Raw genomic sequence first — 54629 nt, forward strand, 5'->3', positions numbered from 1 at the left:
AACGGTCTGTTCGGCCGCACCGCGGCGCGGTGAGCCGATATGAACGCGCTTCCCGAAGTCTCGTCTCATGCCATGGCCCGCTCCCGCTGGCGCGGAGGCGAAATCGCGTTCTGGGTTCTGGTGCTGGCCTGCGCATTCCTGTTTCCGTCGCGCTATCTGATCATGACGGACATCCTGCGGCTGGCACTGTTCGCGCTGTCGCTCGATCTGATCCTTGGCTATGCCGGTATCGTGTCGCTCGGCCATGCCGCTTTCTTCGGCGTCGGCGCCTATTGCGCCGGGCTGCTGGCGCTCCATGGCATCATCACCGAACCGGTGATTGCATTGGTCGCGGCCGGCCTCGTTGCCATGGTGCTCGGCTTTCTCACCAGTTTCCTGGTGATCCGCGGCGTCGACCTGACGCGGTTGATGGTGACGCTCGGGATCGCGTTGCTGCTGGAGGCGCTGGGTGAGCGTTTCTCCAACATCACCGGCGGCACCGACGGCCTGCAGGGCATCGAGATGGCGCCGATCCTTGGTACGTTTGCCTTCGACATGTTCGGCAAGACCGGCTTCTTCTACTCGCTGATCGTGCTGTTCCTGCTGTTCCTGCTCGCGCGCCGGGTGGTGAACTCGCCATTCGGCCTGTCGCTGCGCGCGATCAAGAACAATCCGCTGCGGGCGTCCGCCATCGGCGTGCCGGTCAACCGCCGCCTGATCGCGATCTATACGCTGGCCGCGTTCTACGCCGGCATTGCCGGCGCGCTGTTCACCCAGACCACGGCGCTGGCCTCGCTCGACGTGTTCGCGTTCGAAAAATCGGCCGATCTGATGCTGGTGCTCGTGCTCGGCGGCACCGGCTATCTCTATGGCGGCCTGATCGGCGCGGTCGTGTTCAAGATGCTGCAGGAATTCTTCTCCACCATCACGCCGCAGTACTGGCTGTTCTGGATCGGCCTCGTGCTGGTCGTGATCGTGCTGGTCGGCCGTGACCGCATGCATCGCTGGGCGTTGTGGCTGCCGAACCTCGTGATCCGGAAAATCGCCGGGCGCAAAGCCGTCGTTGCCGTTCCCGAAAGTGACGCGCCATGACGATCGCGCTGGAAACCAAAGGACTGGAAAAATCATTCGGCGGCCTGCGGGTCACGCGCGATCTGTCGCTGCGGGTCGAGCAGGGCGCCCGCCATGCCCTGATCGGGCCGAACGGCGCCGGCAAGACCACGGTCATCAACCTGCTCACCGGCGTGCTGCAGCCAAATGCCGGGCGCATCCTGCTCGAAGGCAGCGACATCACCGATCTGCCTGTGCACAAGCGGGTGCTGCGCGGCTTGTCGCGCACCTTCCAGATCAACCAGCTCTATGCCGATCTGACGCCGCTGGAGACCATCGGGCTTGCGGTGTCCGAACGGCTCGGCCGCGGCGGCGACTGGTGGCGGCGGATGGGAACGCGGGGCGATGTCAACCAGGAGGTCGCCGAGACGCTGTCGCGCTTTCACCTGCTCGACGTCATGAACGAGCTCACCGCGACGCTGCCATACGGCAAGCAGCGCCTGCTCGAGATCGCGGTCGCGATCGCGACCAAGCCGCGGGTGCTGCTGCTCGACGAGCCCGCCGCCGGCGTGCCCGAGAGCGAGCGCCACGATATTCTGGCGGCGGTCGCAGCGCTGCCGCGCGACGTTACGGTCCTTCTGATCGAGCACGACATGGATCTGGTGTTTTCGTTCGCCGACCGGATTTCGGTGCTGGTCAACGGCGCCATGCTGGTCGAGGGTCCGCCGGACGAGGTGGCACGCGATCCCCAGGTCAAGGCGGTCTATCTCGGCGAGGCTGCCGATGTCTGATCTTCTAGCCATCAACGGCCTGCGCGCCGGCTACGGTGAGGCGGTGGTGTTGCCCGGCATGTCGCTGACACTGGGCGAAGGCCAGGTGCTGGCGCTGCTCGGCCGCAACGGCACCGGCAAGACGACGCTGATCAACTCGATCGTCGGGATCACGCGCCGTTTCGGCGGCACCGTCGCGCTTGGCGGGGTGGATATCACGCCGATGCGGCCGGACCAGCGGGCGCGGGCCGGGATCGGCTGGGTGCCGCAGGAGCGCAACATCTTCCGCTCGCTGACGGTGGAAGAGAACATGACCGCGGTGGCCCAGCCCGGCCCATGGACCGTCGACAGGGTTTACGAAATGTTTCCGCGGCTGAAGGAACGCCGCAGTAATTTCGGCAACCAGCTCTCCGGCGGCGAGCAGCAGATGCTGGCGATCGGCCGGGCGCTGACGCTCAATCCGAAGGTGCTGCTGCTGGACGAGCCGACCGAGGGGCTGGCGCCCATCATCGTCGAGGAGCTGCTGCGGGCGCTCGGCACCATTACCCGCGCCGGGGGCATCTGCTCGATTATTGTCGAGCAGAATGCCCAAAAGATTCTGGGGTTGGCCGACCGGGTTGTGATATTGGAACGCGGCGCGATCGTGCATGATGCGGCTTCCAGCGTGTTGAAGGCCGATCCCGCGGTGCTCGAACGCTATCTCGGCGTCGCCGGCGCCGCACATTAGATTTCTTTCTTTGGGAGTAAGACCATGCAGCGAACCAAAGCCCCGTTCCGTGCCGACGAGGTCGGCAGCCTGTTGCGGCCGCAGCGCATCAAGGAGGCGCGCGCAAAACTGGAGAAGGGTGAGATCACGGCCGAGGACCTGCGCAAGGCCGAGGACATGGAAATCGAAAAGGTCGTGCACAAGCAGGCCTCGCTCGGCCTCAAGCTCGCGACCGACGGCGAGTTCCGCCGCTCCTGGTGGCATTTCGATTTTCTGAGCCATTTGACCGGCTGCGAATTGTACCACCCTGATCAGGGCATCCAGTTCGCCGGCGTCCAGACCCGGCATGACGCCATCCGCGTCATCGGCAAGCTCGACTTCCCCGACAACCATCCGATGCTCGATCACTTCAAGTTCCTGAAGAAGCATTGCGACACCGCGCATGTCACCGCGAAGATGACGATCCCGTCGCCCGCGGTGTTGCATTTCCGCGGCGGCCGCAAGGCGATCTCCAAGGACGTCTATCCCGATCTGGAAACCTTCTTCGAGGATCTCGGCAAGACCTACCGCAAGGCGGTGAAGGCGTTCTACGACGCCGGCTGCCGCTATCTGCAGTTCGACGACACCGTGTGGGCCTATCTGTGCTCGCCGGACGAGTTGCAGAAGGCGCGCGAGCGCGGCGACAATCCCGACGGCCTGCAGGAGATCTATGCCCGCGTCATCAACTACGCGCTGGCCGAGCGGCCGGCCGACATGATCGTCACCACCCATGTCTGCCGCGGCAATTTCCGCTCCACCTGGATTTCCTCCGGCGGCTACGAACCGGTGGCGGAGACCATGCTGGCCGGCACCAATTACGACGGCTATTTCCTGGAATATGATTCCGACCGCGCCGGCGGCTTCGAGCCGCTGCGTTATCTGCCGAAGGGCAACAAGGTGGTCGTGGTCGGCGTCATCACCTCGAAGTTCGGCGAGCTCGAGAACAAGGAAGACATCAAGCGCCGGCTGTTGGAGGCCGCGAAATTTGCGCCGCTTGAGCAGCTCGCGGTATCGCCGCAATGCGGCTTCGCCTCGACCGAGGAAGGCAACATCCTGTCCGAGGAAGAGCAGTGGGCCAAGCTGAAGCTCGCGGTCGATGTCGCCAACGAGGTGTGGGGGAAGTAGGTTCATAACTCCGCGTCGTCCCGGCTCTCTAAATCCGTCGTCCCGGCCTTGAGCCGGGACCCATACGCCGCGGCCTATCGGTGAGAACGCTGGCGTTAGAGACCTTCTTTGACAATAACTGCCGCGGCGTATGGGTCCCGGGTCAAGCCCGGGACGACGGCCGTGTTTGTTGTTGAAGCGTGGTCTAAACGCAGTTTCGCATTCTCGCGACGCATTGCGCCCGAGCTTTGCCAGAAACTTCCCGCCCTCTTCAAACAGAGGGCGCAGGGAAGACCGGGTGCGCGCTGCACCCGCGGTCTCGCGTGCGGTTTGCACAAAACAAAGTGCACACGAGCATACAGGGCAGCGGAGAACACCCGGCCTTCCCTGCGCAATGGCTTTACGGCTTATGCCGTGCTCTCCCCGGAGACGAGTTCTTGGTTGACTCCGTCGCTGCCGTTCCCGCTTGCGCTTCTCCAACAGCTTGACGCCTGCAACGGGCGCCAGGACCACACGGTTTTGCCGTACGCTTATCCACGCCGTCGTCGAGGCGTAAACCAGCGTCCACCGCAACCCGTCCAACGTCCGTGACGACGGCCGACGCCCTCTGAGTGGGACGGGATGGGCCTAGATGTGCCCCTGATTTGGGTCGAAGGAAAGGAGAATATTTTTGATTTTCAGAAATTTATGACTTGACATCATTTCTGATAATCGCAACTGATTTGCCCGTCGGGTCGTTTTGTCGCGCCTGCTGTGCCCGTCCGCGGGCATAGGCCTCCCAAATGGAACCGGCGGCCATTCAGAAAGTTTACATGGGGTGGAGGACACCATGCGCAAAGTCTTCTCACTGTTGGACGACGAACAGCGGCAGGCTCTCATTGAGGTTGTTGACCTCGGCACGGCCGTTGCTTCAGCCGGGCTGATCGTGTCGCTCCTCAACGTGTTCGTCGATCTGGTGACGTGAACCGCCTGAGCCATCGGGTGGGTGGGAGTTTCTGGTTAGCCCGCTTCGAGGGCCGGAACGATTCGTGCTTTCGGTTTGAACCTGGAGGTGCGTTATGAAACACGATCTGATTCATGAGGACGCTGCGAGAGAAGCGCTGCCGACCGAGAAAGAGCGGAACTACGGGATGCTGACCGCTGGGGTTATGGCCCTGGTGGCTGTTGGAATGGCAATCTACTGGATTGTGTAGAGCCTGCCGGATTTCCCAAAGCGCCGGCGTCAGGAGATATCGCGAGGAAGTTTCCAATCGGGCCGCGGGTCGCAGGGCTCTTCGACCCTGGCGACGTGATAACCGCTCGGAATCACTTGGCCGCCTTCCTCATCCGCAACCGGAACGTCCGTCACAAGCCCCTCTATCAGGGCTGCTTCCCAGACCTCTTTCTCGGTAGGGAAGGCACTTCCGATCTGCTTGTCGCCTTCAAATAGCGCATACATCGGGCCTCCTAACCAAAACCCCGCCAGCTACACGTGTAACTGACGGGGCTTTTGAGATGATATTTCCGGTGGATTTCTCCCTCGTTGTATCACTCGAACAATCAACGTGCCCGGAGAAAAGTCGTTCCTATGTTCCTGCCGATTCTTTTTGTGGCTGGAAGCGGACATCGAGCGGGGAACCAGGGCAATTGAGAGGCCGTTTGTTTCGGTACGCGCAACGCACGAGTGTGCTTTGGGGGCTCCGGAGAAACGCCATGATCCGTAAATTAGCTTCGGGCGAATACCGGCTCTATTCCCGCAAGATCAATCCCAAGACCGGGAAGAGACGCAATCTCGGCACCTTCAAGTCCCGCGCCGCGGCTGAAAAACATGAACGCGAAGTTCAGTATTTCAAGAGGCATTAAGCACGGAAGCATCGATAGGAACTCTCCAGCACCGATGGTGTTTTTGCATCAACCAACGAAGGAGGGATCATGCCGCGCGGCGACAAATCTGCCTATACCGACAAGCAAAAGCGTCAGGCCGAGCACATCGAGGAGGGCTACGAGCAGCGCGGCGTCTCCCACGACGAAGCCGAGCGTCGGGCCTGGGCTACCGTGAACGCTGAAACCCATGGCGGCAAAAAGAGCGGGTCCGGGCGAGGCAAGAAGGTGGACCACGCCCCGTCCCGCAAGGGCGGCAAGCTCGGTGGAAAGGCCGCCGCCAAACGCCCGGCGGCGGAACGTTCCCGGTCGGCGAAGACGGCGGCACAGACCCGTAAACGACGTGCAGCTTAAGGAGGCGAGAGATGGCCAGTTGCGAGACCTGCGGAAATTCGTACGACAAGGCTTTTCAGGTCGTGATGAACGGCAAATCGCACACTTTCGATAGCTTTGAGTGCGCCATTTTTGCCCTTGCACCAACAAGCAGTGTGGAACGCGCATCGTCGGTCATGGCCTCGAAAAGGCCGGCACCTTCTACTGCTGCGACCATTGCGCTCAAAACGACGGGGTCAGCGGGTTGCGCGACCGTCTTTGATACCGCGATGTCGCTGCAACGAGGATGACGGCATTAAGCCCGCCGGATTCACGCCCGGCGGGCTTAATGGTCGCATCTAAGTTTTAATGAGGTTTCCCGGTCAGGCCGTCTTGGCAAACATCGTGAGAACGCCGTCGGCGATGTTGATGGCCACGACTTGTGACGAAGTCAGGCCCTTGGCCTTGAGCACCGATGCCGCTTCCGGCGTCGCGTCGATGGACTTGCGAAGCGACTGAATGTCTTCCTCGCGGGTTTGAGCCACGAGTTCGTCGACCTTCGAACGTACCGCCGGCTGCAGATCCTTGACGTCGACGACCTGGATGCTCCGGATGACGGTGCTGGACTGCGAGGGCTGCGCCTCGGATTGCGAGGGGCTTCCCTGGGACTGCGAGGGGGTTCCCTGTGCCTGCACGATGGCTGGCGCGCCCAGAGAGAGGGCGGCAATGATGACGGATGCCGTAACGATGCGCATGCTCACTCCTTTTCAGTTTGACTGAAGGGACTCCTATCCACGAAGTTTGGTTGGGGTCTGATTCCGATGTGGCCATTCAGTGAAACCAATGCGGCTGCAATGCGCGCGTCCGAGCCTGCCGGTTCCGGGCCAAAGGTTCCGATTTTCCCGTCGATGTTGCGCCCTGTAGCGCGCTCAGCCCACCTGACGCACGCGAGGCTGTGTCAATCACTCGTGCGAAGCATCTGCAACTCGGCAATGCGTTTGTCGGCGCGGCGGAGCCGCCGGCAAAGCTCGCGGTTGATATTCTGCATCACCATCACATAGGCGTGGATGTCGGCTTTGTAGCAGGCGTAAAGTTGCCGGGCGGTGAGTTCGTACAGCACGGTCGGGCTCTCCGCGACGACGGTGGCTGACCGGTCCTGCATTTCGATCAGCGTCATTTCGCCGAAAAAATCTCCGGGCTCGAGACCCGTCATGCGCAGGACGCGCCCGGACTCCAGCAGCTTGCTCACCACCAGCTGGCCGGAGTGAACGATGAACATCGATCGACCCGCCTCGCCTTCCGCGACGACCGTAGCGCCGGCGTCGAAGCGGCGCTCGGCCAGCATTGAGATCAAAAGATCGAGGCTTGCGTCTGAGAGGCCACCGAAGAAAGGCGTGGCGAGCAGGAACGCTTTCAGATCTGGGGAGCTGACAGCCATCGGGCCAATATACCCGCGCGCCCGGCGGCGGCAAGCGGGCCAGGCCCGATGGGCCGCTCAGCGAGGGCGGAGGCGGCCCGTCGGCTTGCTTCGGCGAGGCCAAGATGGGCACGGCGCCGACGCGCCTGTGCCCATCATCCGGTTCGACCGCAATGACGATTTCAGCTCGTCGGCATCACGTAGGCGTAGATCCGACCACGCGAGACCGGCGCTTCCCGGACCCGGTTGCCGTTGTTGCCGGAGATCATGATCGGGTTGCCCTTGGCGTCGATGCCAGTGATCACGCCGACATGGCCGCCGCCGCGGCCCCTTGTCATCACGGCGATGGCGCCGACCTGCGGGCCGGAGACGCGCTGGCCGTAGCTGGCGAACGATTTCGCCATGTCCGAGCCGGTGCCGCGATAGCCGGAATGCTGCAGCACCATGTTCATGAAGCGGGCGCACCACAGGCTGCCGCGCCCGGTCGGGTTACCGCCAAGATACCGGCGCGCCTCGGCGACGACGTTGGAGGAACCAAAGCTGCTCGGCGCCATCACGCCGCCGGGCGGCGTCAGGGTCGAATTATGATCGGTAACGGTTGCGCTGGCATCAACGTTTGCGTTGGCATCGGCAAAGCCGCCGGCCTGCATTTGCGCGACACCGCGCTCCCAGCGCGACAGGCGCGCGATCTTCCGGTGATGGTGGCGGGCGTAATGCCGTGCATGGTGACCGGCGTGGTAGCCGCGGACGTGGCGCCCTGCGCCATGGTGGGGCCGGGCTGACGCCGGCGTGGCAATGACTACGATCGAAACCGAACACAACGCCAGCGCAAGGACACGAAGCGACCGGCGAAACGCAAACAACTGAAGCATCTTTGATCCTCTATGACACACCACAATCCCGCAACGTTCGTGGACAAACGAACGCGGCGACGGGTTTGAATTTTTGGCTGTGGCGGGAGGAAGATTTCATGCGGCGGTGCGGAAACGATTCCGGGGTGATTCCACGCCCATTTGATGGCCAAAAAGAAACGAGCCTGCCGCATTGCGGCCCAGAGCATTAACTGCAATTTTCGAGGCCGGAGAACGCGCCAAAACCAAGAGGAACCTTAAATGCCCCATGCCGTCACCAGCGATAATGTCCGCCTGCATTTCGAAGAAGCGGGCACGGGAACGCCGATCATCTTCCTGCATGAATTCGCGGCCGACCACACCAATTGGGAGCCGCAGATGCGCTACTTCTCGCGCGGCCACCGCTGCATCGCCTATTCGGCGCGGGGCTATACGCCTTCCGACGTGCCGCCGACATCGGACGTCTACACCTACCAGCATTTCTACACCGACGCGCTCGCGGTGCTCGATCACCTCGGGATCGCAAAGGCGCATTTCGTCGGGTTGTCGATGGGCTCCTATTCGTCGCTGCAGGTCGGCCTCAACGCCCCGGAGCGTGCGATGTCGATGACGCTAGCCGGCGTTGGCTCCGGCTCTGCAATCGAAAATCTCGAAGCCTTCCGCAAGCAATGCGTTGCCAATGCCGAGCAGTACGAGAAAATCGGCTCGGTGGAGGTCGCCAAAGTGACGCGCGAGGCGCCGAGCCGGATTCCGTTCCTGGTCAAGGACCCGCGCGGCCACGCCGATTTCTATGCCGCGCTGGCGCGCCATGACGCCAAAGGCTCGGCCAACACCATGCGCAGTTTTCAGGGCGGCCGCCCCTCGATCTACACCCTGACCGACGCGATCCGCAACGTGCCGACGCCGGCGCTGATCATCTGCGGCGACGAGGACGACAATTGCATCGAGCCGAGCCTGTTCCTGAAGCAGCATTTACCGGCGGCGGGACTGACGTTCTTCCCGAAATCGGGACACGTGCTCAATTTGGAAGAGCCCGCGCTGTTCAACGAAATGGTCGAGCGCTTTATTGCGCTGGTCGAGGCCGGGAGGTGGCCGGTGCGGGATGCAAGGTCGATGGTGGCGGGGTAGCCTCTTTCCGTCATTCCGGGGCGTGCGTAGCACGAGCCCGGAATCCATTGAGCGACTAGTTGCGTGGATGAATGGATTCCGGGCTCGCGCTACGCGCGCCCCGGAATGACGGCGGGCGTCATTTCCCCTTCTCCGCCCGGCTCAGCAAAAACACACCCTGCTCGCCGAACATGTTCCAGAACCACCACGGCAAATTCAGCCGCAACGGGCGGCCGTAGAGATCGAGGGCGACCGCGCGCTCCATCTTGACGTTGATCTGTTCGCAGAGCTGCACGAAATCCTTGATGGTGCAGAAATGGATGTTCGGCGTGTCGTACCAGGTCGCGGGCAGGTTTTCGGTGCGCGGCATGTGGCCGCCGACCAATAGCTGCAGACGCATCCGCCAGAACCCGAAATTCGGGAACGAGACGATGGCGCGATGGCCGATCCGCAGCAGGTTTTCCAAGACCACCCTCGGCTGCCGGGTCGCCTGCAGCGTCTGCGACAGGATCACGTAGTCGAAGGCGTCGTCGGGATAATTGACGAGGTCGGTGTCGGCGTCGCCCTGCACCACTGCAAGGCCCTTGGCGACGCAGCGGTTGACGCCCTCGCGCGACAGCTCGATGCCGCGGCCGTCGATGCCGCGGCTTTCCAGCAGCTGCAGCAGTTCGCCATCGCCGCAGCCGACGTCGAGCACTTTGGAGCCGCGCTGCACCATTTCGGCGACCAGCAAATGATCGCTGCGATAGTTCCCGGTGCGGCCGGGTGTGACGCCCGTGAGCGGCAACGCCTGTTGGATACTCATGACGCAGCGCCACCATTTTCGAGGCCACGCGCCTTGCCAGCGGACTCCAGGAAGGCACGGGAGATGTCGAAGAATTCGGGCACGTCGAGCAGGAAGGCGTCGTGACCGCGATCGGTTTCGATTTCGGCGAACGACACCCGCGCGCTCGATGCGTTGAGCGCATGCACCAATGCCCGCGATTCCGAGGTCGGGAACAGCCAGTCTGACGTGAACGACACCACGCAGAACCGCGTCTGAATGCCGGAGAACGCCTTCGCCAGCACGCCGTCATGATCGGCGGCGATGTCGAAATAATCCATCGCCCGCGTCAGATAGAGATAGGAGTTGGCATCGAAGCGCTCGACGAACGACGAGCCCTGATAACGCAGATAGCTTTCGACCTGGAAATCAGCGTCGAACGAAAATGTCGGCAGATCCCGGTCCTGCATCCGCCGCCCGAACTTGCGATGCAGCGCGGCGTCCGACAAATAGGTGATATGCCCGGCCATCCGCGCCACCGCGAGGCCACGATGCGGATGCGTCCCCTGATCGACATAGCGTCCACCATGCCAATCCGGATCGGCCATTACTGCCTGCCGGCCGAGCTCGTGGAACGCGATATTCTGCGCCGAATGGCGCGTGCTGCACGCGGTCGGGAGCGCGGAGAACACGCGTTTCGGATAGGCCGCGGTCCATTGCAGCACCTGCATGCCGCCCATCGAGCCCCCGACAACACAGAGCAGCGTGTCGATGCCGAGGCGGTCGAGCAGCATGGCCTGCGCCCGCACCATGTCCGGTATCGTGACGACCGGAAAATCCAGTCCCCACACCTTACCTGTCGCGGGGTTGGTCGAGGCCGGACCGCTCGAACCCATGCAGCCGCCGATCACGTTGGAGCAGATGATGAAATACTTGTCAGTGTCGAGAGGACGGCCAGGACCGACCATGATTTCCCACCAGCCCGGCTTGCCGGTCAGCGGATGCACATTGGCGACATGCTGATCAAGCGTCAGCGCATGGCAGATCATGATGGCGTTGGATCGCCCTGCATTGAGCTTGCCATAGGTCTGGTAGGCGATCTGGAAGGGCGCCAGATCGATGCCGCAATCAAGCCGCAGCGGTTGATCGGCGCCGAACGCCGCCACCAGCGAACTCGGATGGTCCGCCTCGTGCGCGCGCTCCTCGGTATGCACCGAGGAGCTGGCTATCGACTGAACGTTTGTCATTTCGGCCACCGACCTCCCAAAGGGAGGCCCTCCCGGACAGAAATCAGGCCATAAAAAAAACCCGGCCTGAACAAAGGTTCGACCGGGATCACTTCTGTCCCCGGCCTGTTTAGCGAGTTGTTTAACGTGGCTGCAAGCCGGCCGGCTCAAATGACCACGGAATAGGCTAAAGCTAGTCCGAAGGGAGCTTTTCGTCAAGGCGGGCCATGGTTAACCGGCCGGGCGCGCCATCATTGCCGATGTTTCTCTTTGCTTTCGGCGGCCGTCTTTCCTAATCAATGCCCTTGTATTTGCCGGTGATTTCGGCCCCCGGCGCTAAAGGCTAGAACATGTCCAAGGGACCCTCGAAGGCACCCCCCGCCCCGCCCTCCCTCGCGGTGCTGCGCCTGGAGATCGACAGCATCGACGAGCAGGTTCACCGCCTGCTGATGGCGCGCGGCGACATCATCGATCGGCTGATCCAGGTCAAGGAGACCCAGGAAGTCGGCTCCGCGTTCCGCCCGGCGCGCGAGGCCGACATGATGCGGCGGCTGGTGGAGCGTCACCGCGGCATTCTCCCGATCGACACCATCGAGAGCATCTGGCGCGTCATCATCTCGACGTTCACCTACGTCCAGGCGCCGTTCTCGGTGCATGCGGACGTCTCGGTCGGCGAATCCGCGATGCGCGATTCGGCGCGGTTTCATTTCGGATTCGTGGTGCCATACGTCGGGCATTTCAGCGCGCAGGCCGCGGTCGAAGCGGTGGCGAAATCGAAGGGCGATCTGGCGCTGGTCTCGGCGACGTCGAGCCGCACGCCGTGGTGGATTGAGCTCGAAGCCGACGGCGCGCCGAAGATCATCGCGCGGCTGCCGTTCCTCGAACGCGCCGACCATCCGGCAGCCTTGCCGGTGTTCGTGGTCTCGCGCGTCGCCGACAACGCCATGGTGACCGAAGTCGAGACCTGGAGCGTGCGCGTCTCCGGCTGGAACGCCGAGATTGCGCGCGCGCTGGCGCCGCTTGCCGAAATCGTCGCCGTCCCCGATACCGCCTTCGATGGTGCGGCGCTGCTGGTGTCGATATCAGGCATTGGCCTGGAGAAGATCAAAACCGCTTTGATCGAGGCCGGCGCGTCGGTGCGCTCTTCGGCCCTCGTCGGCAGCCACGCAACACGCTATACGGTGCCCCCGAACGGGGCGGCCAAATCCTGAATAGACGCCCTACGATCCGGAGCCAGAAGATGTCCCGCCCCGTGCCGAACCCCGGCATTCTCGATATTGCGCCCTACACCCCCGGCAAGAGCCCGGTGGCCGAGCCCGGCCGCAAGGTGTTCAAGCTGTCCGCCAACGAGACGCCGTTTGGCCCGTCACCGAAGGCGCTGGCGGTCTACAAGGACGCGGCTGGTCATCTGGAGGACTATCCGGAAGGCACCTCGCGGGTGCTGCGCGAGGCGATCGGCCGCGCCTTCGGGCTCGATCCGAACCGCATCATCTGCGGCGCCGGCTCGGACGAAATCCTCAACCTGCTGGCGCACACCTATCTCAAGCATGGCGACGAGGCGATCTCGACCAGCCACGGCTTCCTGGTGTACCCGATCGCGACCATGGCGAACGGCGCCAAGAATGTCGTGGCGGCCGAAACCAATTTCACCGCCGATGTCGACGCGATCCTGAAGCTGGTCACGCCGCGCACCAAGATGGTGTGGCTCGCCAATCCGAACAACCCGACCGGAACCTACATTCCGTTCGACGAGGTCAAGCGGCTGCGCGCCGGATTGCCTGATCATGTGCTGCTGGTGCTCGACGCCGCCTATGCCGATTACGTGTCGCGCAACGATTACGAGCTCGGCATCGAGTTGGTGGCGACCACCGAAAACACCGTGGTGACGCATACGTTCTCCAAGATTCACGGGCTGGCGTCGTTGCGGATCGGCTGGATGTTCGGCCCGGCGAACATCGTCGACGCCGTCAACCGGATTCGCGGGCCTTTCAACGTCTCGACGCCGGCAATGCTGGCGGCGGTGGCCGCGATCGAGGACACCGCGCATGTCCAGATGTCGAAGACCTTCACGGAGCACTGGCGCAACTGGCTGACGGAAGAAATTTCCAAGCTCGGCCTCAAGGTGACGCCGAGCGTGGCGAATTTTGTGCTGATCCATTTTCCGCAGGAAAAGGGCAAGACCTCGGCGGACGCCGACGCGTATCTGACAAAACGCGGCCTGGTGCTGCGGGCGCTGAACAATTACGGCCTGCCGCATGCGCTGCGCATGACCATTGGCACCGAAGAGGCCAACCGCCTCGTCGTCGACGGCCTCAAAGACTTTGTGGCGGGCAAGTGAGCATCACGTGAGCACTGAACCTCTCTTCAAACGCGTCGCGCTGATCGGCTTCGGCCTGATCGGCGGCTCGATCGCCCGCGCCGCACGCGCGCAGGGTCTCGCCGGCGAGATCGTCACCTCGGCACGCTCGGCCAAGACCCGCGCGCGGGTGGAAGAATTGCGCGTGGTCGATCGCGTGCTCGAAACCAACGCGGAAGCGGTCAAAGGCGCCGACCTCGTGATCCTCTGTATCCCCGTCGGCGCCTGCGGACCGGTCGCCGAGGAGATCGCGCCGTTCCTCGAGCCGGGCGCCATCGTCTCCGACGTCGGCTCGGTCAAGGGCGCCATCGCGCGCGACATGGGCCCGCATATTCCGCAAGGCGTCCATTTCGTTCCCGCCCATCCCGTCGCCGGCACCGAGCACTCCGGTCCCGATTCCGGCTTTGCCGAACTCTTCATCAACCGCTGGTGCATTCTCACGCCGCCGGAAGGGACCGATCCCGCCGCGGTGGAAAAGCTGCGCGAGTTCTGGGCCGGCCTCGGCGCCAAGGTCGAGATCATGACGCCGGATCATCATGATCTCGTGCTCGCGATCACCAGCCATCTGCCGCATCTGATCGCCTACACCATCGTCGGCACCGCCGACGAACTGGCGCAGGTGACGTCGTCGGAAGTGATCAAATTCTCCGCCGGCGGTTTTCGCGATTTCACCCGCATCGCAGCCTCGGATCCGACGATGTGGCGCGACGTGTTCCTGGCCAACAAGGAAGCGGTGCTGGAAATGCTCGGCACCTTCAACGAAGACCTCTCAAAACTCACGCGCGCGATCCGCCGCAACGATGGCGAGGCGCTGTTCGAGCATTTTACCCGCACCCGCGCCATCCGCCGCGGCATCGTCGAGATCGGCCAGGATTCGGCGGCGCCCGACTTCGGCCGCCCGCACGCGAATTTAACGAAGAAGCCGGAGTAGACCGGCTCACGACGGAGTGAAGCATGATCATCGACCATTCGAAGCTGCTTGGGCTTGCCAACCGCATCGTCACTGCCGGCGGCAGTTCGCCGACGGAAGCCGCCATCGTGGCCGAGCATCTGGTCGAGGCCAATCTGCGCGGCCATGACAGCCATGGCGTCGGCATGCTGGTCGCCTATGTGCGCGACCTCGACGCCGGCACGCTGAAGATCAACCAGACGCCCGAGATCGTCTCGGACACCGGAACCATCTCGGTATGGGATGCCCGCGCCGGCTACGGCCAGGTGGTCGCGCGCCAGGCGGTGGAATGGGCGATTGAGGCGGCCAGGAAACACGGCGTCGCGGTCAACGGGCTCCGCAATGCGCACCATATCGGCCGGGTCGGCACCTATGGCGAGATCGCCGCCCGCGCCGGCATGGTGGCGCTGCATTTTGTGAATGTCGCTTCGGGTTCACCCGGCGTTGCGCCCTTCCGCGGCCGCGAAGGAAGATTCCTGACCAACCCGGTCTGCATCGCGATCCCCGGCACCGACAACAACGAGCCGATCCTGCTCGATTTCGCCACCAGCCGCGTGGCGCTGGGAAAAGTGCGGGTGGCGCATAATGCCGGCAAGCCGATGCTTGATGGTGCGTTGCTCGACCATGCGGGCCAGCCCACCACCGACCCTTCCGTCATGTACACCGACCCGCGCGGCGTGGTGCTGCCGTTCGGCGAGCACAAGGGCTCCGGATTGGCGCTGGTGTGCGAACTCCTGGCCGGCGCCATTGTCGGCTCGCCTAGCGTCACCACATCGACGCCGCCCGAACGCGGCATCATCAATGGCATGCTGAGCATCGTGATCGACCCTATCAGGCTTTCGACGCGCGACAGCATGATGGCCGAGATCGACGACATGATTTCCTGGGTGAAATCGGCCAAGCCAGCGGAATCGGAATCGCCGGTGCTGATCGCCGGTGAGCCCGAGCGGCTTGCGCGGGCGCAGCGTATCGCCAAAGGCATCGAAATCGATGACACGACCTGGGGCCAGTTGACTGATATCGCCGAGCGCTATCAGATCCGGATCGATAGCTGAGCAACTCCGTTTGGGCGCATGCAATGAAGTCCTCTGCCGGCGGGATTCAGCTAACGGCGCTCGATCCCGCCGGCTACCGGCATATGCCCTGGAAGAACGGCGGCGGGGTCACGATCGATATCGCCGTATCCATGCTCCCTGGATTCGCGCCGGGCAGTTGGGAAGGAATCGTCTGGCGTTTCAGCCGGACCGCCATCGTGACGCCGGGCGCGTTCTCGGATTTGAGCGGCTATGACCGCCAGCTGGCGCTGGTTTCCGGCGAGGGGCTCGTGCTCGGGACACCCGTTGGAGAGATCGACGTCAGGCAGCCGTTCAGGCCGGTCCGGTTTACCGGCGAAACCAGTATTGTCAGCCGGCTCGAAGCCGGATCCGTCGAAGTCGTCAATCTAATCGGCGACCGGTCGCGCGTGGCGATTGACCTCTGCTGCCTTTTGGACGGCGCAACGCACGCCTGCCCGGCCGGCATTCACATCGTCTATGCTGCGACAGCTTCCTGCGAACTGTCGATCAGCGACAATGCCCGCGAAATCGCAGCCGGCCACGCGGTGCGCATCGATGCCGGAGAAAGTTTTGCGGTCGCAAACCGGCTTGGCACCGCCATCGTCGCCAGCGTTATTCCCGTGGCGCGGACATCCGGCTGATCCGGAACGATGACGGTCGCCGGTGCAGTTCCCCTCGCGCAAGCGAGCCATTCCGGAAACACATTGGTAACGCTTCCACTTGTGTTAGCTTGCCAACATCACTTCCGCCAAAGAACTTGCCGCCACTTAAAGAAGCTGCAGCCACCGATCGCGGGGAAAAAATGTCCGGCTCCAAGAAGCGACCCATCATCCTCCCCGTCATCGCGTTGCTGGCCCTTCTGTTCGCGAGCGGCGATCCGGCGCGAGCCCAGACTCTGAACGCCGTCAAGGAGCGCGGCACGCTGAATTGCGGCGTCGGCCAGGGACTGCTGGGCTTTTCCAGCATGGATGACAAGAACGCCTGGAGCGGCTTCGACGTCGATATCTGCCGCGCCGTCGCCGCGGCGATCTTCGGTGACCCGGCAAAAGTGACGTTCACGCCGCTCGATGCGGCCACGCGCTTTTCCGCGCTGCAATCGAACAAGATCGACGTGCTGTCGCGCAACTCGACATGGACGATGTCGCGGGAAAGTTCGCTCGGCCTGATGTTTGCGGGCGTCGCCTATTACGACGGCCAGGGTTTCCTGCTGCGCCGGGATGCCAGGATCGATACCGCGCTACAGCTCGGCGGCAAGACCGTGTGCACCCAGACCGGCACCACGACCGAACTGAACCTGGCGGATTATTTCCGCGCCAACGACATGCAGCTCAAGGTGTTGGCGCTCGCCACCGCCGAGGAAAGCCTCAAGGCCTATGACGATCGTAAATGCGACGTGCTGACCAGCGACGTCTCGCAGCTCTACGCCGAGCGTCTAAAACTCTCTGCGCCCGACAGCCACATCATCCTGCCGGAAGTCATTTCAAAGGAGCCGCTCGGACCCGCGGTGCGGCAAGGCGACGACCAATGGTTCAACCTGGTCAAGTGGACGCTTTATTCCCTGATCAATGCCGAGGAGCTTGGCGTCAAACAGGCTGGCATCGACGATGCGGTGAAATCAGCCAATCCCAACATAAAACGCCTGCTCGGCACCGAAGGCGAATTCGGCACGCAGTTGGGCCTCGCCAATGACTGGGCCGCGCGCGCCGTGCGGGCCGTCGGCAATTACGGCGAGATCTATGAGAGAAACGTCGGCACGCAGTCGAAACTCAGTATTCCGCGCGGGCTGAATGCGCTCTGGACCCAGGGCGGCATCCAGTACGCGCCTCCCGTCAGATAGTTCTTCAGGGGTCAGGCCATGACCGTGGATTATTATGCATTGCTGACCAAAGCCGTTGCCGGCAAGGACACCCTCGGCCGCGACAAGATCTACAAGGATGCCTATGACCTCATTACGAGGTCGTCCCACCTCACCCGCGAGGCCGCCGCCTCAAATGTCGCCGCCCTCGAAGCCGCGATCCGGCGGATCGAGGATGAGATCGCCGTCGAGGAAGGCCGCGACGCCGCTCAGATCAACGAAGTGTTGTCGGAAGGCACGAACTGGAAGCCATGGGCCTTCGGCGCCGCCGCGCTTGCTGCCGCCATCGCCTTGTCGGCTCTGGTCTATAGCTATGTCGTCACTAAAGGCCCCGTCGTCGTCGCCACCGGCGTGACGGCCCCACCGCCGAAAGCGGCGCGCGCCCGCGAAGATGTCGTGATGGCCGACCTGAAGGCCGGCGAGGACGGCGGCTCCACCGGCGAAGGCCTGCCGTTTTCGCTGCAGCGGCAAGTGGTGTTCTACCGCACCACCGTGGTTCCCGGCTCGATCGTGATCGACCGGGAAAACCGCTTTCTCAATCTGATCGATTCCAACAATTCCGCGCGCCGCTACGGCATCGGGATTGCGCAGGAATGCCTCAAGGGCGGCAGCTTCTTCCGCGTCACCAACAAGCTCGAATGGCCGGACTGGCGCTCTTCCGCGCAAAACGCCCGGGATGCCGACGCGTTGGCCGCCTCCGCCGGCCGTCCCGGCAGTCCGCTCGGCGCCCGCGCGTTGCTATTGGACAAGCCCGGGCTGCTGATTCATGGCACGAACTCGCCCAAAACCATCGGTCACCTCGTCGCTTCCGGATGCATCCGGCTCGTCAACGACGACGTCGAGGATTTGTACCGCCGGGTTTCGCTGGAAACGCGGGTGGTGTTTGTGAGCTAGGGGCTGGTGTGCGCGCCGACGGCGGGCGCAATACTCCGGCTGTGACCGTCGTCACAGCCACCGGGAACTGCCGCGCTTACTCCTGCCCTGACGGATGGCGGGAATAGTCCCTCCACCGGCAACAGGAGGGACTAAAATGGAACAGCTGACCAAAAAAGCCGACGAACTGACCATCGACGAACTCGATGCCGCGTCGGGCGGCGCCCTCTACCAGCCGCTCATCGTGGTTGCGATTGTCACCGCCGTTGCGATCCGCGCAGGCATCGAGTCGCTGGTTCACAAGATTACCCGTTGAGGTTCCTGCAAGCGCCTTGCGGCGAATGTTCGATTCTTCGAAAGGCGCTTGCAGCGCCCGAAAACTCATCTCGTCGACAAAAGAGTCCTTGGATTACGTCGCGCGCGGATTAACGACGGTGTACCCGCGCAACGAGCGCGCATGGATTCTCGTTGCGTGGCCACCCGAGTTGGCATCGTACGCCATCCACGTATCACCTCCGACATGCTGCTCCAGGACGAAGACGTGCCCGCGTCGCGCGGCAACCATTCCCGGTGCAGGCGCCGTCCGGGGAAACCGCAGCCAGTTGGAGGCAAGATTTAATCCGGGCACGATATGGCCGAACACCCGCATGGATGCGCCGCACCCGCAGAAAGAGCGGGGACAACCGGCTGGGCGACCGCCGACGATTTGACCACGCCCGCTATTCGCTTCCGCCCTTGCATTGCGCGGCAAAATTGCCGACCGTTCTGTGCTCTGCGATTCCCGGCCGTATGCGTTCACACTAACGCGTTGCGTTGGCGAATTCGAAAAGTCACACGGCATGGTTACGTTGCATCCCGGCGCTTGACCAACGAAGCGGGGCGGGCGTGCTTCGGACGCGGTTGAAGAACAGGCAATGAGTACGGACGCAACAAATACTAGTCTCAACATGACAGGGCTCCGGCTTTTTAGCACCTGCCCTGCGTTCACATACCCATCATTGTTAGGCGAAAATGCGGTGGCGCAACGTCCGCTGCTCAGCCCTGAGCCCATCAGCGCCCGGGTTAGCCCCTCACAAGATCGGCCCCAGCGCGGGGGCTGGAGAGCGCTGGGGCCGTCTTGAGCGCGGCGCAGGGGCGGCCCTGGCGCTGCGCTAGAAGTTACCTGTTTGGAAGCGTCATAAGGTCCGGAACGGGCTCAGCGACCGGCCTCTTCGTAATTATCCCAATCCTCCCATCAGCTTTCACTCGTCAGATGTTTCAGCATCAGGTTGCACGCTTCCTCGGTCTCCTCGAACGTTGAAAAAGGCGATCCGCCGATCTTGATCGCCCCGCTGCCCAGATAAAGCGGACGCCATGACGCCACGTAGCCGGGCCGTCCGTGAAAGCCGGGGCCGGCGCGGCTCTCGTGGGTGATCACGAACGAAAAGCCGTCGCTGCTCGCGCTCCAGATTTCCAAACTATCGACGGCACGGTGGAATTGCAGGGCCATCAGCAGTCGTTCACTAGCCATCTTTCATCAAAGCTCGCCGCCACATGAAATCTCTTGCCAGAGCCCACAGCGCTTCAGCCGCGGGGTCCTGATCGGGCAGGACGAAATCAAAGCCCGCTGGACCGGGATCAGGTATTGAGAGCGCGTCGCTTTCTGCCTGGTGATGAAATTTCGGCAGCGACAGCTCCCATTCATTCGCTCTCACCGAGCTGCCTGTTAGTGGGCTTTGATCACCCAAGATTCCCATTGCTCCTGAGGGGCGCTTCGTCATCTGCTCCTCCTGCGGACAACCTCTCTTGTGGTGAGTTCCGAACTTGCAGTTTGCGATACTGTTTGAGTCGTCTGGCGGCCGATCACGGGCCTTACCTATCTGGACTCGATTTCGGAAGCTGCCATAGCCGAGCACCAAAGTGCTTCCGAGCGCAACATTCCCTCGGGGGTAAAGCACTCCCTTCACGGAGTACTCCATTTGCGCCGGGCAGATCACTTGAAAGATATATATCCAAGGCGATTAATGGCGCGAGGTCATTTTTTGCCAGCTCGATCCCGGTTGAGCGCGCCGACGTAGCGCGCCGATGCAAACCGGGGCCGCGTCATAAAAAAGCGACGCCCTCTCGTGACGTCGCGAAGGCAATCGCCAAAGCGAGACTGCTGAATCGAAAACGATCCGACAGCCTCGCGTTGCGCAATCAGCTCAAAAGATTGCGCTGATGCAATATCCGATGCCGCCGAGGAGCGCGCCGCCAATGGCACCCGGTATGGCGCCGATGCCGCCGACCGCCGCGCCGCCCATGCCGCCGGTCACGCCGCCGGCACCCACCGCGACGGCCAGTTCCTTCCAAAAGCCGCCGGCCGCGGCGTCGAGTTCATCGATCGAAAGCTCATGATTGGCTGCATCGTTTTTCGTAACGTTCGTCATTCCAGTTCTCCATCCATGTTGAGTTGCGGGATCATCCCGCAACCATCGTCAGGATGTCCGAATGGTTCGGAGTCTGCCGTGACAGAAATCACGCATCGTCAGCGCAGCTCGGTTGTTGAGAGAGTGTTCCAGAAACGGAACTATTCGATTCGAAAATTTACAGCAGCGTGCATCGTCGGACGCGCGCGTGGTTCTTTGAACCAGGCGCTGACGAGCGTCGATGTTTCAGGCCCGACGGCTTGTCATCGGCGTCTCATCTCGCCGCCCACCAGAACCGGCTTCAGTTCTCGAAGACAAAACTCAAACACGGTGCTTACCCTTGGCACTTTCCGCAGATCCTTATGGGTAAGCAGAAACAACGGATAATTCAGTTCGGGGATCGGACCGAGTACGTTGACGAGGTCATGGTCTGCCGCCGCATACACGGCGGGCAATGGCGCGAGACCCGCTCCGGACTTGATGGCCAAATGCACGCTGGGAATATTGCTGCAGGTTGCGACGATCGGCGCATTCGGCGCGTGCGATCTCATCCAACGCGCGGCGGGCAATCCTTCGATATCTCCGGAAAACTCGATAACACCGAAATTATTGAGGTCGCCGGATGTCTCCGGACGGCCGTGCCGGGCAACGAGGGCGGCGCTCGCGAAGATCGCCCAGGGCACCTCGGCAATCTTTTTGCCCACCAATGCACCGTTATCGGCACCTCCTCCCCGTATCGCGATATCAGCCTCGCCCTTGGAAAGATCGAGCGCCCGCTGTTCCATAATCAACTCAATCCTGATGCCCGGGTGGCGCGCATGAAACTGATCCAGGAACCCCGACCTGATGATGCGCTGTCCCACCGTGACGTGGCTGGTCAGTTTGACATGTCCGGCAGCGGTCAAATCGAGCGCGGATATCCTCCGATGCAACGCGTCGACCGCCGCTTCGACGTGCTCTGCATCCGCCAGCAATTGCTTGCCCGGAGGGGTCAAGCGATAACCTTCTGACGTACGCTCCGCGAGCGAACAGCCGATGGCGGTTTCGAGCGTCCGCAATCGCCGTTGCACCGTCGATGGATTGACGCCAAGCGCCTCGGCGGCGCTGGCGAGGCTGCCCTGGCGGGCCACCGCCAGAAAATATCGCAGGTCGTTCCAATCGAACATCAGGTCCACCCGCATCTTTGCCGACACGGCGCGCAAACTTGCGGCTCCAACCAGCCGGCCTTCGATAGTAATATTCGTACAGACCTTTCAGACCATTGCAGGATCAAACATGAAACAGCATCTGTCCATGGTTTATGCCGTTGGTCTCGCCCTGCTGGTTTCGGCGCCTACCGCATTCGCGCAAACACCCGACGGCGAGAGCGAGGCTGCCATCCGGCGAATCATCGTGGAAATGACAGAAGGATTCAACAACCACGACGGCAAGGCCGCCTCGCGCATGTACATGCAGGATGCCCGTCTCGTCACCGTTCGAGGTGACGTGATGAGCGGTCCCGCCGAGATTGAAAAGGGATTATCGGCCATCTTCGCCGCCCGCGCAAAAAATGCCACGCAACGCACGATGGACGTCAAGATTCGGTTGGTCAGGCCCGACATTGCGTTCGCTTATGTGACCAACGAACTGAGCGGACTGGTCGCCCCGGACGGAAGATCGTTACCTGCGCATCAGGAGTTGAGCTTGCGTGTATTCGTCAGGGATGGCGGCTCGTGGCAGGTAGCCGCATTTCACAACACAATGATTGCCCCATTTGCGCCACCCGTCCGGTAGGAAGCAGCACGGCGCGTGAGGATTCCACGTTCGTCGTCCCGGCCAATGTCGGGGCGGCAAAGCGATCAAAACAGCGGCGGGATCTGTCCCACCTTCAGAGGCCCCAGCAACACCGCGCCGTCGACGAAGCGCAGCGGGAAGCTGCGCGCCTTCTTGCCTTCAAGTTCGGCTGCGGTGCCGAGCGAATTGATGCCGACGGCGACGCCGACATTGGTGTTCTGCTTGACGACCTTGCCAAGACCCGGAATAGCCTTGTCGAGCGCGCCGAACAGATTGGTGAGGTCCTGGCTCTTGACGCCGGGCGCCACGCGATCGAGCGTGGCCTGCGGCACGCCCTGCTCCAGCATTTTGTCGATACCCAGCGCCGGGATCACCCGCTCCAGACCCGTCACCGTCATCTGCAGCTCGCCCTCGATCTGCCCCTGCGCGTTGAGGCCCAGTGTTCCCGCGGCCACGGCGACCAGTTCGCCCTGCTGAATCCGCGAGCGCACGATCTCGACCTTGCCGCCCGCGGCCTGCATTTCGCGGAAGCGCTCGGGCCATGGCTTTGGCGAGAAATCCTTCAGGCCGCTGAGCTTGGTCTGCACATCGGATTCGAACGGCGTCGCCAGCAGCGGATGCAATTCCTGAATGCTCCCTCCTGATATCTGCAGCGCGGTCTGGATCACCGGATCTGCAATCGATGATCCCTCCGCAAGCCTGCCGTGCAGTTCAACACGGTTGGCGCGCGCCAGCGGCGTCTGCACCGGTCCGTTGACGCGCTCGATCGAGGGATTGTCGAACACGATCGAGGCGCGCTCCGGAACGGCCGGCAGCCCCGCTACGCTGCTGCGGCCAACGCTCCAGCTCACCTTCAGCGACGGCGGCTGGCCGCGATCGGCAATCGTCGCCGGCGCCTTGAATTCGGCGATCAAGAGTTTCGGCTGGTAGATCGAGGCGATCACCATGATCTCGCCGAGCCGCGCCGTGAACGGCGCGCCCGCGCCCGCGGTCTGCGAGACCAGCGTCACGCTGGCGTCCTCGCAGCGGACTTCGAGGCGGAACGGATAGCCCGCGACCGAGCGCTTGCCGCAATCATAGATCCGGCCGGCTTTCGCTTCCTGCGCGCGCCACGCATCGGCGCGGACGCCGACCTCGGACGCCGCATAGAACCAGAAACCGCTCCAGGCGATGGCTGCGACCACCAGCAGTGCGGGCAAGATAAAAAGGCGCCAAAGCGGGCGCCGGCGCGGCGCAGGGGTGATGTCGGGCATGCGGCGACCTTTGGCTCATGATTTTGTCAAATGTAAGCGAGTAGAGACCCGGGCAAAAGCCGCTGAATTCGCTTCGCTTTGCCTAGCTGTTCTGGTAGCCGTGGCGCCCGATGTCCGCAATGACCCTGCAAGATTCGGAATTCTCGAGCGGCGACCTCTGGGTGTTCGGCTATGGCTCGCTGATGTGGCGGCCGGGCTTCGAATTCGTCGAACGGGTGCCGGCCCGGCTGATCGGCGAGCATCGCGCGCTCTGCGTCTATTCCTTTGTCCATCGCGGCACGCCTGAAAAGCCCGGCCTGGTGCTCGGGCTCGATCGCGGCGGCGCCTGCCGCGGCATCGCGTTCCGGGTCGCGGAGCAGAACCGCGCCGCCACCGTCGCCTACTTGCGCGAGCGCGAACAGGTCACCTCGGTCTACCGCGAGGTGCAGCGCTCGGTGTGGCTGGAAAACGAGGCGCGGCAGCGCGTCAGCGCGCTGGCCTATGTGGTCGATCGCGGCCATGTGCAGTATGCCGGAAGGCTGTCGCTGGCGGACCAATTGCGTCACGTGCTGCAGGGTCATGGCCAGTCCGGCATCAACCGCGACTATGTGCTGGCAACGGTGAAGGCGATCGAGGCCGAAGGTTTTCGCGATACGCAATTGCATCAGCTGGCACTGATGCTGCACGATTCGCACCCGGTCTTGCACCGGAAAACGCCTGCGAAATAGGCGTTTGCGGCATTTTCGCCACCCTGCTTCGATGAGGTGGAAAACGGGGTGACGCAAATGGCGTTCTGGGCTAGGTGTCCCGCATGGGCACGACCTCACGCCGTTTCGACGGCTTCTTCAAAAGCGAATTCAGGGTCAACGATGCCGTCGGACGCAGCGTCAGCTACGTCCGGGACGGCAAGCTATTGGGTGGCAATTCGGGGTTCGCCCACATCGGGACCTATCGTTTCGACGGCGAGGCGATCGCCGTCGAGGTGACCAGCCGCCGGCACAATTTCGGCGCCGATCATCAATCGCTGCTCGGCTCCGACATTTCGACCATTGCGGTCACCGGACGGGCCGTCGGAAAAGCGTTTTGCTTTGAGGGCGGCTCGCCGCAAATGCCCAACGCGACGTTTCGATCCGTGATGACGCCGCTCGACGAGAGCGAACTCGCAGCCCCCGGCACGATCGGCGAAGGCGGCATTTCCGACGGGCTGTACTCGATTCACCTCAAAATCCTGGACGGCGTGCCCGGCGGCTTGACCGGCGTCATGCTGCTGAACAACGGCCGCATCGTCGGCGGCGATGCCTTCTTCTATTACCTCGGGTCGTATTCATCATCGAACGGCCGCTGGAAGGGCCAGATGGTCAATCAGGAACACACCCCGGCGCGGGGTGAAGACCCGGTGTTTGGCGGGCATGAAATCGGAATCGGGTTTTCCGGGACATGCGATGCGGAGGGCGGCACCCTCGAGGGTACCGCGCTCGCGGGCAAGCGAAGCATCCGGTTCGAAGCCGAGCTGAAACTGATCTGCGCGGCTTAGGACAGGGTGATCGCGCCGACGACCGGCTCACCTCTCCCCGCATGCGGGGAGAGGTCGGATTGCGAAGCAATCCGGGTGAGGGGGTACAGGTTCATCAATTGGCACAAGCGTTCGCGGTGAGAGCCCCTCACCCCGACCCTCTCCCCGCGAAGAGCGGGGCGAGGGAGAAGTGTCAATTGGCTTGCGCGGTGGCCGGCCGGCGCGGCGCCGTCGAACCGGCCGGCTGATCGTCGGGCAAAACTTCGATGCCGATATCGGCGAGCCGCACCCGCACCTCCGCCGCGACATATTTCGCATATTCCGACAGCAGCAGACGGAAGGTCGCACCTGAGGTCCACCATGGCTCGTCGCGCCATTTTTCGCCGACCACCGCAAACGGGATCAGTTCGATATCCGGCATCGCATGCGACAATTCGACGATCGCCCGCGGCATATGGTAGTTCGAAGTCACCACGATCAGCGATTTGAAACCGCGGTCCTTGACCCAGCGCCGCGTCTCCGCCGCGTTGCTTCGCGTATTCACGGCCGAGCGGTCGAGATCGACGCAGCAGCGCAGCAGCGAATGGTTGTCGGGCAGCGTGCGGGAGATGTCGCTGGCGGCGTTGGTCGGGTGCACGCCCGAAATCAAGAGCCGCTTGCCATAGCCGCCGGCCAGCAATTCCATCGCATCCGACACCCGCGACGAGCCGCCGGTCAGCACCACGATGCCGTCGGCATTGCGGGCCGGCTTGATTTCGACGCCGCGCAATTGCGACAGGAAGCCGATGAAGCCCACCGCCGCGCCGACAAAGCCGAGCGCCAGCGTGGCGACGATGGTCGCCCGCAGCCAACCTCGCGGCCGCACGGCCGGCGCATTCGGCGACGTATCGTCGGGTTGCACACGCATGCAGTTCTTGCTGTCCTCTCCGCTCGCAATTCTAGAAGTTTTTTGGGCGAAGTGGAGTCTGGTCCGGCGCCCTCCCCCGGATCAAGTCCCCGGCCATTGCTTCGCTCGAAAACGTTTCAATCAATGTCGTCCAGCGTCGCAAACAGCGTCCGCCGCGAGGCCCAGGCCGTGATCGCGGCGATCAGCACGGCCTGCGCCGCCAGCGCCAGATAGCCGGACGGACGCAGCGAAAACGTGCCCAGCAGCGCGGCAAATTGATCGCCGACCGGCGTGCCCGAGAACCAGCTCGCGATCGATTCCGAGAAACCAAAACCCAGCATTGCAGCGCCGCCGCCGATCAACCCACCCTCGAGGCCGAGCCTGAGGAAATGCCGCAGGAAGCGGTTGGCGATGTAGCTGTCGCCGGCGCCGACGAAATGCAGCACCTCGACGATCGGGCGGTTCGCCGCCATCGCGCCACGCGTCGCAAACGACACCGAAATAATGGTCGCCACGATCACCAGCGCCAGGATGCCGATGCCGGCGAATACCGTCGCCCCGGTCATCGAGCGCATGCGCTCGATCCAGGCGCGGTGATCGTCGACGCTGGCGGAGGGGGCTGCCTGCAGCACCCGCGCGCGCAAGGCGGCGAGGTCGGGCGTGGTGCCGGGCTGCACCCTTGCTACGATGACGCGCGGCACCGGCAGTTGCTCGATCGACAGCCCGGTGCCGAGCCACGGCTCCAGCAATCTGGCCGACTCGTCCTTGGTGAAGGGCCGGACCTCGACGATGCCGGGCTGCGCCCGCATCGCCTCGACGGCCGCGATCGCATCGCGGTCGAGATCGCGGCCTGCCGAGGGACGCACCTGGATGGTGATTTCGCTGGCAACTTCCGATTGCCACTCTGCCGCCGACGCGCTTACCAGCAGCACGGTGCCCGTGGTGATCGAGGCGAGGAACGTCATGATCGCGACCACCGCGACCAGCGCGCGGCCGGAGATCGAGGCGCGCGGCACGATCGGCGACATGTTGCGCGCCCGCGCCGGGACCTGCGGGCGTTCGTGCCCGAGATCGACCAGCGGACCATGCTCGTCACCGGATCTACTCATAGATATGCAGCCGTCCCTGATGCAGCACCAGACGCCGCGCCTCGTACTGATCCATCAGCGTGATGTCGTGGGTCGCGATGATCACGGCGGTGCCAGACTTGTTGAGCTCGATGAACAGCCGGAGCAACCGCCGGCCCAGCGTCGGATCGACGCTGCCGGTCGGCTCGTCCGCCAGCAATAATTGCGGACGCGAGATCACCGCGCGCGCGATCGCCGCGCGTTGTTTTTCGCCGCCGGACAGGATCGGCGGCAGCGCATCCATGCGCTCGCCGAGCCCGACCCATTTCAACAGATCGATCACTTCGCGCCGGTAGCTGGATTCATCCCGCCCCATGACGCGGAACGGCAGCGCCACGTTCTCATAGGTCGTCATGTGATCGAGCAGGCGAAAATCCTGCAGCACGATGCCGATGCGTTTGCGCAAATCCGCAACCTGGTCCTTGCCGAGCAGCGAGACGTCGTGGCCGAACAGATTGACCAGACCGCGCGTCGGCCGCATCGACAGGAATAACAGCCGCAGCAGCGAGGTCTTGCCGGCGCCCGACGGGCCGGTGAGGAACTGGAAGGAATGGGCCGGGATCAGGAACGACAGGTCGCGCAAAATCTCCGGGCCGAGCCCGTAGCGCAATCCAACATTTTCGAACCGAACCAAGCTCAGCTCCGCTCGAGATGGGCCTCGGCTTCTGCCTCGGCCTCGACGTTTGCCTGGGCCTTGACCGGAAACCCATACCTTGGGGCTCGCAGCCCCAGGCTTTGGGCGCGAGCCGGACAAAACGGTTGTGCGACCGTTATGGTTTCCGATTCGTTAACGGTCGCTAGGTAGCATCGGCCCAAAGACACTGTGGAAACGGGCTCCATGCACATCGTCTGCCCCCATTGTACAACATCCTACGCGATCAAGCTGGCCACCCTGGGTGCCGCCGGCCGTACCGTCCGTTGTTCCCGCTGCAAGGAAACCTGGCTGGCGCGCCCCGAGGACGCGGTCGAGATCGCACCTGCCGTGCCGGCGATGGCGGAAGCCAGCCAGGGAACCGGAAATGCCGAGGCCGACGCGGCCGCCGAGTGGGAGGCCATGGCCCGCCAGGAAGAGGCGCAGGACCCCCCCGTGGTCGACAGCCCGTCGATTTCGGCCGATTGGCCCGCCGAGGGCGAAGGTTCCCGGGGAAATGAAGCCGACTGGCCGTCGGTCGCCCAGCAGGATGCCGAGGCGCATCAGGAGGCGGTTTCCACCCACCGCTCGCGGCTGGCCAAGCTGTTCCGGCTGCCCAAATTGCCGTCCATGCGGATGCCGTCGATCGGCGCTCCCGTCGCCTGCGCCGCGATGGGCGCACTGGTCGTGGCGCTGATGTTCTGGCGCACCGATGTGGTGCGGCTGCTGCCGCAGACCGCGACGTTCTACAAGATGGTCGGGCTCGAGGTGAATTTGCGCGGGCTGTCGTTCAAGGACATCAAGATCACCAACGAGACCGTCGACGGCAAGCCGGTGCTTGTCATCGAAGGCATGATCGTCGGCGAGACCAGGAAGCCGGTCGAATTGCCGCGGCTGCGCTTTAGCGTTCGCGACGAACAGGGCGCGGAGATCTATGCCTGGAACGCGGTGCTCGAGCAGCCGGTGCTGAAGCCGGGCGAGCGCGCCTATTTCAAGTCGCGGCTGGCGTCACCGCCGCCCGAAGGCCGCAATATTGATGTACGCTTCTTCAACAAGCGGGATCTGGCCGCCGGCCGCGCGTAAACTTGGCCGGACGTCCCGCTCGCAAATGAGCTGTTGCCATGCCGCGTGTATTGATTGCCGACGACGAAGACTCGATGCGCTCCCTGGTGGCGCGCGCCATCGCCATGGACGGCCATGACACCGTCACCGCCGAGGACGGCGCCGAGGCGCTTGAAATCCTGACGCGCGAGAAGGGTGCGTTCGACCTGCTGCTCACCGACATCCAGATGCCCGTGATGGACGGGATCGCGCTGGCGCTGGCGGCGGCGCGCGATTTCCCCAACCTCAAGATTCTGCTGATGACCGGCTTTGCCGATCAGCGCGAACGCGCCTCCGGCCTCAATGCGATCGTGCATGACGTGGTGACAAAGCCGTTTTCGGTGGCCGATATCCGCACCGCGGTGGCAGATGCGCTGGCGGCAAGGAAGATGTAGCGCGGATCATCTTGTGAGCGGGCTCAACACCCTCCCCTGGAGGGGTCCGAGACAAGCGAAGCTTGCTCGTGGGTCGGTTCGCATGAAGCGCAGCGAAATGCGAAACGGGGTGGGGTGACGGTCTCTCACCTTGCACACTGTTCGTGTGGAGAGACCGTCACCCCACCCCGCCTCTTCGCGTCGACCCTCCCCCTCCAGGGGAGGGTAAGCACGCCGAAGCCGCTCTAGTAATCCTTCAGCAGCCGCTCGATGTAATCGAGTTCGATCTGCGGGCGGGCCGGATCGGCGAGGCGCCGGCGCAGTTCTTCCAGAATGCGGCGCACGCGTTGCACGTCGATCTCGCCGGGGATCTTCACCGAATAGTCGTCGCTGAACTCGTTGCTGCGCATTGGCCGCCCGAGCGGATCGGTATTCCGTTGCGCGCCCTGCTGCCGGCCGTTCGGATTGCCCGGGCCGTCTCCCGGCTGGTCGCCGTCGCCCTGCTGCATCGCTTCGGCGAGGCTCTGGGCGCCCTTGCGCAGCGCATCCAGCGCGCGGCCTTGCGAATCCACCGCACCGTCGGCGTTGCCTTCGCCGAGCCGGCCGGAGGCGTCACCCATCGCGCCATCGGCCTGCTCCAGGCCGTCCTCGCCGTCGCCCTGGTCGCCGCCGGGCTGGCCTTGCTGACCCTGCTGACCCTTTTCGCCGCGCTGGCCCTTCTCGCCGCGCTGGCTCGGACCCATGCCGCGCTTGGCGAGTTCTTCCTGCAATTTCTTCAAGCGGTCGCGCAGGCCCTGCTGGTCCTGCTGCAGATCGCCCATGCTCTGCTCGCCCTGCTTGCCGCGCTGACGATCGCGCCGCGAATCCTGGCCCTGCTTGTAGGTCTTGTCGCGCAATTGCTGCTGCTTGCGGATCATGTCGCCGAGTTCGTTCAGCGCCTGCTCCATGTCGTTGTCGCCGCCCTGCCCGGGCTGCGCCATCTGCAGGTTTTCCAGCATCTGCTGCAGCTGCTCCAGCAATTGCTTGGCCGCATCCTTGTCGCCGGAGCGTGACAGCCGCTCCATCCGGTCGAGCATGCTCTTGAGATCCTGCTGGCTCAGCATCTTGGTATTGGGATCGAGCGGCCGCGCCAGTTGCTGCGGATTGTTCTTGAGCTGTTCGGCGAGCTGGCGCAGGAAATTATCCAGAGCGGCCCGCAGATTGTCGGTGAGCTTCTTGATCTCCTCGTCGCTGGCGCCGCGCTCCAGCGCCTGCTTCAGCGCCTCCTGCGCCGCGCGCAACGCCTTGTCGACATCGGTGATGTTGCCGTCCTCGATCGTGACCGCGAGCGACCACAGGCTCGCCACCACCTCGCGCATGGCGTCATCGGTGCGCGCCGCCTCGAGCTGGCGCGAGACGCTGTAGAGGCCGAGATAATGGCCGGCTTCCGGCGTAAACAATTCCGGCGCGATCATCAGCGCGGCAAGCGCGGCATAGACCTGGCCATTCTGGTTGGCGTCGAGCGCCAGGATGCGGCGCTGCTCGATCAGCGCGCGCGCCAGCGGCTTGGTGAACAGCCGCTCCGGCAGCCGCATGTTGAACGGCTCGCTGCGGCCTTCATTGCCGGCCTCGTCCTTGGCCGTCAGCGTCAGCGTGACGTCGGCGCCGGCATAGGGATCCTCGCTGAGATCCTTGACGGTCTGGCCGACACCATTGCGGGTGCGCGCGTTCGGCAGGGCCAGCGGAAATTGTGGCGCCGGGAACAGCGGGCGCGCCTCGGTGGTTTTTTCGGCGGTCTTCTCGGCGGCCTTGTCTCCGCCTTTGGCGCCCCTTGCCGGTTCCTTGCCGATTTCCTTGACTGCTTCCTTGCCGGAATCGGCCGGCCGGGCGGCGAACGAGGCGCGGGCTTCGGTAACGCCGTAATCATCCTCGAGCTTGTAGGACATCTGCAGCGAACCGCGAGCCTGGCGCTCGGGATCCTTCGCCAGCGAAATGGTCGGGGCACGGTCGGGCGTCGCGGCGAACCGCCATTGCGGCTGGCCGGCCGGCGCACGGACATGGGCGGTGCCGTCGCCGGCGATCTTGAAATGCCGCTCGTTGGTGCCCTTCGGCGCCTGTTCGCTGGGCGCGACTTCAGTGACGCCGCCACCCACCACGACATCGATCGAGCCGCCGCTGGAGCGCACCAGCAGCGTGCTGCCGGCCGGAACCGCCAGCGGCCCGCTATTGGTTCCAGCGTCCTTGCTCGCGGCGGAAAGAATGATCGGCGGCTTGCTGGTGTAGACCGGCGGCGTCACCCAGGCATCGACCCGGACATTGGCCGGCGCCAGCACCCCGTTCCAGTCGAAGGCGGCTGCGATGCGCATCGCGCGCTCGTCACCGGCGGCAAAATAGGCCGCCACCGCCATCACCATGACCAGCGCACGCAACGCCCAGGGATCGTGGATCGGCAGCCGCGGCGACGGCAGACCGGCGCGGATCCGCTTGATCGAGGCCAGCGTCCGCTCGCGCTGCTCCTTCCAGAGGGCCAGCGCGATCGGATCCTTGCTGGCCAGCGTGTCGGTGAGCGCGGTCGCCGGGCGATGGCGAATGCCGGTACCGCGGTCGAGCCGGCTCAGGCTCTCTTCACGGGTCGGCCAGCGATAGCGCAAAATCGGGTACAACGCGCCGAGCGCGAGGCCTGCGAACAAGGCGATGCCGACGACACGGGCGACAAACGGCAGCGCCAGCCACAATCCGGCCCAGGACGCCACCAGAAACAGTCCGACGACGGTCAATAGCCGGGCCAGAATCGGCCATCCGCGCTCCCACGCGATCGCGTACTGGGCCCGCTGCAGGGCCTGCGTCAGTTGAAGCCGCGCCACCGCATCCGGCTCGCGCGCTGGCTCCGTGGGGTCAGGGTTGGCGCCGTTCAATAAACTCTCCGGGTTGCCGACAAATCAGCCTAGCACAGCGGCGGCAATGAGGCACCCGTTTCCACGGCCAACCCACACCCGGAAATACGCATAACACGAAGGCGTGACTGCGGGGCTTCCACCCCCTAACGTCCGCCCGAACCCGCAAAAATACCGCAAGAATACCGGAGGAACGTCATGGACAAGAAGACCTACGACAAGGGCCTGGAAGTGCGCAAAGCCGTGCTCGGCGAGGCCTATGTCAACAACGCCCTGAAGAACGTCGACGATTTCAACCGCCCATTCCAGGAGCTGCTCACCGAATATTGCTGGGGCGCGGTGTGGGGCCGCGAGGAACTGCCGCGCAAGACCCGCAGCATGCTCAACCTCGCCATGATCTCGATCCTGAACCGGCCGCATGAACTGCGCACCCACATCAAGGGCGCGCTGACCAACGGCGTGACCAACGACGAGATCCGCGAAATCTTCATGCAGGTCGCGATCTATGCCGGCGCGCCCGCCGGCGTCGACAGCTTTCGCATCGCGCGCGAGGTGTTCGCGGAAATGGACAAGGCTTAGAACCGACCAACACTCCACCAAGAATTTTCCGTCATTGCGAGCGAAGCGAAGCAATCCACCTCGCCGCACAAAGAAAGAATGGATTGCGTCGCTGCGCTCGCAATGACGAAACAAGGAAAATCAACACCATGGAAATCGGATTCATCGGCCTCGGCAAGATGGGCTTCCCGATGGCGCGCCGCCTGATCGAGGCAGGCCACCAGCTCACCGTGTTCGATACGCGGAAGGAAGCCACCGACAAGCTTGTGGCGCTCGGCGCGCAAGTGGCGTCATCGCCAAAGGATATCGCCGATCGCTGCGAAACGGTGCTGGCGAGCCTGCCGTCGTTGCAGGCCTCGCTCGACGTCGCAACGGGCACCGGCGGCGTGATCGAAGGCAAACGCGTAAAACGCTTCGTCGACCTCTCCACCGTCGGCTCGCAAATGGCGACGCGGATTCACGGCCTCCTGGCCGCGAAGAACATCGTGCAGATAGACTCTCCCGTAAGCGGCGGCGTCGGCGGCGCCGAAAAAGGCACGCTCGCCGTGATGGTGTCGGGCCCGCGCGCCGATTGCGACATGTTGAAGCCCGCGCTCGGCGTCATCGGCAAGGTGTTCTTCATCGGCGAGAAGCCGGGCTCCGCGCAGACCATGAAGCTCGCCAATAATTTCCTGTCGGCCACCGCGATGGTGGCAACCTCGGAAGCGGTGGTGATGGGCGTCAAGTCAGGACTCGATCCGGCCGTGATGGTCGACGTGATCAACGCCGGCTCGGGAATGAATACCGCCAGCCGCGACAAGTTTCCCCGTGCGGTGCTGCCGCGGACGTTCGACTTCGGCTTCGCCACCGGACTGATGGTGAAAGACGTGCGGCTCGCGCTGGACGAAATGAAATCGCTGGGGCTGTCGATGGAGGTCGCCGAAGCGGTCGGGCGGCTGTGGGAAGTCGTGATCCGCGACCAGGGCGCAGAGTCGGATTTCACCGAGGCGATCAAGCCGATCGAAAAGGCCGCGGGTGTGATCGTCGGCGGCGCCAAGGGCGGCAGTCACGCGGCGAAGTAGCACGCCGCGCAACGCCGGACGGGATCAATGGCCGCTCAATAACCCTGGCGATAACGCCGGCCGCTGCCTTCCGGACGTCCGCCGTAATACGGATTCTCGATGCACTGGGCGGGAAGGCCCAGTGCGGTCGCGTTGCACTGCTCCAGCGAGGTATAGGCGCATTCGATACGTTCGCCACCGAAATTCTGGATCTGCTTGATGCAGACCGGATACCTCGGATTATAGGTCTGGGCGCGCGCCGGCGACGTCGCCGAAACCGCTGCCATCGTCAAGACAGCCAAAGCCAGAATGCGCATCGGAATCTCCTTTGAAATCGGCACAATGTCAGCGCGCGCTGACAAATATGCCTTGGGTCACAGCCACGGCGCCTGCCGGTCCATCGCGATCAGTTCGTCGACCTCGATGCGCGGACGCACCACCGCGAATTGATCGTTCTTGACCAACACTTCCGGCACCAGCGCGCGGGTGTTGTAAAAGCCTGATTGCACCGCGCCATAGGCGCCGGCGGTCATGATCGCCAGGAGATCGCCGGCCTTGGGCTCGGGGATCTGGCGGTCGAGCGCCAGATAATCACCGGTTTCGCAGACCGGCCCGACCACGTCGGCGGTGATCGTCGGCGTGCCCGGCGCAGCTTCGCGGACCGGCAGGATGTCGTGATGGGCCTCATACAGCGTGGGGCGGATCAGATCGTTCATCGCGGCGTCGATGACGACGAAATTCTTGGCGTCGCCCGGCTTCACGTAGATCACGCGCGCAACGAGGATGCCGGCATTGCCGACGATCATCCGGCCCGGCTCAAACATCAGCGTGCAGCCGAGATTATGCGTCACCCGCTTGACCATCGCGGCATAGGCTGACGGCAGCGGCGGCGCTTCGCGGTCCATGTGATAGGGAATGCCGAGCCCGCCACCGAAATCGATATGCGAGATGTTGTGGCCGTCGGCGCGCAAGGTCCGCACGAAGTCGGAGAGAATCCGGAAAGCGGTCTCCATGCGGCTCAGATCCGTGATCTGGCTGCCGATATGCATGTCGGTGCCGGTGACCTCGATCCCGGGCAGCCTTGCGGCACGGGCGTAGACTTCGCGGGCACGCGCAATCGGCACGCCGAACTTGTTCTCGGATTTCCCGGTGGCGATCTTGGCGTGGGTGCCGGCATCGACGTCGGGATTGACGCGCACCGAAATCCGCGCGGTACGGCCCATTTCGACCGCGAGCCGCGACAACAGCTCGAGTTCAGGCTCGGATTCGACGTTGATGCAGAGGATATCCGCCGCCAGCGCGGCGCGAAGTTCCGCCTCGGTCTTGCCGACGCCGGAAAACAGGATCTTGTTTGCGGGGATCCCCGCCGCCAGCGCCCGCTTCAACTCGCCGCCGGAAACCACGTCGGCGCCGGCGCCGAGTTTCGCCAGCGTGCGCAGCACCGACTGGTTGGAATTGGCCTTCATGGCGTAGCAGACCAGCGTCTTCTCGCCGGCGAAGGCCTCGGTGAACACCCGGTAGTGGCGCTCCAGCGTCGCGGTCGAATAGCAATAGAACGGCGTTCCCACGGCATCCGCGAGATGGGAAAGATTGACCGCCTCGGCGTGGAGCACGCCGTTGCGATAGTCGAAGTGATTCATGGTGCGCCTTATAGCGTTTTCAAGCGAAGTGGGAACCGGTTCGCAGCGCAATCAAGTTTACGCAGATTGCGTGTACTTATCTGCGGCGGAAAACGCGTCAAAGCGAAATGCTCAGTTACCCAGCAGCGGGTCGAGTATGAATGGTTTCTTTTTGCCTCTGGCCGCCTCCGGCGGGGCGTCTGACCCGAAGCCCGGATTGTATACCCCCGGCTGGGCCGCGCGCTCGGTCTCCGAATCGGTGGCCGCGGATTGCGACGACGCATTCGAGGCGCTCGGCGGCAGATCAAGGCCGCCCTTGCGGCCGCAGCCGCCGAGCGCAAGCGCGCTCACGCTCAGCAGGATGATGGCCCATCCCGACGAAGTCGGCCGGTAGTTACGTGTCACGACTAAATCCCCAATGCGCGCCGCACCATACAAAGATTGCCTTGCGATGGCGAGGCCTGACGCCCCCATGAAACCCAAGAAAAACCCAAGAAATTACAGCGAAATTTTTGGCCTCAGCCCAATTTTCGCTCTTTTTCCAGCCGCTTCAGCCAGGACTTGGCCTGGGCTGTCACATTCTTCGGCGCCGTGCCGCCATAGCTGGTGCGGCTCTTGACGGACGCCTCCACCGACAATACGCGCAGCGCCTCTGCCGTAATCTTCGGCTCGACCTCCTGCATCGCCTTCAGCGGCAGCTCGTGCAGCGCCACGCCCTGTTTCGAAGCAAGACCGACGATGCGCCCGGTGACGTGATGGGCGTCGCGGAACGGCATTTTCAGCGTCCGCACCAGCCAGTCGGCGAGATCGGTGGCGGTGGCATAGCCCTCGCCCGCGGCCGCCTTCATCCTGTTCTCGTCGGGCACGAGGTCGGCAACCATGCCGGTCATCGCCCGGATCGCCAGCGAGAGGGCTGCGAACGCTTCCATCGCGCCCTGCTTGTCCTCCTGCATGTCCTTTTGATAGGCGAGCGGCAGCCCCTTCATGACGATCAAGAGCGCCGTCAGCGCGCCGATCACCCGCCCGGTTTTGGCGCGCACCAGTTCGGCCGCATCGGGGTTGCGCTTTTGCGGCATGATCGAGGATCCCGTGGTGAACTTGTCGCTCAGCCTGATGAGGCCGACCAGCGGCGAGGTCCAGATCACGATCTCCTCGGCGAAGCGCGACATATGCACCGCCGCGATCGACGCCGCCGACAGGGTTTCGAGCACGAAGTCGCGGTCCGAGACCGCGTCGAGCGAATTGGCCATTGGCCGGTCGAAGCCGAGCGCCTTGGCGGTGGCGTGGCGGTCGATCGGAAACGAGGTGCCGGCGAGCGCGGCCGCACCGAGCGGTGATTCGTTCAGCCGCTTGCGCGCATCCGCAAAGCGGCCGCGGTCGCGCGCGGCCATCTCGACATAGGCCAGGAGATGATGCCCGAGCGTCACGGGCTGGGCGGTCTGCAGATGGGTGAAACCGGGCATCACCGTGCCGGCGTGTTCCAGCGCCCGCTCTACCAGGACATATTGGAATGCCGCCAGCGCCGCATCGGTCTCATCGATGGTGTCGCGCACATACAGACGAAAATCGGTCGCGACCTGGTCGTTGCGCGAACGCGCGGTGTGCAGCCGGCCGGCGGCGGGGCCGATCAGATCGGTCAACCGGCTCTCGACGTTCATATGGATGTCTTCGAGCGCGCGCTTGAAATCGAACGACCCTTTTTCGATTTCTGACAGAATCGTGTCTAGACCTTTGCCGATATTTTTCGCATCACCGGCCGTGATAATGCCCTGCGCGGCGAGCATCGCGGCGTGGGCCTTGGACGCGGCGATGTCCTGGGAATACATGTGACGATCGACGTCGATGGAGACGTTGATTTCCTCCATGATCGCATCGGGACGTTCGGTGAACCGGCCGCCCCACATCTTGTTGCTCATGACTTCTCGCTCACGACTTCTTATTCAGGTGCTGGCTATTCAGGTCTGGCATTTATCGTCGAAACCGGCGAAACGCCGTGCCGGTTTCGGCCGTAACATGAGCACTGCATAGCCGTATCTGATACAGGATGACAAACGATATGCCCGAAACGCCTGCCCCTCGCCCGGCCGCCACGCGCCGGATCCCCATTGCCATCGGCGCGGTCCTGATTGGGGCGGCGATCGGCTTTGCCGGGGTCTACGGGTTCGGCGGCTTCAAGCGCGGCTCGGGCGGCGATGCCGCCTGTGCGGGCGCGGTCGAGCTGGCGCGCAAGATCGGGCCTTTGGCGCATGGCGAGGTCGCCGCGCTGACCATGGCCACCAGCCCGCTCCGGCTCCCCGACCTCGCGTTCGAAGATGCCGAGGGCAAGCCCCGAAAACTCTCGGACTGGCGCGGCAAGACCGTGCTGGTCAATCTGTGGGCCACCTGGTGCGTGCCCTGCCGGAAAGAGATGCCGGCGCTCGACAGCCTGCAGACCAAGCTTGGCGGCAAGGATTTCGAGGTGGTCGCGATCAACATCGACACCCGCGATCCCGAAAAGCCCAAAAACTTCCTGAAAGAGGCCAATCTGACCAAACTGGCCTATTTCACCGACGCGAAAGCCAAGGTTTTTCAGGACCTTAAGGGCATAGGCAAGGCGCTGGGCATGCCGACTTCGATCCTGGTGGACGGCCAGGGCTGCGAAATCGCCAATCTGGCCGGTCCCGCCGAATGGGCCAGCGACGACGCGATTGCGCTGATCAAGGCCGCGGTGAAGCCGGTGACGGCGGGGTTCTAGAGGTTTTAGGCGATCGCGTTCAGATTACCGCCGACGCCCGGCGCAAGGTTGGCCGTCGAGGGGGTGCCGAGCAGGGTCTGGACCGCGAATTTCTCGGCGTCGTTGTTCTGTTTGATCATCGAGGTCTGAATCTGCTGCTGCAGACCGCCCGCCTGCATGGCGAGCATGCTCGAGACCATAGCCATCATGTCCATACGCACGACTCCCGAAACGCCGGGAGACCCTAGCCGAGGCTGGTTAACGAGAAATTGAGGCTCAGCGCGTCGGGACCGGCTTGTCGCCGCGGTAATCGTAGAAGCCGCGCTGGGTCTTGCGGCCGAGCCAGCCGGCTTCGACGTATTTCACCAAGAGCGGACACGGCCGGTATTTCGAATCCGCCAGCCCCTCATGCAGCACCTGCATGATCGACAGGCAGGTATCGAGACCGATGAAATCGGCCAGCTCCAGCGGGCCCATCGGATGATGCGCGCCGAGCTTCATCGCCGCGTCGATCGCCTCGACATTGCCGACGCCTTCATACAGCGTGTAGATCGCCTCGTTGATCATCGGCAGCAGGATGCGGTTGACGATGAAGGCCGGGAAATCCTCGGACACCGCGATCTGCTTGCCGACCTTGGTGACAAAGGCCTTGGCGGTATCGAAGGTCTCGTCATCGGTGGCGATGCCGCGGATCAGTTCGACCAGTTCCATCGCCGGCACCGGATTCATGAAATGAATGCCGATGAATTTCTCGGGGCGGTCGGTCGAGGCGGCGAGCCGTGTGATCGAAATCGACGAGGAATTGGTGGCGACGATAGCTTCCGGCTTGAGCACCGCGCAGACGTCGTGGAAGATCTTGCGCTTGACCTCTTCCTTTTCGACCGCGGTTTCGATCACGAGGTCGCAATCCGCCAACCCATCGATGGTTTCGGTCGAGGTGATACGGTCCAGCGCCTGCTTGCGGGCGTCCTCGGTGATCATCTTTTTCACGACCTGGCGCGACAGGTTGCCGTTGATGGTCGCCATCGCCGATTTCAGCCGGTCGGCGGAGACATCGTTGAGCACCACGTCCAGGCCGGCCAGCGCCGCCACATGGGCGATGCCATTGCCCATCTGGCCCGAGCCGATCACGCCGACCTTCTTGATTGTCACCGCCATCTTGTCATCCACTCGAACGGCACGCATATCGCGCCAGTTCATCCCGTTAGGCCCCGGTCCGAACCGAGGCTTAAACCTGTTTTCGACGCGTTTTCTTCAAGCGAACCCGGTAGCCACTTCGCTTGAAAACGCTGTCCCTAGATTAACACCGGCCGGAGCTTACGCGTCCGGCCACTGTTTGACTGCCGTTATTTTCCGAGCTTGCCGAGCGCCTCGGTCAACTCCGGAACCGCCTGGTACAAATCCGCGACCAGGCCGTAATCGGCGACCTGGAAGATCGGCGCGTCCTCATCCTTGTTGATCGCAACGATCACCTTGGAATCCTTCATGCCGGCGAGATGCTGGATCGCGCCGGAGATGCCGATCGCGACATAGAGCTCCGGCGCCACCACCTTGCCGGTCTGGCCGACCTGCCAGTCGTTCGGCGCATAGCCGGCATCGACGGCGGCGCGCGAGGCGCCGACGCCGGCGCCTAACTTGTCGGCGAGCGGCTCGATGTACTTGGCGAAGTTCTCGCGGCTCTGCATGGCGCGGCCGCCGGACACGATGATTTTCGCGGACGTCAGTTCGGGGCGGTCGCTTTTGGCGACTTCCTCGCCGACGAAGGTGGAGAGGCCCGGATCGGCCGCGGAGGCGGCGTTCTCGATCGCAGCACTGCCGCCGTCACCGGCCGCGGCGAAGGTCGAGGTCCGTACCGTGATGACCTTCTTGGCGTCCTTGGACTTCACGGTCTGGATCGCGTTGCCGGCGTAGATCGGCCGCTCGAACGTATCCGGCGAGACCACCTTGATGATTTCGGACACCTGCATCACGTCGAGCAAGGCTGCGACGCGCGGCATCACGTTCTTGAAGCGCGAAGTCGCGGGCGCGACGAAGGCGTCATAGGACGGCGCCAGCGCCACGATCAGCGCCGCCATCGGCTCGGCAAGGTCATGGGCATAGGCGTCGCCCTCGGCAACCAGCACCTTGGTGACACCGGCCAGTTTTGCCGCCGCCTCGGCCGCCGCCTTGGTGCCCTGGCCGCCACCGGCGACCAGCACGTGAACCTCGGCACCCAGCTGGGTGGCCGCGGTCAGCGCCTTGTTGGTGGAGTCCTTGAGGGCCTCGTGGTCGTGTTCGGCAATCAACAGCGTGGTCATCAGAGAACCCCGGCTTCGGTCTTGAGCTTGGAAATCAGTTCGGCGACGTCCTTGACCTTGACGCCTCCCTTGCGGCCGGGCGGCTCGGTGGTTTTCAGCACTTCGAGATGCGGCGTGAGATCGACGCTGTAGTCGGCCGCGCTCTTGTCGGCGATCGGCTTCTTCTTCGCCTTCATGATGTTGGGCAGCGAGGCGTAGCGCGGCTCGTTGAGGCGGAGATCGGTGGTGACGATGGCCGGTCCCTTCAGCTTGAGGGTCTGCAGGCCGCCGTCGACTTCGCGCGTCACCTTGAAATCGGAGCCGTCGACTTCGAGCTTGGAGGCAAAGGTCGCCTGCGACCAGCCGAGAAGTGCGGCCAGCATCTGGCCGGTCTGGTTCGAGTCGTCGTCGATCGCCTGCTTGCCGAGGATGACGAGGCCGGGCTTCTCTTCGTCGACGATGGCTTTGAGAATCTTGGCGACCGCCAGCGGTTCGACATTGCCTTCGGCCTTGACCAGGATGCCGCGGTCGGCGCCCATCGCAAGACCGGTCCGGATCGTCTCGGAGGCCTGTGCGGGCCCGATCGATACCACCACCACTTCGGTCGCCTTGCCGGCTTCCTTCAGCCGCAGCGCTTCCTCGACGGCGATTTCGTCGAACGGATTCATCGACATCTTCACGTTGGCGAGTTCCACGCCCGTTCCGTCGCTCTTGACGCGGACCTTGACGTTGTAATCGACCACCCGTTTTACCGGCACAAGAACCTTCATCGATCCTCTTTCGCTTGAATTCTGGGGTTTGGTGAGCTCTCTATTAGCTTGGGCGCGGAACCTAAAGGTCCCGCTATCGGCGGTCAACGCGCGAAAGCCAAAAATCGACCCCTTTGGAAGGCCAGAGCCTGTTCCGTTTCGATTATCGAAACGGGGCTCCGGATTCCTTTTTTTGACGCGTTTTCTGAGCGCGAACCGGGTCCACTTCGCTGGAAAACGCTATGTTTAGCGGTTCTGGCCGGGCACCCACAACACGTCCCCGGCGCCATTATCGTTCATGGCGCGGCTGGCGACGAACAGGAAATCCGACAGGCGGTTCATATATTGTATGGCAGGCTCGCTGACCGGCTCTTCCGGCCTGGCCGCCAGTTCCACCATGATCCGTTCCGCTCTGCGACATATGGTGCGAGCGAGATGCAGGTATGCCGCAGCGGGGGTGCCGCCGGGCAGCACAAAGGAGGTCAGGGGCGCCAGATGGGCGTTGAGCGTATCGATATCGCGCTCGAGCCGCTCGACCTGGCTGGACAGCATGCGCAGCCGCTCCGCCTTGCCGTCGCGCTGGGGCACCGCGAGATCGGCGCCGAGATCGAACAGGTCGTTCTGGATCAGGCCCAGCATCGCATCGAATTCGCGCGCCTGCGCCAGATGCAGTCGCACCACGCCGATCGCGGCGTTGGTCTCGTCCACGGTTCCATAGGCGCTGACGCGCAGATCGTATTTCGGGCGGCGTTCGCCGCTGCCGAGCGCGGTGGTGCCGTCATCGCCGGTCCGCGTGTAGATTCGATTAAGCACGACCATTGGCGGATCCCCTCTTACTTGCCCTATTTGCCCATCGCCCAGACCACGGCCATCGTGATGACGATGGCGATGAATTGCAGCAGCACCCGCAGCCGCATCAGATTCTGCGAGCGGCTGGGCGAGCCGCCCCGCATCATGTTGATGAGACCCAATAACAACACGATCGCAACAGCAGCGACCGCGATGGGCAGAACAATCGAACCAAAAAAGGATGCCATCGGCGCTACATAACACCGCGCCGGGCCGGCCGCCATACGTTCACAGAGCCTGCACCGATGCCTGATCGATCTGGCTTTTAGCCCAATAATATCAGAAGCTAGGGTGATGTTCGGATCGAACCGTCAATCGCAAGGCCAGGGTGGCATGTGAGGCAGGCCAAGTACGTCTATCACGTCGTGATGGATGCATTTTATACGTTCCTCGCCGATGACGGCTGGGCGATCGCCAGCCATATCGCGCTGTCGACGCTGATGGCGCTGTTTCCGTTCCTGATCGTGCTGACCTCGCTGGCCGCCTTTGTCGGCTCCAAGGAACTTGCCGACCAGTCCGTTGAACTGTTGCTGCAGGTGTGGCCGCAGCAGGTCGCGGATTCGCTTTCAGGCGAAATTCACGACGTGCTGACCACGACCCGCGGCGACCTGCTGACCATCGGCGCGGTGCTGGCGGTGTATTTCGCCTCGAACGGCGTCGAGGCGCTGCGGGTGGCGCTGAACCGCGCCTATTCCGTGATCGAGCCACGCAGCTGGTACTGGCTGCGGCTGGAATCGATCGGCTACACGCTGGTCGCCGCCTTCACCGCGCTGGCGATGGCGTTCCTGATCGTGCTGTTTCCGTTGATGCTGGAGGCGGCGCGGCGCCACATTCCCTTCTTCGTCGAGACCAACGAGCACTTCCTCAACGTCACCCGCTACAGCGTCACCATCGGCGCGCTGATCATCGCCCTCTTCATCCTGCACGCGTGGCTGCCGGCGGGACGCCGGGGCTTTCTGCAGATCCTGCCCGGTATTATTTTCACTTTGGTTGCGTCGCTGCTGTCGGGCATCGTGTTCGGCCAGTATCTGACGCGCTTCGCCAGCAACTACGTGACGATGTATGCGGGATTGGCATCCGTCATCATCGCGCTTGTGTTCCTGTATTTCATCGCCGCGATCTTCGTTTATGGCGGCGAACTCAACGCAGCGATCATCAAGTCGCGGCTGCCGCACGGCGTGTCGCTTCAAGCAGCGCAGTCGCTAGCGCACGTGGACTGACCGGCTTGACCAGGAAGGCGTCGGCCCCCGCAGCGCGCGAGGCCGCCTCGTCCTCGCCGCGCCCCGACACGCAGATGATGGCGATGCGGCCGAGCGGCGGATCGAGCGCCCGAATGCGCCTGATAGCCTCGATGCCGTCGATGCCCGGCAGCACCATGTCCATCAGCACCGCGTCGAAACTTCCTTGCGCGATCCGCTCCGGCGCGGCCTCGCCCTGGCCGATGAACTCGGTCTGATGGCCGAGTTCGGTCAGGATGGCGTTGAGCACGACGCGGCCGAACGGATTGTCCTCGACGCTGAGCAGGTGCAAGGGCCGCAGCGCCCCGGTCGACGGCTCGCCGTCGGCCCCCGTCATGATCGTAATCGGGCCCTTGGCCGGCGACATCACGACGCTGAGCGTGAAGGTGGTGCCGCCGCCGCGCCGCTGCGTCACCACGATGTCGCCGCCCATGGCGCGCGCGAGCTGCTTGACCGACGACAGCCCAAGCCCGGTGCCGCCGAACTTTGAGGCGATCGAGACATTGGCCTGCGAGAACGGGCGGAACAGGCGCTTGATCTCGCTGAGCGTGAGGCCGATGCCGCTGTCGGAGACCGCAAAGGCGACGCCGATTTTGCCCCTGGGCGCGCGCAGCGGCGACACAACAAGCGTGACGCTGCCCTGTTCGGTGAATTTCACCGCATTGTCGATCAGGTTCTCCAGCGCGGCCCGCAGCCGTACGGGATCGCCGACCGCGAATGCCGGCAGCTTTTCAGAGATCTCGACCGACGACTGCAGGCCCTTCGCCGCCGCCCGCCCGGTCAGCGAATCGCCGGCGTTGCGCGCGAGCGTGCGCAGATCGAAGAAATCGTGGCGCACGGTGAGCCCGGGACCGCTGCTGCGCGCGGCATCGACGAACAAGGTCGCAAGACTCGCCAGGTGCTCCGCGCCGGCCTTGATGGTGTCGACCCAGCGCCGTTCGCGCTCGTCGAGGTCGGAGGTGGCCAACAGATTGCTGATCGCGAGAATGCCGGTCAGCGGCGTGCGCACCTCGTGGGCAAAGGCCGCCAGTGCCACTTCGACCACCCCGGGCCCGGCCGCCGCTTTCCGCGAACCGCGTTTCTTCGCGGCAACGCGCGATACGCGCTTCTTCTTCGGCTGCCTCTTGGTCAGCCGTGTTGTACGCTGTACGCGCGGTTTTGCCGCCATGGTCCCCCACACCCCGTCCTTGATCAGCATGGCATGCCACGGCGGCCGGAGTCACGAAGGCCTTTGCGGCAGCTCACAGCAGTAGAACTACGGAAGTCCCAGCAGACGGCGGATGTGGGCAGGCGTAGCGCCCTGCCCTCGCAATTCGCGCAAGGCGGTGGCCTTGGTCGACTTCGACAGTTTCTGTCCGGCGTCGTCGAGGACCAGCCGGTGATGCCGGTAGGCCGGTTGCGGAACACCGAGCAGCGATTGCAGCAGCCGGTGCACGCTGGTCGACCAGAACAGGTCGTGGCCGCGCACCACGTCGGTGACGCCCTGCAGGGCGTCGTCGATCACAACAGACAGATGATAGCTGGTCGGCGTCTCCTTTCGCGCCAGGATGACGTCGCCCCAGGCTTCCGGCCGGGCGGCCACAAGCCCGGTTTCGCCGCCAGCGCCCTCGCCGTGCTCGATCCAGGCGAGATCGGGCGCTTGTGCCATGGCCGCCGCCATATCGAGCCGCAACGCGTAAGGCAGGCCCTGTTCGATCAATTGCCGCCGCGCCGGGGCGGAAAACGACTTCGCGGCGCCCGGATAGAGCGGCGCGCCATCGGGATCACGCGGCCAGGACGTTCCGGTTTTCGCGGCGGATTCCCGTTCGGCGACCAGACGGGCGATTTCCGCGCGGCTCTCGAAGGCGGGATAGATCAGACCGCGGCCTGACAGTTTTTCCACCGCCTCGCGAAAGTCGGAAAGATGTTCGGATTGCCGCCGCACCGGCGCTTCCCAGCCAATGCCGAGCCATTCAAGGTCCTGATAGATCGCGGCCTCGAATTCCGGCCGGCACCGCGCCGCATCGATATCCTCGATGCGGAGCAGGAATCTTCCACCGCTCGCGCGCGCCAGCTCGAAATTCAACAGCGCCGAAAAAGCGTGGCCGAGATGGAGGTAGCCATTGGGGCTTGGCGCAAATCGGAACACAGGTGACGGCATTGATCTCTTTCGCAGGACATGATGGTTTTAACGGGCAATGACCATTCACCTCAACTCCCAGGCCGACCTCGAAGACGCGATTGCGGCCCTCGTCGTACAGGACAAGCGGCTCAAACCGATTCTCGAACTCACGGGCATGCCGGCGCTGCGCCAGCGCGAGCCGGGCTTTGCCGGGCTGGCGCATATCGTGTGCGGTCAGCAACTCTCCACCGCCAGCGCCGGGGCGATCTGGGGGCGCCTCACCGCCGCGTTCGATCCGTTCGATCCCGAACCCATCCGCAAGGCGCGCGCCGACCGCCTCGGACGGCTCGGCCTTTCGGCGGCCAAGATCAAGACGCTGAAGAACATCGCGCGCGAACTGGCCGCGGAGCGGTTGAACCTCGACGTGCTGGCGGAAGAGGATGCCGACGCCGCGCACCATACGTTGACGGCGCTGCATGGCATCGGGCCGTGGACCGCCGACGTCTATTTGCTGTTCTGCCTTGGCCATGGCGACGCCTGGCCGGCCGGCGATATCGCGATCCAGGAAGCGATCAAAATCGGGCTCGGCCTGAAGACGCGCCCGACCGCCAAGCAAATGGCGCCGCTGGCCGAACCGTGGCGCCCCCTGCGCGGCGCGGCGGCGCATCTGTGGTGGAGCTACTACCGCGTAGTGAAGAATCGCGAGGGCGTGATCGCGAAGTAAACTCGATCTCGTGTCCCGGACGCGGTGCAGCGCTCTTCAGCGGTGCACCGCAGAGCTCAGATGCGCAATTGCGCATCGGGGGACCCACATTTGCGCCGCGGTGACATGGACCCCGGATCAGCAGCGCACCACGTCGCAAACGCGACGCACTGCGCAGCATCCGGGGAACGGAGACCGAGGTGAACGTCGAATTTTTTCAGCCACGCAATCTCACCCGGTCCTCGCGCGCGCATGCCGTGACAAAGTTGATCACCGCGCGCACGGCGGGCAGTTCGACCAGATCCGGATGCGCCAGCAGCCAGAGATCGGCTACGCTGACGAGTTTTTGCGGCGCGACCCGCACCAGATCGGGATCGCCGGCGGCGACGAAGCAGGACAGCGCCGAGATGCCGAGGCCGGCCTTCGCCGCGGCCAGCATGTCGCCCTGCGACGAACAGCGCAGCACCACCGATCCCTGCCGGGTGATGAGATCGCTCCAGCGCGCCAGGCGTTCGTTCGAGGCCCGGTCGGCGAAGCCGATGACGCTGTGCCCCTTCCATTCGTCGCGCCGCTCCGGCAGCCGTCGCCGCGCCGCATAGGCGCGCGAGGCGTAGAAGCCGGTGCCGAGCCGGCCGATCCTGCGGCCGATCAAATTCTCTTCGCCGCTGTCCACCGGACGCAGCACGACATCAGCCTCGCGGCGGCGCACGCTGGCCGGAAACGGATGGGTGATGATCTCGATCTGGATGTGGTCGTGCGCGCGCAGGAACGGGCCCAGCCGCGGCATCAGCCAGTGCGAGGCAAAGGTCGCCCCGATCGAGAGCTTGACCACGCCGCGGGCGTCCGCACCGGTCGCCGACACCGCGGCCTCGGCGCGCAACGCCGCCGCCGCCATGGCGTCGACATGCTCACGGAATTTGCGGCCCTGCGAGGTCAGCGACAGGCCTTCGTTGGAGCGCGCGAACAGGGGTATGCCGAGCTGGCCCTCCAGTTCGGCGATCTTGCGGCCGACCGTCGGATGGCTGGAACGGAGCTGGCGCGCCGCCGCGGCGAAGCTGCGGGTTTCGGCCACCGCGACGAAGGTCTTGCACAGGTCCCAGTCCATCGGCGATCAGGCCCATATGTTCATTACTGAATAGTCAGCTGTTCAATATTGAACGTCGGCGGCGGCCCGTCCAGCCCTATAATGCAGGGCGTAAGCAAGCCGGCTGGAGCGGAACCGTTCGCCGGCCTCAAAACCCAAAGGGAGGATTGAATGCCGTTGCCAGCGTCGCTTGCCAATTCGCTTGAACTGCCGGTGGTTGGCTCGCCACTTTTCATCGTGTCCGGGCCGGAGCTCGTGATCGCCCAGTGCAAGGCCGGGATCGTCGGATCGTTTCCGGCGCTGAACGCGCGGCCGGTCGAAAAGCTCGGCGAATGGCTGAGCCGAATCGAGGACGAACTCGGTGAGTACAAGGCGCTGCAGCCGGAGAAGAAGGTCGCGCCCTATGCGGTCAACCAGATCTGCCACGCCTCCAACGACCGGCTGATGAAAGACATGGAAACCTGCGTCAAGCACCAGGTTCCGATCATCATCACCTCGCTGCGGCCGCCGCTGGAGATCGTGGAAGCCGCGCATTCCTATGGCGGTGTCGTGTTCCACGATGTGATCAACGTCAAGCATGCACGCAAGGCTGCCGAACAGGGCGTCGACGGGTTAATTCTGGTTTGCGCCGGCGCCGGCGGGCATGCCGGTACGCTGTCGCCATTCGCGCTGCTGCGCGAGGTCAAGCAATGGTTCAAGGGCACCATCCTGCTGTCGGGCGCGATCTCCGACGGCTGGAGCATTGCCTCCGCGCTCGCGCTCGGCGCCGACCTCGCCTACATGGGCACCCGCTTCATCGCCACCGAAGAGGCCAATGCCGACCTCGCCTACAAGAAGGCGCTGACCGAGCACGCCGCCCATGACATCGTCTATTCGAACCTGTTCACCGGCGTGCACGGCAATTATCTCGGCCCCTCGATCGTGGCCGCGGGCCTCGATCCCGACAATCTGCCGGTCGCCGACAAGACCAAGATGAATTTCGGCTCCGGCGGCAATACCAAGTCCAAGGCGTGGCGCGACATCTGGGGCTCGGGCCAGGGCATCGGCCAGATCAATGATGCGCCGCCGGTCGCCGAACTCGTCGCGCGCCTGAAAGCCGAATTCGACGACGCCGGCAGCGACTTTCTGAGGCGGGCGCGCGCTTAGGCGGCGCGCCCCCGGCTTCGACAACAATCAAAACAGAGGGATGGGAACGATGAGCGTGTCACGCACTGCATTGAGCATTGTGTTCGCAATGTTGGCGACCGCAGCCGTCGCCGCCGACGACAAGGGCGAAATCCGTATCGGCCAGACGCTGCCCTATAGCGGGCCGGTGTCCGGCTTCGGCGTCATCGGCCGTGCGCAGGAGGCCTATTTCGAGAAGGTCAACGCGGACGGCGGCATCAACGGCCGTAAGGTCAAGTTCATCACCCTCGACGACGCCTACTCGCCGCCCAAGACGGTGGAGCAGACCCGCAAGCTGGTCGAGCAGGAAGAAGTGCTTGTCATGTTCGGCTCGCTGGGTACCGCGACCAACAACGCCGTGCATCGCTACCTCAACAGCAAAAAGGTGCCGCAGCTGTTCGTGCTGAGCGGCGCCACCAAATGGGCCGACCCGAAGAATTACCCGTGGACCATGCCGGGCATGGCGACCTATCAATCCGAGGGCGTCGTCTATGCCAAGTACATATTGCAAGCCAAGCCGGACGCGAAGATCGCCATCCTGGCGCAGAACGACGATTTCGGCCGCGACTATGTCGCCGGCTTCAAGCGCGCGCTGGGAGACAAAGCCGCGACCATGATCGTCTCCGAGGCGAGCTATGAGACCAGCGCGCCGACCATCAGTTCGCAGCTCGCGACGCTGAAGGCCTCCGGCGCCAACGTGATGTTCGGCGTCGTGCTCGGGAAATTCACCTCGCAGATGATCAAGGGCGTCGCCGAACTGAGCTGGAAGCCCGACCTGTTCTTTGTGCCGACATCGGCGTCATCGATCTCGTTCCTGGAGCCCGGCGGACTGGAAAACGCGGTCGGGCTGATTTCGTCGAGCAACCAGAAGGACACGATGGACGCTCAATGGGCCAATGACGCCGGCGTGAAAGAGTATTTCGCGTTCATGAAACAGTACTTGCCCAATGCCGATCTCAACAATTCGAACTACGCGGCGGGCTACCATTATGCCAACCTGATGACGAAGGTGCTCGCTGCGTGCAAGGACGATTTCAGCCGCGAGAACGTCATGCGCCAGGCGGCTTCGCTGCGCCAGGTTTCGCTGCCGCTGCTGTTGCCTGATATAACCGTGTCGACCGATGCCGAGGATTATCTGCCGTTCCAGCAATTGCGGCTGCGGCGGTTCGACGGCAAGAGCTGGGTCGGCTTTGGTGAAATTCTGGACGACCGATAGGGAGCACGCAACGTGATCATCGGCGGCGAACGTTCCATCAGCTACCCCCAGATCTACGACCGCATCGCACGCGCGGCGACGGGATTTCAAAGCCTCGGCCTTGGCGGCGGCACGCCGGTCGCCATGATGCTGCGCAATGATTTTGCGTTGTTCGAGGTTACCGGCGCAGCCGCAGCGCTTGGCAGCCCGGTGGTGCCGATCAACTGGCACCTGAAGGCCGAGGAGGTCGCCTATATCCTGGCCGACAGCGGCGCCGAGATTCTGGTCTGCCACGCGGACCTGTTGCCGCAGATCAGGGACGGGCTATCAGCCCATATCAAGCTGTTGATCGTGACCACACCGCCGGAAATCGCCGCGGCGTTCAATGTTCCGCCCGCGCTGACGCAAATCCCTGGTGGCATGACCGACTGGGACGTCTGGCGCGACACCCATGCGCCATCGCAGGAGTCGCCGATCGGCAGCGCGCCGATGTTCTATACGTCGGGCACCACGGGCCTGCCCAAGGGCGTGCGGCGCAAGCCGATGAAGCCGGAACAGCAAGCGGCCTCGGCGCGCGTGGGCACCATCGCCTACGGCATCAAGGCCGATGACGATCAGATCGTCCTGATGAACGGACCGATGTATCATTCGGCGCCGAGCTCCTACGGCATGCTGGCGTTTCGCAACGGCTGCAAGATCGTGCTCGAACCGCGCTTCGACCCCGAGGACCTGTTGCGGCTCGTCCAGGAGCACCGCATCACCCACATGCATGCGGTGCCGACCATGTTCGTCCGCCTGCTGCGACTGCCGAATGAGGTCAGACGTCGTTACGACGTCTCCTCGTTGCGCTTCGTCATCCACGGTGCGGCCCCGTGTCCGATCGAGGTCAAACGCGCGATGATCGAATGGTGGGGACTCGTCATCAATGAATATCTGGGATCGACCGAAACCGGCATCCCGGTTTGGCATTCGGCCGAGGAGGCTCTGGCAAAGCCCGGCACTGTCGGACGGACCATCGAGGGCGGCATCGTGAAGATCTTTCGGCCGGACGGCACGCGATGCGACATCGGCGAGCCCGGCGAAATCTTCATGCGGCAGGTGTCGGTGCCGGATTTCGATTACCACGGCAAGGCCGAGGCGCGCGCCGAGGCCGGCCGCGACGGCCTCGTCAGCGTCGGTGACGTCGGCTATCTCGACGAGGACGGTTATCTGTTCCTGTGCGATCGCAAACGCGACATGGTGATATCAGGCGGCGTCAACATCTATCCCGCCGAAATCGAGAACGCGCTGATCGGCATGGACGGCGTGCGCGACTGCGCGGTGTTTGGAGTTCCCGACGACGAGTTCGGCGAGCGGCTGTTTGCCTGCATCGAGCCCGACACCAACGCCGCGCTGTCGCCGGCGGCGGTGCAGGATTTTTTGCGCACCCGCCTCGCCAACTTCAAGGTACCAAAGGACATCCAGTTCATGGACGCGATGCCGCGCGAAGCCACCGGCAAGATTTTTAAACGCAAGCTCAGGGATCTCCATGCGGAAGGGCGTCTGCGCGCCATCGTGTGATCCGTCTGTCCGTGATTGCGAGGAGCGAAGCGACGAAGCAATCCATCTATCCCCGGGCGGAAAGGTGGATTGCTTCGCTTCGCTCGCAATGACGGGGATGCATTTCGACGCTTGATCCGAACGATGTTTTAAACATCATTGCTGTTGCAAAACGTTCATCGTTGGGCGCAAAGATCACCGCACGTCACAAGCAGGGATCGAGCACATGCACGCCACCGACTTCATCGTCGCCCGCAACGATCTGCAGCAATGCAAATCGATCGAAACGCAACTGCCGGACGCAGCCGCGTTGCCGGCCGACGCGCTGCTGGTCAAGATCACCCGCTTCGCCTTCACCGCCAACAACGTCACCTATGCCGTGATGGGCGATGCGTTGAAATACTGGCAGCTGTTTCCGGCACCAAAGGATTTCGGCAACATTCCGGTGTGGGGATTTGGCGAGGTGATCGCCTCGAAGCATCCGAACGTCGCCGTGGGCGAAACCCTGTTCGGCTACTTCCCGATGGCGACGCATCTCGTGATCGAGGCCGCCGACGTCAGCAAGCGGGGCCTGCGCGACGGTGCCGCGCACCGGCAGGGCGTGGCGCCGGTCTACAACGCCTATGCCCGTGTCAGCGGCGATCCGGCGTTCACCGGCAAGCAGGGCGACTATCAGGCACTGCTGCGGCCGCTGTTCATGCTGTCGTTCCTGGTCGACGACTTCCTCGCCGAAAATGATTTCTATGGCGCGCGCCGCGTGATGCTGTCGTCGGCCTCCAGCAAGACCGCGTACGGCCTGGCGCATCTCGTGCACGGGCGTGACGGTATCAAGGTGATCGGACTGACCTCGGCTCCGAACGTCGCATTCGTCAAATCGCTCGGCTGCTACGACGAAGTCGTGACCTACGACGCGGTGACATCGCTTCCTGCGGATTCGCCGGTCGCTTATGTCGACATGGCCGGGAGCAGCGAGCTGCGTGAAAGGCTGCACCGGCATTTCGGCGACCAGATGAAATATTCCGGACGCGTCGGCCTCACCCACCGCAGCACGTCGCCCGAAGAGCCGGAATTGCCGGGCGCCAAGCCGAGCTGGTTCTTTGCGCCGGACCATATCCGCAAGCGCGCCAAGGAATGGGGACCGGGCGGCGTCGATACGCGCTTTGGTGCAGCGTGGGCCGGCTTCGCGCCGAAACTCGATCAATGGCTCACCGTGACGGAAGGCCGCGGACCGGCGGCGGTGCAACAGGTCTATCTCGACACCCTCAACGGCCGCGTGCCGCCGGACCAGGGGCATATCCTGTCGATTTAGAGATAACCGCTATCTCCTCACGCTCTTTCTGCAGCCTCCCGAATGGGTATAGGCTCGCGGGAACAGGGATAACGCCGCATAGACGGCCGGTGACGAGAAACGCGCATGCTCGACAAGACGGACGATATTTCGGTAGCCGCCGACAACTGGCTGGCGCAGTTCGAAGAGGCGCTGGCGAAATCCGATAGCGGCCTGCTGAAGGCGCTGTTTCATGCCGACAGCCATTGGCGCGACGTGCTGGCGTTGAGCTGGAACATCCAGACCGTCAACGGCGCGGACGCGATCCTGAAAGAGCTGAGCGTGCACGCGCCGGCCGCTGGCCCTGTTGGATTTGCGGTCGATCCCAACCGCGCCGCCCCGCGCAAGGTGATGCGCGCGGGAACCAACGCGATCGAGGCGATCTTCAAATTCGAGACACGGGTGGGACGCGGCAGCGGCATCATCCGGCTGATTCCGGATGCCGGCAATGTCCTGAAGGCGTGGACGCTGCTGACCGAACTCGGCGAGCTGAAGGGCTTCGAGGAGCAGATCGGCGTCGCGCGGCCGCGCGGCAACGCTTATTCGCGCGATTTCCGCGGCCCCAACTGGCTCGATCTGCGCAAGGCTTCTTCCGGCTATGCCGAACACGATCCGACCGTGCTGGTGATCGGCGGCGGACAATCCGGCCTCTCGATCGCGGCGCGGCTGAAGCAATTGAATGTCGATACGCTGATCGTCGATCGCGAGAAGCGCATCGGCGACAATTGGCGCAAGCGCTACCACGCGCTGACGCTGCACAACCAGGTGCAGGTCAACCACCTGCCCTACATGTACTTCCCGCCGAACTGGCCGACTTACATCCCGAAGGACAAGCTCGCCAACTGGTTCGAGGCCTATGTCGAAGCCATGGAGTTGAACTTCTGGACCGAGACCGAGTTCGAGGGCGGCAGTTACGACGAGACAGAACAACGCTGGACCGTGACACTGCGCCGCGCCGACGGCAGCACGCGCACCATGCATCCGCGCCATGTCGTGCTGGCGACCGGCGTCAGTGGCATTCCGAGCCGGCCCGAGATTGCCGGTCTGAAGGATTTTCGCGGCACTGTGATGCATTCCAGCCAGTACGACGACGGCGAGAACTGGAAGGGCAAGCGCGCGATCGTGATCGGCACCGGCAATAGCGGCCACGACATCGCGCAGGATCTGCATTCCAGCGGCGCCGAGGTGACGCTGTTTCAGCGCTCATCGACGCTGGTCGTCAGCATCGAGCCCTCGGCGCAGCTGGTGTACGCGCCCTACAATGAGGGCACGCTCGAGGACAACGATCTGATCGCGACCTCGATGCCGCTGAAGGTGGCGCGGAGGAGCCACGCGCTGACCACGGAGAAATCCAAGGAGCTCGACAAGGAGCTGCTGGAGGGGCTGGCGCGCGCGGGCTTCAAGCTCGATTTCGGCGAGGATAACACCGGCTGGCAGTTCAAATACCTCACCCGCGGCGGCGGTTATTATTTCAACGTCGGCTGCTCCGATTTGATCGTCAAAGGCGACATCGCTCTGAAGCAATTCGCCGACGTCGAAGGCTTTGTCACCGATGGCGCTGACATGAAGGACGGCGAGACCATCGCCGCCGATCTCGTCGTGCTGGCGACCGGCTACAAGCGGCAGGAAGAGCTGGTGCGGCTATTGTTCGGCGAACCCGTCATGAACCGCGTCGGCACCATCTGGGGCTTTGGCGACGGCCAGGAACTGCGCAACATGTACACCCGCACCGGCCAGCCAGGCCTGTGGTTCATCGCTGGCGGCCTCGCGCAATGCCGCATCGGATCGAAACATCTGGCGCTGCAGATCAAGGCGATCGAGGAAGGGTTGCTGCCGCGCGGTGCCAAGCCGGCGGCGGCCAGCGCGTGAATCCATCAACCAAACCAACGCCGTCATTCCGTGGCGTGCGAAGCACGAACTACGATGTGCAATTGCACATCGGAGAATCTCGAGATTCCGGGTCTGGTCCTTCGGACCATCCCGGAATGACAGCAACAATGGGGGAATAAACATGCCATCCATTCTGGGCTCGGGCGAACACCGTTATCGCGTGGTGGAGAACTGGGCGAAGCTGCCCGATGGCTGGAGCCTCACCGACGTCGCTTCCGTCGCGGTCGACAGCCGCGATCGCATCTACGTCTTCAACCGCGGCGCCCATCCGATGGTGGTGCTGGACCGCGAGGGGAATTTCCTCAGGAGCTGGGGCGAAGGCCTGTTCAACCGCGCCCATGGGCTGCACATCGATGCCGACGACAATCTCTATTGCACCGATGACGGCGACCACACCGTGCGCAAGTGCTCGGTC

At 63.6% G+C, this 54629-nt stretch carries 63 protein-coding genes and 1 riboswitch (2 of these 64 only partly in view); of the genes, 35 read left to right on the forward strand and 28 right to left on the reverse strand.

Features of this window, described 5'->3' with window-relative positions; translation table 11 throughout:
- The 7 genes from JQ611_RS17980 to JQ611_RS42485 all read left to right on the forward strand — a co-directional run.
- Positions 1–33: the end of a branched-chain amino acid ABC transporter permease gene (locus JQ611_RS17980; protein ID WP_212263988.1), read on the forward strand. The gene continues 837 nt to the left of window position 1, outside the view; only the last 33 of its 870 coding nucleotides appear in the window; its start codon lies off the left edge, out of view; its stop codon occupies positions 31–33.
- A 6-nt stretch (positions 34–39) separates the two neighbouring features.
- Positions 40–1071 (forward strand): branched-chain amino acid ABC transporter permease, encoded by a 1032-nt coding sequence (locus JQ611_RS17985; RefSeq protein WP_212466146.1) that lies wholly within the window; start codon positions 40–42, stop codon positions 1069–1071.
- Complete coding sequence (locus JQ611_RS17990) at positions 1068–1820, forward strand: ABC transporter ATP-binding protein (RefSeq protein ID WP_212466147.1); 753 nt, start codon at positions 1068–1070, stop codon at positions 1818–1820. The genes JQ611_RS17985 and JQ611_RS17990 overlap by 4 nt, the downstream gene beginning before the upstream one ends.
- Positions 1813–2526: an ABC transporter ATP-binding protein gene (locus tag JQ611_RS17995; RefSeq protein ID WP_212466148.1), complete on the forward strand. Its 714-nt coding sequence runs from the start codon at positions 1813–1815 to the stop codon at positions 2524–2526. The genes JQ611_RS17990 and JQ611_RS17995 overlap by 8 nt, the downstream gene beginning before the upstream one ends.
- Positions 2527–2550: 24 nt before the next feature.
- Positions 2551–3669 (forward strand): cobalamin-independent methionine synthase II family protein, encoded by a 1119-nt coding sequence (locus JQ611_RS18000; protein ID WP_212390917.1) that lies wholly within the window; start codon positions 2551–2553, stop codon positions 3667–3669.
- Positions 3670–4477: 808 nt separating this feature from the next.
- Complete coding sequence (locus JQ611_RS42480; RefSeq protein WP_283813474.1) at positions 4478–4612, forward strand: hypothetical protein; 135 nt, start codon at positions 4478–4480, stop codon at positions 4610–4612.
- Positions 4613–4706: 94 nt separating this feature from the next.
- Positions 4707–4841 carry a hypothetical protein gene (locus JQ611_RS42485; protein WP_283813475.1) on the forward strand — a complete coding sequence of 45 codons (135 nt, stop codon included), beginning with the start codon at positions 4707–4709 and terminating at the stop codon, positions 4839–4841.
- Between the two features lie 29 nt (positions 4842–4870).
- Here JQ611_RS42485 and JQ611_RS18005 read toward each other — a convergent pair whose 3' ends face one another.
- Positions 4871–5086, reverse strand: a complete 216-nt coding sequence (locus JQ611_RS18005) for a hypothetical protein (RefSeq protein ID WP_212269564.1) — start codon at positions 5084–5086, stop codon at positions 4871–4873.
- Between the two features lie 254 nt (positions 5087–5340).
- Between JQ611_RS18005 and JQ611_RS18010 the strand changes: the two genes are divergently transcribed.
- The 3 genes from JQ611_RS18010 to JQ611_RS18020 all read left to right on the forward strand — a co-directional run bounded on the left by JQ611_RS18010 (position 5341) and on the right by JQ611_RS18020 (position 6131).
- On the forward strand, positions 5341–5490 hold the full coding sequence (locus JQ611_RS18010; protein ID WP_212392338.1) for a hypothetical protein: 150 nt from the start codon (positions 5341–5343) through the stop codon (positions 5488–5490).
- Positions 5491–5559: 69 nt separating this feature from the next.
- Positions 5560–5862: a plasmid stabilization protein gene (locus JQ611_RS18015; protein WP_212269566.1), complete on the forward strand. Its 303-nt coding sequence runs from the start codon at positions 5560–5562 to the stop codon at positions 5860–5862.
- Positions 5863–5873: 11 nt separating this feature from the next.
- The gene (locus JQ611_RS18020; RefSeq protein ID WP_249133254.1) at positions 5874–6131 is read left to right on the forward strand and encodes a hypothetical protein; all 258 of its coding nucleotides are present in this window, start codon (positions 5874–5876) and stop codon (positions 6129–6131) included.
- A 72-nt stretch (positions 6132–6203) separates the two neighbouring features.
- Here JQ611_RS18020 and JQ611_RS18025 read toward each other — a convergent pair whose 3' ends face one another.
- The 3 genes from JQ611_RS18025 to JQ611_RS18035 form a co-directional block, all read right to left on the reverse strand.
- Complete coding sequence (locus JQ611_RS18025; RefSeq protein WP_212269568.1) at positions 6204–6575, reverse strand: hypothetical protein; 372 nt, start codon at positions 6573–6575, stop codon at positions 6204–6206.
- Positions 6576–6778: 203 nt separating this feature from the next.
- Positions 6779–7258, reverse strand: a complete 480-nt coding sequence (locus JQ611_RS18030; RefSeq protein ID WP_212466149.1) for a Crp/Fnr family transcriptional regulator — start codon at positions 7256–7258, stop codon at positions 6779–6781.
- Between the two features lie 161 nt (positions 7259–7419).
- Complete coding sequence (locus tag JQ611_RS18035) at positions 7420–8109, reverse strand: TIGR02594 family protein (RefSeq protein ID WP_212466150.1); 690 nt, start codon at positions 8107–8109, stop codon at positions 7420–7422.
- A gap of 240 nt (positions 8110–8349) precedes the next feature.
- Between JQ611_RS18035 and JQ611_RS18040 the strand changes: the two genes are divergently transcribed.
- Positions 8350–9216 (forward strand): alpha/beta fold hydrolase, encoded by an 867-nt coding sequence (locus JQ611_RS18040; protein WP_212466151.1) that lies wholly within the window; start codon positions 8350–8352, stop codon positions 9214–9216.
- A gap of 118 nt (positions 9217–9334) precedes the next feature.
- Here JQ611_RS18040 and metW read toward each other — a convergent pair whose 3' ends face one another.
- Both metW and JQ611_RS18050 read right to left on the reverse strand, forming a co-directional pair.
- Positions 9335–10000: a methionine biosynthesis protein MetW gene (metW, locus tag JQ611_RS18045; RefSeq protein ID WP_212269572.1), complete on the reverse strand. Its 666-nt coding sequence runs from the start codon at positions 9998–10000 to the stop codon at positions 9335–9337.
- Entirely contained in the window at positions 9997–11205 is a 1209-nt protein-coding gene (locus tag JQ611_RS18050) for a homoserine O-acetyltransferase (RefSeq protein WP_212269573.1), read from the reverse strand. The genes metW and JQ611_RS18050 overlap by 4 nt, the downstream gene beginning before the upstream one ends.
- A gap of 88 nt (positions 11206–11293) precedes the next feature.
- A riboswitch (SAM riboswitch) is annotated at positions 11294–11373 on the reverse strand.
- A gap of 161 nt (positions 11374–11534) precedes the next feature.
- Between JQ611_RS18050 and JQ611_RS18055 the strand changes: the two genes are divergently transcribed.
- From JQ611_RS18055 to JQ611_RS18090, 8 genes are all read left to right on the forward strand, one after another.
- A complete protein-coding gene (locus tag JQ611_RS18055; RefSeq protein WP_212269574.1) occupies positions 11535–12395 on the forward strand; it encodes a chorismate mutase in 861 nt (286 codons plus the stop codon).
- 29 nt (positions 12396–12424) lie between these two features.
- Entirely contained in the window at positions 12425–13522 is a 1098-nt protein-coding gene (gene hisC / locus JQ611_RS18060) for a histidinol-phosphate transaminase (RefSeq protein ID WP_212466152.1), read from the forward strand.
- Between the two features lie 7 nt (positions 13523–13529).
- Positions 13530–14471: a prephenate/arogenate dehydrogenase family protein gene (locus tag JQ611_RS18065; RefSeq protein WP_212392330.1), complete on the forward strand. Its 942-nt coding sequence runs from the start codon at positions 13530–13532 to the stop codon at positions 14469–14471.
- A 23-nt stretch (positions 14472–14494) separates the two neighbouring features.
- A complete protein-coding gene (locus JQ611_RS18070; protein WP_212392329.1) occupies positions 14495–15544 on the forward strand; it encodes a malate/lactate/ureidoglycolate dehydrogenase in 1050 nt (349 codons plus the stop codon).
- Between the two features lie 23 nt (positions 15545–15567).
- Positions 15568–16185 carry a HutD family protein gene (locus JQ611_RS18075; RefSeq protein ID WP_212466153.1) on the forward strand — a complete coding sequence of 206 codons (618 nt, stop codon included), beginning with the start codon at positions 15568–15570 and terminating at the stop codon, positions 16183–16185.
- 161 nt (positions 16186–16346) lie between these two features.
- Entirely contained in the window at positions 16347–17381 is a 1035-nt protein-coding gene (locus JQ611_RS18080; RefSeq protein ID WP_212269579.1) for an amino acid ABC transporter substrate-binding protein, read from the forward strand.
- A gap of 18 nt (positions 17382–17399) precedes the next feature.
- Positions 17400–18293 carry a L,D-transpeptidase gene (locus tag JQ611_RS18085; protein ID WP_212466154.1) on the forward strand — a complete coding sequence of 298 codons (894 nt, stop codon included), beginning with the start codon at positions 17400–17402 and terminating at the stop codon, positions 18291–18293.
- Between the two features lie 136 nt (positions 18294–18429).
- Positions 18430–18588, forward strand: coding sequence for a hypothetical protein (locus JQ611_RS18090; protein ID WP_212269581.1), 159 nt, complete (start codon positions 18430–18432; stop codon positions 18586–18588).
- A gap of 918 nt (positions 18589–19506) precedes the next feature.
- Here the strand turns inward: JQ611_RS18090 and JQ611_RS18095 are convergent.
- From JQ611_RS18095 to JQ611_RS18110, 4 genes are all read right to left on the reverse strand, one after another.
- Positions 19507–19761, reverse strand: a complete 255-nt coding sequence (locus JQ611_RS18095; RefSeq protein ID WP_212269617.1) for a hypothetical protein — start codon at positions 19759–19761, stop codon at positions 19507–19509.
- A gap of 13 nt (positions 19762–19774) precedes the next feature.
- Complete coding sequence (locus JQ611_RS18100) at positions 19775–20032, reverse strand: hypothetical protein (RefSeq protein ID WP_212269582.1); 258 nt, start codon at positions 20030–20032, stop codon at positions 19775–19777.
- A gap of 423 nt (positions 20033–20455) precedes the next feature.
- Positions 20456–20680 carry a hypothetical protein gene (locus tag JQ611_RS18105; RefSeq protein ID WP_192738297.1) on the reverse strand — a complete coding sequence of 75 codons (225 nt, stop codon included), beginning with the start codon at positions 20678–20680 and terminating at the stop codon, positions 20456–20458.
- A gap of 242 nt (positions 20681–20922) precedes the next feature.
- Positions 20923–21852, reverse strand: a complete 930-nt coding sequence (locus JQ611_RS18110; protein ID WP_312011180.1) for a LysR family transcriptional regulator — start codon at positions 21850–21852, stop codon at positions 20923–20925.
- 82 nt (positions 21853–21934) lie between these two features.
- On the opposite strand from JQ611_RS18110, the gene JQ611_RS18115 reads away from it, so the two are divergent.
- Positions 21935–22432 (forward strand): SgcJ/EcaC family oxidoreductase, encoded by a 498-nt coding sequence (locus tag JQ611_RS18115; protein WP_212269584.1) that lies wholly within the window; start codon positions 21935–21937, stop codon positions 22430–22432.
- A gap of 65 nt (positions 22433–22497) precedes the next feature.
- Here JQ611_RS18115 and JQ611_RS18120 read toward each other — a convergent pair whose 3' ends face one another.
- Positions 22498–23685, reverse strand: a complete 1188-nt coding sequence (locus JQ611_RS18120) for a DUF2125 domain-containing protein (RefSeq protein WP_212392325.1) — start codon at positions 23683–23685, stop codon at positions 22498–22500.
- Positions 23686–23795: 110 nt separating this feature from the next.
- Here JQ611_RS18120 and JQ611_RS18125 point away from each other — a divergent pair, with 110 nt between their 5' ends.
- Together JQ611_RS18125 and JQ611_RS18130 are read left to right on the forward strand one after the other, a co-directional pair.
- Positions 23796–24392, forward strand: coding sequence for a gamma-glutamylcyclotransferase (locus tag JQ611_RS18125; protein WP_212392324.1), 597 nt, complete (start codon positions 23796–23798; stop codon positions 24390–24392).
- An 83-nt stretch (positions 24393–24475) separates the two neighbouring features.
- Positions 24476–25198, forward strand: coding sequence for a GrlR family regulatory protein (locus tag JQ611_RS18130; protein ID WP_212269587.1), 723 nt, complete (start codon positions 24476–24478; stop codon positions 25196–25198).
- Between the two features lie 172 nt (positions 25199–25370).
- Here the strand turns inward: JQ611_RS18130 and JQ611_RS18135 are convergent, their stop codons facing one another.
- The 3 genes from JQ611_RS18135 to ftsE form a co-directional block, all read right to left on the reverse strand.
- A complete protein-coding gene (locus JQ611_RS18135; protein WP_212269588.1) occupies positions 25371–26084 on the reverse strand; it encodes a YdcF family protein in 714 nt (237 codons plus the stop codon).
- Between the two features lie 116 nt (positions 26085–26200).
- Positions 26201–27172 (reverse strand): ABC transporter permease, encoded by a 972-nt coding sequence (locus JQ611_RS18140; RefSeq protein WP_212269589.1) that lies wholly within the window; start codon positions 27170–27172, stop codon positions 26201–26203.
- The gene (ftsE, locus tag JQ611_RS18145; protein ID WP_212269590.1) at positions 27165–27824 is read right to left on the reverse strand and encodes a cell division ATP-binding protein FtsE; all 660 of its coding nucleotides are present in this window, start codon (positions 27822–27824) and stop codon (positions 27165–27167) included. The genes JQ611_RS18140 and ftsE overlap by 8 nt, the downstream gene beginning before the upstream one ends.
- 204 nt (positions 27825–28028) lie before the next feature.
- Between ftsE and JQ611_RS18150 the strand changes: the two genes are divergently transcribed.
- Positions 28029–28904, forward strand: a complete 876-nt coding sequence (locus JQ611_RS18150; protein WP_212269591.1) for an MJ0042-type zinc finger domain-containing protein — start codon at positions 28029–28031, stop codon at positions 28902–28904.
- A gap of 38 nt (positions 28905–28942) precedes the next feature.
- Entirely contained in the window at positions 28943–29317 is a 375-nt protein-coding gene (locus JQ611_RS18155) for a response regulator (protein WP_212269592.1), read from the forward strand.
- A gap of 224 nt (positions 29318–29541) precedes the next feature.
- On the opposite strand, the gene JQ611_RS18160 is transcribed toward JQ611_RS18155, so the two are convergent.
- Positions 29542–32190, reverse strand: a complete 2649-nt coding sequence (locus tag JQ611_RS18160; RefSeq protein WP_212466155.1) for a TIGR02302 family protein — start codon at positions 32188–32190, stop codon at positions 29542–29544.
- A 177-nt stretch (positions 32191–32367) separates the two neighbouring features.
- Here JQ611_RS18160 and JQ611_RS18165 point away from each other — a divergent pair, with 177 nt between their 5' ends.
- Both JQ611_RS18165 and JQ611_RS18170 read left to right on the forward strand, forming a co-directional pair.
- Positions 32368–32748 carry a carboxymuconolactone decarboxylase family protein gene (locus JQ611_RS18165; RefSeq protein WP_212466156.1) on the forward strand — a complete coding sequence of 127 codons (381 nt, stop codon included), beginning with the start codon at positions 32368–32370 and terminating at the stop codon, positions 32746–32748.
- A gap of 128 nt (positions 32749–32876) precedes the next feature.
- Positions 32877–33788, forward strand: coding sequence for an NAD(P)-dependent oxidoreductase (locus JQ611_RS18170; RefSeq protein ID WP_212466157.1), 912 nt, complete (start codon positions 32877–32879; stop codon positions 33786–33788).
- 35 nt (positions 33789–33823) lie between these two features.
- Here JQ611_RS18170 and JQ611_RS18175 read toward each other — a convergent pair whose 3' ends face one another.
- From JQ611_RS18175 to argH, 4 genes are all read right to left on the reverse strand, one after another.
- Positions 33824–34084 (reverse strand): DUF3551 domain-containing protein, encoded by a 261-nt coding sequence (locus JQ611_RS18175; RefSeq protein ID WP_212466158.1) that lies wholly within the window; start codon positions 34082–34084, stop codon positions 33824–33826.
- Between the two features lie 57 nt (positions 34085–34141).
- Complete coding sequence (gene lysA, locus JQ611_RS18180; protein ID WP_212392318.1) at positions 34142–35407, reverse strand: diaminopimelate decarboxylase; 1266 nt, start codon at positions 35405–35407, stop codon at positions 34142–34144.
- A 111-nt stretch (positions 35408–35518) separates the two neighbouring features.
- Positions 35519–35791, reverse strand: coding sequence for an LPS translocon maturation chaperone LptM (gene lptM, locus JQ611_RS18185; protein ID WP_212392317.1), 273 nt, complete (start codon positions 35789–35791; stop codon positions 35519–35521).
- Positions 35792–35904: 113 nt separating this feature from the next.
- Positions 35905–37302, reverse strand: a complete 1398-nt coding sequence (gene argH, locus JQ611_RS18190; RefSeq protein ID WP_212392316.1) for an argininosuccinate lyase — start codon at positions 37300–37302, stop codon at positions 35905–35907.
- 140 nt (positions 37303–37442) lie between these two features.
- Between argH and tlpA the strand changes: the two genes are divergently transcribed.
- Positions 37443–38120: a thiol:disulfide interchange protein TlpA gene (gene tlpA / locus JQ611_RS18195; RefSeq protein ID WP_212466159.1), complete on the forward strand. Its 678-nt coding sequence runs from the start codon at positions 37443–37445 to the stop codon at positions 38118–38120.
- Positions 38121–38125: 5 nt separating this feature from the next.
- Here the strand turns inward: tlpA and JQ611_RS18200 are convergent, their stop codons facing one another.
- The 6 genes from JQ611_RS18200 to JQ611_RS18225 form a co-directional block, all read right to left on the reverse strand.
- Positions 38126–38314 carry a hypothetical protein gene (locus JQ611_RS18200; RefSeq protein WP_212269601.1) on the reverse strand — a complete coding sequence of 63 codons (189 nt, stop codon included), beginning with the start codon at positions 38312–38314 and terminating at the stop codon, positions 38126–38128.
- Positions 38315–38375: 61 nt separating this feature from the next.
- Complete coding sequence (locus tag JQ611_RS18205; protein ID WP_211994142.1) at positions 38376–39257, reverse strand: 3-hydroxybutyryl-CoA dehydrogenase; 882 nt, start codon at positions 39255–39257, stop codon at positions 38376–38378.
- Positions 39258–39445: 188 nt separating this feature from the next.
- Positions 39446–40396, reverse strand: a complete 951-nt coding sequence (locus JQ611_RS18210; RefSeq protein ID WP_212466160.1) for an electron transfer flavoprotein subunit alpha/FixB family protein — start codon at positions 40394–40396, stop codon at positions 39446–39448.
- Positions 40396–41145, reverse strand: coding sequence for an electron transfer flavoprotein subunit beta/FixA family protein (locus JQ611_RS18215; RefSeq protein ID WP_192738320.1), 750 nt, complete (start codon positions 41143–41145; stop codon positions 40396–40398). Before JQ611_RS18215 ends, JQ611_RS18210 begins: the two co-directional genes overlap by 1 nt.
- Positions 41146–41370: 225 nt before the next feature.
- Positions 41371–41943: a cob(I)yrinic acid a,c-diamide adenosyltransferase gene (locus JQ611_RS18220; RefSeq protein ID WP_212415628.1), complete on the reverse strand. Its 573-nt coding sequence runs from the start codon at positions 41941–41943 to the stop codon at positions 41371–41373.
- Between the two features lie 23 nt (positions 41944–41966).
- On the reverse strand, positions 41967–42161 hold the full coding sequence (locus JQ611_RS18225; protein WP_192738322.1) for a twin transmembrane helix small protein: 195 nt from the start codon (positions 42159–42161) through the stop codon (positions 41967–41969).
- Positions 42162–42341: 180 nt separating this feature from the next.
- Here JQ611_RS18225 and JQ611_RS18230 point away from each other — a divergent pair, with 180 nt between their 5' ends.
- Positions 42342–43193 (forward strand): YihY/virulence factor BrkB family protein, encoded by an 852-nt coding sequence (locus JQ611_RS18230; RefSeq protein WP_212269618.1) that lies wholly within the window; start codon positions 42342–42344, stop codon positions 43191–43193.
- On the opposite strand, the gene JQ611_RS18235 is transcribed toward JQ611_RS18230, so the two are convergent.
- Together JQ611_RS18235 and gluQRS are read right to left on the reverse strand one after the other, a co-directional pair.
- A complete protein-coding gene (locus JQ611_RS18235; RefSeq protein WP_212466172.1) occupies positions 43129–44379 on the reverse strand; it encodes an ATP-binding protein in 1251 nt (416 codons plus the stop codon). The two genes, JQ611_RS18230 and JQ611_RS18235, sit on opposite strands and share 65 nt — an antisense overlap.
- Before the next feature lie 87 nt (positions 44380–44466).
- Positions 44467–45351: a tRNA glutamyl-Q(34) synthetase GluQRS gene (gene gluQRS, locus JQ611_RS18240; protein WP_212466161.1), complete on the reverse strand. Its 885-nt coding sequence runs from the start codon at positions 45349–45351 to the stop codon at positions 44467–44469.
- A 37-nt stretch (positions 45352–45388) separates the two neighbouring features.
- Between gluQRS and JQ611_RS18245 the strand changes: the two genes are divergently transcribed.
- Complete coding sequence (locus tag JQ611_RS18245; RefSeq protein ID WP_212269605.1) at positions 45389–46036, forward strand: DNA-3-methyladenine glycosylase; 648 nt, start codon at positions 45389–45391, stop codon at positions 46034–46036.
- Positions 46037–46232: 196 nt separating this feature from the next.
- Here JQ611_RS18245 and JQ611_RS18250 read toward each other — a convergent pair whose 3' ends face one another.
- Positions 46233–47120: a LysR family transcriptional regulator gene (locus JQ611_RS18250; RefSeq protein ID WP_212269606.1), complete on the reverse strand. Its 888-nt coding sequence runs from the start codon at positions 47118–47120 to the stop codon at positions 46233–46235.
- Between the two features lie 150 nt (positions 47121–47270).
- On the opposite strand from JQ611_RS18250, the gene JQ611_RS18255 reads away from it, so the two are divergent.
- The 6 genes from JQ611_RS18255 to JQ611_RS18280 all read left to right on the forward strand — a co-directional run.
- On the forward strand, positions 47271–48245 hold the full coding sequence (locus JQ611_RS18255; RefSeq protein ID WP_212269607.1) for a nitronate monooxygenase family protein: 975 nt from the start codon (positions 47271–47273) through the stop codon (positions 48243–48245).
- An 88-nt stretch (positions 48246–48333) separates the two neighbouring features.
- Positions 48334–49479: an ABC transporter substrate-binding protein gene (locus tag JQ611_RS18260; protein ID WP_249133266.1), complete on the forward strand. Its 1146-nt coding sequence runs from the start codon at positions 48334–48336 to the stop codon at positions 49477–49479.
- 12 nt (positions 49480–49491) lie between these two features.
- Positions 49492–51018 (forward strand): acyl-CoA synthetase, encoded by a 1527-nt coding sequence (locus JQ611_RS18265; RefSeq protein WP_212466162.1) that lies wholly within the window; start codon positions 49492–49494, stop codon positions 51016–51018.
- A 205-nt stretch (positions 51019–51223) separates the two neighbouring features.
- Entirely contained in the window at positions 51224–52306 is a 1083-nt protein-coding gene (locus JQ611_RS18270; protein WP_212392139.1) for a DUF2855 family protein, read from the forward strand.
- A 105-nt stretch (positions 52307–52411) separates the two neighbouring features.
- Positions 52412–54193, forward strand: a complete 1782-nt coding sequence (locus JQ611_RS18275) for an NAD(P)/FAD-dependent oxidoreductase (RefSeq protein WP_212466163.1) — start codon at positions 52412–52414, stop codon at positions 54191–54193.
- A 142-nt stretch (positions 54194–54335) separates the two neighbouring features.
- Positions 54336–54629, forward strand: the 5' portion of a protein-coding gene (locus tag JQ611_RS18280; protein ID WP_212269612.1) for a peptidyl-alpha-hydroxyglycine alpha-amidating lyase family protein. The gene runs 675 nt beyond the window's last position; 294 of the gene's 969 nt are visible here — the first part of the coding sequence; its start codon is at positions 54336–54338; the stop codon falls past the right edge of the window.

The organism is Bradyrhizobium sp. AUGA SZCCT0182, from assembly GCF_018130185.1.
In the GTDB taxonomy this organism is placed as follows: Bacteria; Pseudomonadota; Alphaproteobacteria; order Rhizobiales; family Xanthobacteraceae; genus Bradyrhizobium.

Bases quoted from the DNA above. Each gene is read 5' to 3' on its own strand.
- JQ611_RS17985 (WP_212466146.1), top strand. From the start codon at position 40: ATGAACGCGCTTCCCGAAGTCTCGTCTCATGCCATGGCCCGCTCCCGC.
- JQ611_RS17990 (WP_212466147.1), top strand. From the start codon at position 1,068: ATGACGATCGCGCTGGAAACCAAAGGACTGGAAAAATCATTCGGCGGC.
- JQ611_RS17995 (WP_212466148.1), top strand. From the start codon at position 1,813: ATGTCTGATCTTCTAGCCATCAACGGCCTGCGCGCCGGCTACGGTGAG.
- JQ611_RS18000 (WP_212390917.1), top strand. From the start codon at position 2,551: ATGCAGCGAACCAAAGCCCCGTTCCGTGCCGACGAGGTCGGCAGCCTG.
- JQ611_RS42480 (WP_283813474.1), top strand. From the start codon at position 4,478: ATGCGCAAAGTCTTCTCACTGTTGGACGACGAACAGCGGCAGGCTCTC.
- JQ611_RS42485 (WP_283813475.1), top strand. From the start codon at position 4,707: ATGAAACACGATCTGATTCATGAGGACGCTGCGAGAGAAGCGCTGCCG.
- JQ611_RS18005 (WP_212269564.1), bottom strand. From the start codon at position 5,086: ATGTATGCGCTATTTGAAGGCGACAAGCAGATCGGAAGTGCCTTCCCT.
- JQ611_RS18010 (WP_212392338.1), top strand. From the start codon at position 5,341: ATGATCCGTAAATTAGCTTCGGGCGAATACCGGCTCTATTCCCGCAAG.
- JQ611_RS18015 (WP_212269566.1), top strand. From the start codon at position 5,560: ATGCCGCGCGGCGACAAATCTGCCTATACCGACAAGCAAAAGCGTCAG.
- JQ611_RS18020 (WP_249133254.1), top strand. From the start codon at position 5,874: ATGGCCAGTTGCGAGACCTGCGGAAATTCGTACGACAAGGCTTTTCAG.
- JQ611_RS18025 (WP_212269568.1), bottom strand. From the start codon at position 6,575: ATGCGCATCGTTACGGCATCCGTCATCATTGCCGCCCTCTCTCTGGGC.
- JQ611_RS18030 (WP_212466149.1), bottom strand. From the start codon at position 7,258: ATGGCTGTCAGCTCCCCAGATCTGAAAGCGTTCCTGCTCGCCACGCCT.
- JQ611_RS18035 (WP_212466150.1), bottom strand. From the start codon at position 8,109: ATGCTTCAGTTGTTTGCGTTTCGCCGGTCGCTTCGTGTCCTTGCGCTG.
- JQ611_RS18040 (WP_212466151.1), top strand. From the start codon at position 8,350: ATGCCCCATGCCGTCACCAGCGATAATGTCCGCCTGCATTTCGAAGAA.
- metW (WP_212269572.1), bottom strand. From the start codon at position 10,000: ATGAGTATCCAACAGGCGTTGCCGCTCACGGGCGTCACACCCGGCCGC.
- JQ611_RS18050 (WP_212269573.1), bottom strand. From the start codon at position 11,205: ATGACAAACGTTCAGTCGATAGCCAGCTCCTCGGTGCATACCGAGGAG.
- JQ611_RS18055 (WP_212269574.1), top strand. From the start codon at position 11,535: ATGTCCAAGGGACCCTCGAAGGCACCCCCCGCCCCGCCCTCCCTCGCG.
- hisC (WP_212466152.1), top strand. From the start codon at position 12,425: ATGTCCCGCCCCGTGCCGAACCCCGGCATTCTCGATATTGCGCCCTAC.
- JQ611_RS18070 (WP_212392329.1), top strand. From the start codon at position 14,495: ATGATCATCGACCATTCGAAGCTGCTTGGGCTTGCCAACCGCATCGTC.
- JQ611_RS18075 (WP_212466153.1), top strand. From the start codon at position 15,568: ATGAAGTCCTCTGCCGGCGGGATTCAGCTAACGGCGCTCGATCCCGCC.
- JQ611_RS18080 (WP_212269579.1), top strand. From the start codon at position 16,347: ATGTCCGGCTCCAAGAAGCGACCCATCATCCTCCCCGTCATCGCGTTG.
- JQ611_RS18085 (WP_212466154.1), top strand. From the start codon at position 17,400: ATGACCGTGGATTATTATGCATTGCTGACCAAAGCCGTTGCCGGCAAG.
- JQ611_RS18090 (WP_212269581.1), top strand. From the start codon at position 18,430: ATGGAACAGCTGACCAAAAAAGCCGACGAACTGACCATCGACGAACTC.
- JQ611_RS18095 (WP_212269617.1), bottom strand. From the start codon at position 19,761: ATGGCCCTGCAATTCCACCGTGCCGTCGATAGTTTGGAAATCTGGAGC.
- JQ611_RS18100 (WP_212269582.1), bottom strand. From the start codon at position 20,032: ATGACGAAGCGCCCCTCAGGAGCAATGGGAATCTTGGGTGATCAAAGC.
- JQ611_RS18105 (WP_192738297.1), bottom strand. From the start codon at position 20,680: ATGACGAACGTTACGAAAAACGATGCAGCCAATCATGAGCTTTCGATC.
- JQ611_RS18115 (WP_212269584.1), top strand. From the start codon at position 21,935: ATGAAACAGCATCTGTCCATGGTTTATGCCGTTGGTCTCGCCCTGCTG.
- JQ611_RS18120 (WP_212392325.1), bottom strand. From the start codon at position 23,685: ATGCCCGACATCACCCCTGCGCCGCGCCGGCGCCCGCTTTGGCGCCTT.
- JQ611_RS18125 (WP_212392324.1), top strand. From the start codon at position 23,796: ATGTCCGCAATGACCCTGCAAGATTCGGAATTCTCGAGCGGCGACCTC.
- JQ611_RS18130 (WP_212269587.1), top strand. From the start codon at position 24,476: ATGGGCACGACCTCACGCCGTTTCGACGGCTTCTTCAAAAGCGAATTC.
- JQ611_RS18135 (WP_212269588.1), bottom strand. From the start codon at position 26,084: ATGCGTGTGCAACCCGACGATACGTCGCCGAATGCGCCGGCCGTGCGG.
- JQ611_RS18140 (WP_212269589.1), bottom strand. From the start codon at position 27,172: ATGAGTAGATCCGGTGACGAGCATGGTCCGCTGGTCGATCTCGGGCAC.
- JQ611_RS18150 (WP_212269591.1), top strand. From the start codon at position 28,029: ATGCACATCGTCTGCCCCCATTGTACAACATCCTACGCGATCAAGCTG.
- JQ611_RS18155 (WP_212269592.1), top strand. From the start codon at position 28,943: ATGCCGCGTGTATTGATTGCCGACGACGAAGACTCGATGCGCTCCCTG.
- JQ611_RS18165 (WP_212466156.1), top strand. From the start codon at position 32,368: ATGGACAAGAAGACCTACGACAAGGGCCTGGAAGTGCGCAAAGCCGTG.
- JQ611_RS18170 (WP_212466157.1), top strand. From the start codon at position 32,877: ATGGAAATCGGATTCATCGGCCTCGGCAAGATGGGCTTCCCGATGGCG.
- JQ611_RS18175 (WP_212466158.1), bottom strand. From the start codon at position 34,084: ATGCGCATTCTGGCTTTGGCTGTCTTGACGATGGCAGCGGTTTCGGCG.
- lysA (WP_212392318.1), bottom strand. From the start codon at position 35,407: ATGAATCACTTCGACTATCGCAACGGCGTGCTCCACGCCGAGGCGGTC.
- argH (WP_212392316.1), bottom strand. From the start codon at position 37,302: ATGAGCAACAAGATGTGGGGCGGCCGGTTCACCGAACGTCCCGATGCG.
- tlpA (WP_212466159.1), top strand. From the start codon at position 37,443: ATGCCCGAAACGCCTGCCCCTCGCCCGGCCGCCACGCGCCGGATCCCC.
- JQ611_RS18200 (WP_212269601.1), bottom strand. From the start codon at position 38,314: ATGGACATGATGGCTATGGTCTCGAGCATGCTCGCCATGCAGGCGGGC.
- JQ611_RS18205 (WP_211994142.1), bottom strand. From the start codon at position 39,257: ATGGCGGTGACAATCAAGAAGGTCGGCGTGATCGGCTCGGGCCAGATG.
- JQ611_RS18210 (WP_212466160.1), bottom strand. From the start codon at position 40,396: ATGACCACGCTGTTGATTGCCGAACACGACCACGAGGCCCTCAAGGAC.
- JQ611_RS18215 (WP_192738320.1), bottom strand. From the start codon at position 41,145: ATGAAGGTTCTTGTGCCGGTAAAACGGGTGGTCGATTACAACGTCAAG.
- JQ611_RS18220 (WP_212415628.1), bottom strand. From the start codon at position 41,943: ATGGTCGTGCTTAATCGAATCTACACGCGGACCGGCGATGACGGCACC.
- JQ611_RS18225 (WP_192738322.1), bottom strand. From the start codon at position 42,161: ATGGCATCCTTTTTTGGTTCGATTGTTCTGCCCATCGCGGTCGCTGCT.
- JQ611_RS18230 (WP_212269618.1), top strand. From the start codon at position 42,342: ATGGATGCATTTTATACGTTCCTCGCCGATGACGGCTGGGCGATCGCC.
- JQ611_RS18235 (WP_212466172.1), bottom strand. From the start codon at position 44,379: ATGGCGGCAAAACCGCGCGTACAGCGTACAACACGGCTGACCAAGAGG.
- gluQRS (WP_212466161.1), bottom strand. From the start codon at position 45,351: ATGCCGTCACCTGTGTTCCGATTTGCGCCAAGCCCCAATGGCTACCTC.
- JQ611_RS18245 (WP_212269605.1), top strand. From the start codon at position 45,389: ATGACCATTCACCTCAACTCCCAGGCCGACCTCGAAGACGCGATTGCG.
- JQ611_RS18250 (WP_212269606.1), bottom strand. From the start codon at position 47,120: ATGGACTGGGACCTGTGCAAGACCTTCGTCGCGGTGGCCGAAACCCGC.
- JQ611_RS18255 (WP_212269607.1), top strand. From the start codon at position 47,271: ATGCCGTTGCCAGCGTCGCTTGCCAATTCGCTTGAACTGCCGGTGGTT.
- JQ611_RS18260 (WP_249133266.1), top strand. From the start codon at position 48,334: ATGTTGGCGACCGCAGCCGTCGCCGCCGACGACAAGGGCGAAATCCGT.
- JQ611_RS18270 (WP_212392139.1), top strand. From the start codon at position 51,224: ATGCACGCCACCGACTTCATCGTCGCCCGCAACGATCTGCAGCAATGC.
- JQ611_RS18275 (WP_212466163.1), top strand. From the start codon at position 52,412: ATGCTCGACAAGACGGACGATATTTCGGTAGCCGCCGACAACTGGCTG.